The following is a 56502-nucleotide window of genomic DNA, read 5'->3' as shown; positions in this document are numbered from 1 at the left end:
GCGGGATCGCCCGGTGTCGTCAAGGCGCTGGACAAGCTCAACACCGTACTGACCACCGAGGACCTGGCCTCCCTGAACCAGCAGGTGGACAGCTGGCGGCGGCTGCCGCAGGACGTCGCGCGGTCCTACCTGGAGTCCAAGCGGCTCATCTGAATGAGCCGCTCCGCGTCGTCCAGGGCCAGCCGCGCGGCCAGGATGCGGTCGTGGACACCGAAGGGGTCCGGCGGCTCCAGCTCCGGGGCGGGCTTCTCCTCGGCCTCCCGGCGAACCGTCTTCCGCTCCGCGAGGTCGGAGTCCCTGGCCTGTTCGAGGGAGTTGATGACCACGCCGATCAGCAGGTTCACCAGCAGGAACGAATTCAGCAGCACGTACGAGCCGAAGTAGGCCAGCGACCACGGCGAGATGAGCAGCCCGGTGTGCACCGCGTCGCCCAGGCCGTCCAGCGACATCAGGATGAACAGGGTGACCACCGCCCGCCCCAGCGACCCGTAGTGCTGGGGGTCGGCGGCGCCGAAGCACAGCCAGCCCACCATCGCGTACACGTACAGCAGCAGCGTGCCGACCATCAGGAAACTGACCGTGCCCGGCAGGCACTTGCCCAGCGCGGTGACGATGACCCGCAGCTGGGGCAGGAACCGGGCGGTGCGCAGCACCCGGAAGAGCCGCAGCAGCCGCAGCAGCGTCGTGTTGTCCCCGGTGACCGGGAGGAAGGCGAAGAGGACCACGGCGGCGTCGAAGACGTTCCAGGGGTTGCGGAAGAACTCCCGGGGACGGTCGGCGTGGGCCGCCAGCCGCAGCAGGCTCTCGCAGGTGAACAGCGCCAGGAAGCAGCTCTCCAGCACCGCGAGCGGCTCCTGCCAGCGCTGCGCGAGACCCGAGTACGTCTCCACGCCGAGCAGGACCGCGTTGCCGAGGATGGCGGCCATCACCGCGACGGAGAACCAGCGCGCGTCCACCAGGAGGGAGGCCCTCGCCGCCAGAGCCCTGCGCCGGCCCGCGCGCACGGAGGCGGAGACGCGAATACTGCGATGCATGTGGTTCATGAGGTCGAATCCACCCGGCGTGAGGCATGAGAAAGCGGAACGGGAACTGCGGAGGCTGAGCTGCGAGAAGGAAGGGTCGAGGACGAGTGCTGTCCCCAGCTCTGTCCGGACGCCCCACGCCTCACACCTGGCTCACCGGTTCTCACCGCTGGGGCGGACAAGCCGCACATCTGCGCGGATTGGCCGCCCGGCCGGGCTCCCCCGCGCCGGCTACGCGTCGGCCACCGAGTCGAACTCCACCTGGTCGCGGGGGAGGCCCTGCATGTCCGCGTCCACCGAGCGCCGCAACGCCTCGTGCAGCTTCCCCGGCGTCAGTACGCCGACCAGTCGCGCCCCGTCCAGTACCGCGACCCACCCCGCGTCCCACTGGAGCATCTCGCTGAACGCGTGCTTCAGCGGCGAGCCGACCGGGACCCAGGCGTTCATCCGCCGCGCCAGCTCACCGACGGTTCCGCTCTGCCCGGCCAGGGCCAGGTCCTCCGTGGAGACCCAGCCGTGCAGCTCGCCCCGCTCGTTGAGGACGACCGCCCAGCGGGCGCCCTCCGCGCGCAGCCGGGCCGCCGCCGGGGCCACCGGCTCATCCAGCCGGGCGCGCGGCGGCTCCTCCAGGTCGTCCTGCTCGATGGTGGTGACCGACAGCCGCTTCAGCCCCCGGTCGGCGCCCACGAACTGCGCCACATAGGCGGTGGCCGGGGCGCCGAGCACCGAGGCGGGGGTGTCGAACTGCTCGATGCGGCCCTGCCCGTAGACCGCGATCCGGTCGCCCATCCGGACCGCTTCCTCGATGTCGTGGGTGACCAGCAGGACCGTCTTGCGGACGGTGGCCTGGAGGCTCAGGAACTCGTCCTGGAGCCGTTCGCGGACCACCGGGTCGACGGCGCCGAAGGGTTCGTCCATGAGGAGGACGGGCGGGTCGGCGGCCAGGGCGCGGGCGACGCCGACGCGCTGGCGCTGGCCGCCGGAGAGCTGCTCGGGGTAGCGGGAGCCGTAGACGGAGGGGTCGAGGCCGACCAGGTCGAGGAGTTCGGCGGCCCGCGCACGGGCCTTCGCCTTCTGCCAGCCGGTCAGGAAGGGGACGGTCGCGGTGTTGTCGAGGATCGTGCGGTGCGGGAAGAGGCCCACCTGCTGGATGACGTACCCGATGCGGCGGCGCAGCTTCACCGGGTCGACGCCGGAGATGTCCTCGCCGTCCATCAGGATGCGGCCCGAGGTCGGTTCGATGAGCCGGTTCACCATCATCATCGTGGTCGTCTTGCCGCAGCCGGACGGCCCCACCAGGGTCACCAGCTCGCCCTCGGCGACCTCGAAGGACAGGTCGTCGACGGCGGTGGTGCCGTCCGGATACACCTTGCTGACCTGCTCGAACCGGATCATGTACCCACGCTAGGAGCGCCGGGGACGCGGCGCACACGGGCCGGGACTGTCCGGGTGGGCGGCTCGGGTCCGGGCGGCCGCCGGGGGCGTTCCGCACCGGCGGAAGGGGGTGTGCTCAACTGGGCGGCAACGAACGCAACAGGAGCAAGCAGGAGCAAGCGTGACCAGTTACCGCCAGCCCGGCACCGTCCTCACCGACCACCGCTTCACCGTGCCCCTCGACCACGCGAACCCCTCCGGAGAGCAGATCGAGCTGTACGCGCGCGAGGTGGTGGCCGCGGACCGCGCGGACGCCGACCTCCCGTGGCTGGTCTACCTGGAGGGCGGCCCCGGCTTCGGTGCCCGCCGCTTCGTCGGCCGGCAGGCCTGGCTCGGCAGGGCGCTCCAGGAGTTCCGGGTCCTGCTCCTGGACCAGCGCGGCACCGGCCTGTCCACCCCGGCCAACCGGCAGACCCTCCCGCTGCGCGGCGGCCCCTGCGAACAGGCCGACTACCTGGCCCACTTCCGCGCCGACTCCATCGTCCGCGACTGCGAGACCGTCCGCCCGCTGCTGACCGGCGGCGCCCCCTGGACCGTGCTCGGCCAGAGCTTCGGCGGATTCTGCGCCACCCACTACCTCTCCACCGCCCCCGAGGGCCTGCGCACCGTCCTCATCACCGGCGGACTCCCCTCGCTGCACGCGGACGCGGCGGAGGTCTACCGGGCCGCGTACCCGCGCGTGGAGCGCAAGGTCGCCGCGCACTACGCGCGCTACCCGCAGGACGTCGAACGGGCCCGGGAGATCGCCGCCCACCTGGCGGAGCACCGGACCGTCACCCCGGGCGGCCACCTCCTGACCCCCGAGGCGTTCCAGTCCCTGGGCATCGTGCTCGGCGGCGGCGACGGCACCCACACGCTGCACCACCTCCTGGAGAACGCCTTCGTCCGCACCCCGCAGGGGCCCGCGCTCTCGGACGCCTTCCTGGAGGCCGCCCAGTCCGCGCTCTCCTTCGCGGGCCACCCCCTGTACGCCCTGCTGCACGAGTCGCTGTACGGGCAGGGGCCCGAGCCCACCGCCTGGGGCGCCGAGCGGGTGCGCGCCGAGTTCCCCCGCTTCGACGCCGGGGCGGCGCTCGCCGGGAGCGGGCCGCTGCTGTTCACCGGCGAGACCATCCACCCCTGGCACTTCGACTGTGACCCCGCGCTGCGCCCGCTGCGGGAGACCGCCGAACTCCTCGCCGCCCGCACCGACTGGCCGCCCCTGTACGACACCGCCCGCCTCGCCGCCAACGAGGTCCCGGTGGCCGCGGCCGTCTACCACGACGACATGTACGTCGACACCGCCCACTCGCTGGAGACCGCCCGCGCCATCCGCGGCCTGCGGACCTGGGTCACCGACGAGTACGAGCACGACGGGCTGCGGGCGAGCGGTCCGCGCGTGCTGGACCGGCTGCTGGCCCTGGCCCGCGGCGAACTCTGACGACGGGCCGCGACGGAACGACGGGGTCCGGCTCGGCGGGTCGAAGCGGAAGGGGCGGTTCGGCCCGCCACCTGCGGCGGAGCGGTGAACTCCGGCCTCCCGCGCAGGGATTGATGTCAGTTCCTGCACCTATCCTGCCCGTATGACCACAGTATCGCCGTTCCATCAGCTGCAGCCCATGCCCGAGGACTGGCACCGTGCCCTGGCCGTCGTCGCGCACCCCGACGACCTGGAGTACGGCTGCGCGGCGGCCGTCGCCGCCTGGACGGACGCGGGGCGCGAGGTGACGTACGTCCTCGCCAGCCGCGGCGAGGCGGGCATCGACACCCTGGAGCCGGCCAAGTGCGGCCCGCTGCGCGAGCAGGAGCAGCGGGCCAGCGCCGCCGTCGTCGGGGTCTCCGCGGTGGAGTTCCTGGACCACCGGGACGGGGTGATCGAGTACGGTCCGGCACTGCGCCGGGACATCTCCGCCGCCATCCGCAGGCACCGGCCCGAACTGGTCATCACCCTCAACCACCGCGACACCTGGGGCACCAGCGTCTGGAACACCCCCGACCACCTCGCCGTCGGCCGTGCCACCCTGGACGCGGCCGGGGACGCGGGCAACCGGTGGATCTTCCCCGAGCTGGCCGAGCAGGGCCTGCAGCCCTGGGACGGGGTGCGCTGGGTCGCGGTGGCGGGCACCGTCTCGCCCACCCACGCCGTCGACGCGCGGCCGGGCCTGGAGCGCTCGGTGTGCTCCCTGCTCGAACACCGGGCGTACATCGAGGCGCTGACCGACGAGGATCCCGAGCAGTACTGCCGCGGCTTCCTGACCGCGAACGTCATGGCGGCCGCCGACCGCTTCGGGGGCATTCCGGCGGTTCCCTTCGAGGTCTTCGCCCGCTGAGCGCACGCCCGGCCGCCACCGGGCGCCCGTAGGCGCTCGGGGGACGGCCGGGACCTCCTGGTACATGCGGCGCACACCCACGGCCTCCGGCTCCCGCGACTCACTCCTCTGTCACATCGCAGCACCTTGGCACGTTGTGCCACTCGGGCATAGGGTGGCATGCGTAGGAGTCGCCGGAGAAGCAGGGAGTGCCTCATGCCCCGTACCTACCTCGTCACCGGGTCCGCGTCCGGCATCGGCAGGGCGGTCGCCGAACGGCTCCAGGGCCAGGGGCACACCGTCATCGGCGCCGACCTCGGGGGCGCGGACATCGAGGCCGACCTCGCCACCGCCGACGGGCGCGCCGCCCTGGTCACGCGTGCGGGCGAACTCTCCGGCGGCAGGCTCGACGCCGTCGTCGCCTGCGCGGGGGTCGCCGCCTTCGACCCGCTGACCGTCCGGGTCAACCACTTCGGCGCCGTCGCCACGCTGGAGGGCCTGCGTCCGCTGCTCGCCGCCGCGGACGCCCCGCGTGCCGTCGTCGTCTCCTCGGTGGCCTCCGTGCACCCGGTCGACGACGAACTGGTCGAGGCCGCCCTGTCCGGGGACGAGGGCGCGGCCGTCGCCGCCGCCGAGGCCGCCGTGGAGCGCGGCGAGGGGCGCGTCATCTACGGCTCGACCAAGCGGTCCGTCGCCCGCTGGGTGCGCCGTACGGCCGTCACCGAGGAGTGGGCCGCCGCCGGCATCACCCTCAACGCGATCGGCCCCGGCACCGTCGTCACCCCGATGACCCGGCCGATGCTCGACGACCCCGAGGCGCGCGCGGTCGTCGACACCGCCGTCCCCATGCCGCTGAACGGCCACGCCGCCCCCGAGCAGGTCGCCCCGCTGCTGGACTGGCTGACCGGCGCCGAGAACACCCATGTCACCGGGCAGGTCGTCTTCGTGGACGGCGGCGCGGACGCCGTCCTGCGCGGCGACGGGACCTGGTGAGGCGCGGGCCCCGCGCGGCCCCCGGCCCCGCCCCCGACGCGGTGGCCGGTGGCGGACCCCGGGCCCGCACAGGCACTTCCAAAGCGAACCCAAGGAGTTGAGGACATGACCGCGCGACCGCGCAAGCTCGTCCGTACCGCAGTCGTCACCGCCGACCCGGCCCGGGTCTGGGACCTGGTCGGCGACTTCGGCGGCCTCGCCGACTGGCACCCGCACGTGCCGCCGTCCACGATCGAGGACGGCGCCGACCCGCGACTGCCGGGTGCCGTCCGGGTGTTCACCCTGGACGGCAGGGTGGTGGCGCGCGAGCGGCTGCTCGCCCGCGAGGCGGAGGCGATGTCGTACACCTACACCGTGCTCGACCCGATGCTGCCCATCGACGCCTACGTGGCCACGCTCGCGGTACGTCCGCACGCCGACGGCGCCGAACTGGTCTGGGCCGCGGACTACAGCGCGGCGGACGAGGCCGTCGCGCAGGTCGAGGAGATCTTCGGGGACGGCACCTACGGCAGCGGCCTGGCGGCCCTGCGGGAGAAGTTCGGCCGGGCCTGACCCGCGCCGCCGCCCATGGCTCCGCCCGCGCGGCGGCCCTCCTCCCGGGAGAGGGCCGCCGCGCTTCGCCATGTCCGGGCCCGGCGGCCGACCGGGAGCCGCGAGCCCTTCCCGAGGGGGCAAGCGACCGCTTAGTATGCGCACGCACGGTACCGCCGACAACAGCGCGTGGAGGCCCTTGATGCAGGCATGGCGAGTGCACGAGAACGGCGAGCCCGGCGAGGTGATGCGTCTCGAAGAGGTCGACCGCCCGGCCCCCGGCGACGGGCAGGTGCTGCTCAAGGTGCGCGCCGCGAACATCAACTTCCCCGACGCACTGCTCTGCCGGGGCGAGTACCAGGTCCGCCCGCCGCTGCCGTTCACCCCGGGCGTCGAGATCTGCGGCGAGACCGAGGACGGCCGCCGCGTGATCGCCAACCCGGCCCTGCCCCACGGCGGCTTCGCCGAGTACGCCGTCGCGGACACGGCAGCCGTCCTGCCCGCGCCCGAGCAGCTCGACGACGCACAGGCCGCGGCCCTGCACATCGGCTACCAGACCGGATGGTTCGGCCTGCACCGGCGCGCCCGGCTGCGGGCGGGCGAGACCCTGCTGGTGCACGCGGCGGCGGGCGGCGTCGGCAGCGCCGCCGTCCAGCTGGGCAAGGCCGCCGGAGCCCGGGTCATCGGCGTCGTCGGCGGACCCGAGAAGGCGGCGGTGGCCCGGGAGCTGGGCTGCGACCTCGTCGTCGACCGGCGCGCCGAGAACGTCATCGGCGCGGTGAAGGAGGCCACCGGCGGTCTGGGCGCCGACGTCGTCTACGACCCGGTCGGCGGCGAGGCGTACACCCAGTCCACCAAGTGCGTCGCCTTCGAGGGCCGCATCGTCGTCGTCGGCTTCGCCAGCGGCAGCATCCCGGCCCCCGCCCTCAACCACGCGCTGGTGAAGAACTACACGATCCTCGGCCTGCACTGGGGCCTGTACAACCTCAAGGACCCGGCAGCCGTCGCCCAGTGCCACGCCGAGCTGACCCGGCTCGCCGCCGAGGGCGCCGTCAAGCCGCTGATCAGCGAACGCGTCCCCTTCAAGGACGCCGCCGACGCCGTGCAGCGGGTCGCCGACGGCCGCAGCACCGGCCGCATCGCCGTCCTCCCCGAGACCGGGACCGGGGCCGCGACCGGCACCGGCACCGCGCACACCACCGCGCCCGAGGGGGCCGCCCGATGACCGTCACCGCCGACGAACTCCGCACCCGTACAAGGGAACTGCTCGCCGCCCACCCCCCGGCCACGACCGACCGCACCGACTTCCTGAAGGCCCGCTTCGACGCCGGGCTCGCCTGGGTGCACTACCCCGTCGGCCTCGGCGGACTCGACGCACCGCGCGACCTCCAGGCCGTGGTGGACGCCGAACTCGCCGCGGCGGACGCCCCCGACAACGACCCGCGCCGCATCGGCATCGGCCTCGGCATGGCCGCCCCGACCATCCTCCGGTACGGGACCGAGGAGCAGAAGCACCGCCTGCTGCGCCCGCTGTGGGTCGGCGAGGAGGTGTGGTGCCAGCTGTTCAGCGAACCCGGCGCGGGCTCCGACCTCGCCGCCCTCGGCACCCGGGCGGTCCGCGACGGCGACGGCTGGGTGGTCAACGGCCAGAAGGTCTGGACGTCGAGCGCGCACCTCGCCCGCTGGGCGATCCTGGTCACCCGCACCGACCCCGAGCAGCCCAAGCACCGTGGCATGACGTACTTCCTGTGCGACATGACCGATCCCGGCGTCGAGGTGCGGCCACTGCGGCAGATCACCGGCGAGGCCGAGTTCAACGAGGTCTTCCTCAGCGACGTCCGCATCCCCGACACCATGCGCCTGGGCGAGGTGGGGGAGGGCTGGCAGGTCGCGCAGACCACGCTGATGAACGAGCGCGTCTCCATCGGCGGCTCCCGCATCCCGCGCGAGGGCGGCATGATCGGCCCGGTCGCCAGGACCTGGCGCGAACGCCCCGACCTGCGCACCCACCCGCTGCACCAGAGGCTCCTGGAACTCTGGGTGGAGGCCGAGGTCGCCCGGCTCGCCGGCGAACGCCTGCGCCAGCAGCTGGTGGCGGGCCAGCCCGGCCCCGAGGGCTCCGCGATGAAGCTCGCCTTCGCCCGCCTCAACCAGGAGATCAGCGGCCTGGAGGTCGAACTCCGCGGCGAGGAGGGCCTGCTGTACGACGACTGGACGATGCGCCGTCCGGAACTCGTCGACTTCACCGGACGCGACGCCGGATACCGCTACCTGCGCTCCAAGGGCAACTCGATCGAGGGCGGCACCAGCGAGGTGCTGCTGAACATCGTCGCCGAGCGCGTCCTCGGCCTGCCGTCCGAGCCCCGCACCGACAAGGACGTCCCCTGGAAGGACCTGGCCCGATGACCGACCTGCTGTACTCCGAGGCCGAGGACGACCTGCGGGCCGCCGTCCGCGCCCTGCTCACCGACCGCAACGACCCGGCGGAGGTGGCCGCGCGCGCCGAGGAGGGCACCCCGTACGACGCCGGGCTGTGGAAGCTGCTCGCCGCGGACATGGGCGTCGCCGGACTGCTGGTCCCCGAGGAGCTGGGCGGACAGGGCGCCTCGCACCGGGAGGCCGCCGTGGTGCTGGAGGAACTGGGCCGGGCGGTCGCCCCGGTGCCGTTCCTCACCAGCTGCGTCGTGGCGACCTCGGTCCTGCTGGCCTGCGACACCGGCAGCCCGGAGGTCGCCGGGCTGCTGGGGGACCTCGCCTCGGGGCGGCGGACCGCCGCGCTGGCGACCGGGTTCGCCGCGGGCCCGGACGACCCCGGCCCGCTCGCCGCGGACGGTACGCCCGCCGGCCCGCGCGGGACGGTGTCAGCGGTGGCGGACGCCGCGACCGCCGATGTGCTCCTGGTCCCCACCGCGCAGGGCCTGTACGCCGTCGAACGGGCCGGTGACGGAGTGCGGGTCGAGCCGCGGATCCCGCTCGACCTCACCCGCCCCCTCGCCGCCGTCACCTTCGACGGGGCGGCCGGCACCCTGCTCGCCGGTCCGCGGCAGGCGGCCGCGGCCGTACGGCAGGGCCTGCTGGCCGGGGCCGGACTGCTCGCCTCCGAGCAGCTGGGCCTCGCCGAGTGGTGCCTGGAGGAGACCGTGCGCCACACCAAGGAGCGCCACCAGTTCAACCGGCCGGTCGGCTCCTTCCAGGCGCTCAAGCACCGCATGGCCCAGCTGTGGCTCGAAGTGGTCTCCGCCCGCGGAGCCGCCCGCAACGCCGCCGACGCACTGGCCACCGGAAGCGAGGAGGCACCGCTGGCCGTGGCGGTCGCCCAGGCGTACTGCGCCGGGGTCGCGGTGCACGCCGCCGAGGAGTGCGTACAGCTGCACGGCGGCATCGGGATGACCTGGGAGCACCCCGCGCACCTGTACCTGAAGAGGGCCAAGGCCGACTCGATCGCCTTCGGGACCGCCGGTGCGCACCGGGAGGCAGTGGGCCGGGCGGTCGGCCTGAACGCTCCCGAATAGCCGTGTGACCTGCGGCGCTTCTCCACGCGCTGCCCCGTCCCGGAAGGGTGCGGGGCAGCGCGCACCCTTTTACATACTGTTTAATTGCGACTTGATTGCAATAACGGTTGATCTTTAAGAGGGGTGTGGGGAGCCATGACGGCCCGTTCCATACGCACGGCGACACGCACGGCCACCGCCGCGGCACTGGCCGGAGCCCTGGCCATCGGCGCGGCGGCCTGCTCCAAGCCCGGAGGCTCCGCCTCCGGCTCCGGCACGGGCTCCGGGGCCAAGGACTCGGCCGTCGTCGGCATCGCGTACGAACCGGAGACCCTCAGCCCCCTCCTCGGCTACGGCAAGGACGGCAACTCCAAGATCTTCGACGGACTGCTCTCCTTCGACGCCGACATGAAGCTGCGGCCCGCCCTCGCCGCCGAACTCCCCGAGGTGAGCGCCGACGGCCTCACCTACACGTACAAGCTGCGGTCCGGTGTGAAGTTCAGCGACGGCAAGCCCTTCGGCGCCAAGGACGTCGTCTTCACCTACGAGACGATCCTCGACAAGAAGACCAACAACGCCGCCAAGACGGAGCTGGACGCAGTCAAGAGCGTCAAGGCCGAGGGCGACGGCAAGGTCGTCTTCACCCTCAAGTACCCGTACGCGCCGTTCGCCGAGCGCACCGTCCTGCCGATCGCCCCCGAGCACGTCGCGGGCAAGCAGGACGTGAACACGGGCGCCTTCACCACCCGGCCCATCGGCACCGGACCCTACGTCCTCACCAAGTGGTCCAAGGGCGAGAAGCTCAGCTTCAAGGCGAACCCCGACTACTGGGGCGGCGCCCCGGCCGTCAAGAAGTTCACCATGGCGATCATCAAGGACGACGACGTGCGCGCCACCCGGCTGCGCTCCGGCGACCTCGACGGCGCGATCCTGCCGCCCAACCTCGCCGGGTCCTTCAAGGCGGACGGCAAGAAGAAGACGTACGCGGCCAAGTCCTTCGACTACCGCACCGTCACCCTGCCCACCCACAACAAGGTCGCCGGCGACACCGACGTGCGCCGCGCCCTGGACGTCGCGGTGGACCGCGGGGCCATGGTCGACAAGATCCTCGAAGGCGCCGGAAAGCCCGCCTACGGACCGGTCCCGACCGACAGCCCCTGGTTCGCCAAGGGCACCGAGCGCACCCACGACCTGGCGAAGGCCAAGAAGATCCTCGACGACGCGGGCTGGAAGGCGGGCGCCGACGGCATTCGCAGCAAGGACGGGGTGCGCGCCGAGTTCCCGCTCTGGTACCTCTCCGGCGACAAGCTCCGCCAGGACCACGCCCTCGCCTACGCCTCCGACGCCAAGAAGGCCGGCATCGACATCAAGACCCAGGCGGGCACCTGGGAGGTCATCGAGCCGCGCATGAAGAACGACGCGGTCCTCGCCGGCGGCGGCTCGCCCGGCGACCCCGACTTCGACCAGTACCTCCTGCTGAAGTCCTCCCTCGCGGGCGACGGCTTCAACAACATGGCCTGGTACGACAACAAGACCGTCGACGCCGCCCTGGAGGCGGGCCGGCGGACCAACAAGGACACCGAGCGCAAGGCCGCGTACACCACCGTCCAGCAGGAACTGGTGAAGAACCCCGGCTACACCTTCCTCACCCACATCGACCACCTCTACGTGGTGAACGACAAGTGGGACGGCCTGTCCACCCAGACCGAGCCGCACGACCACGGCCTTGCCTCCGGCCCTTGGTGGAACGTCGAGGACTGGACGCCGAAGAAGTGACCGGAGCAGTCACCGGGCGCCGTCGGCTCCCCTGGGGACCGATGGCGCGGATGGCGGGGCGGCGGCTGCTGTTCGCCGCCCCCGTCCTCCTCGCGGTGACCTTCGGCGTCTTCGCCGTCGCCGCCGCCTCGCCCTTCGACCCCGTCAAGGCCTACGCGGGCACCGCCGGACTCTCCTCCTCGCAGGCCAACCTCGACCAGCTGCGCGCCAACCTCGGCGTCGACGACCCCCTCCTCACCCGCTGGTGGCACTGGCTCACCTCGGCCCTGACCGGGGACTTCGGCGACTCCAGCGTGATGCGCCAGCCCGTCGCCGACGTCATCGCCGAACGCCTCGGCTGGTCCACCCTGCTGGCCGCCACCGCGTTCCTGATCGCGATCCTGCTCGGCACCGCCCTCGGCGTGCTCGCCGCACGCAGGCAGGGCGGCTGGCTCGACCGGTGCGCCAGTTCCGCCGCGTACACCCTGGAAGCCGCCCCCGCCTTCTGGCTCGGGTTGCTGGCCATGTGGTTCTTCGCCCTGAAGCTGGGCGTGCTGCCCGCCGGCGGGCTCACCGACACCGACAGCGACGTGATCACCTTCGGCCAGGTCGCCTCGCACCTGGTGCTGCCCGCCGCCGTCCTCGGCATCACCCAGCTCCCGTGGTTCTTCCTGTACGTACGCCAGGGGGTCGCCGACGCCCTGGAGGAGGACCCGGTGCGCGGCGCCCGCGCACGCGGCACCGGCGAGACCACCGTGCTCCTCGGACACGCCCTGCGCTCCGGGATGCTGCCGATGCTCACCCTCGTCGGCTCGCGCGTCCCCGAACTCATCACCGGCGCCCTCCTCATCGAGACCGTCTTCAGCTGGCCCGGCATCGCCGCCGCCACCGTGCAGGCGGCCACCGCCGTCGACTTCCCGCTGCTCGCCGCGCTGACCGTGCTCGCCACGGCCGCCGTCCTCGCGGGCAACCTCCTCTCCGACCTCCTCTACGGACTCGCCGACCCGAGGGTGGGCTTCGATGGCTGACCTCACCACCACGACCGACCGTGCGGACGGCACCCCGGCCGAGCGCGCCGACTCCCGCACCTGGCGCGCCCACGGCCGCACCCGCCGCTCCACCCGCACGGTCCGAATCCGCACCTCCGCCGTGATCGTCGCGGCCGTGGCACTGGCGGTGCTCCTCGTACCGCCGCTGGTCAACCTCGACGAGCAGGCCGTCGACCTGGCGCTCAAGCTCCAGCCGCCGTCCCTCGCGCACCCCTTCGGCACCGACGACGTCGGCCGCGACCTGCTGCTGCGCTGCGTCTACGGACTGCGCGTCTCTCTCCTGGTCGGCCTCGTCGCCGCACTCGTGGCGACCGTCATCGGCACCGCCGTGGGCGCCGCGGCGGCGGCCTTCGGCGGCTGGACCGACCGCGTGGTGATGCGCCTGGTGGACACCTTCTCCTCGGTGCCGCACCTGCTGCTCGGCATCTTCATCGTCGCCATGTTCCGCCCGGGGGTGTGGCCGGTGATCGTGTCGGTCGCCCTCACGCACTGGCTGTCCACGGCCCGCATCGTGCGCTCCGAGGTGCTGTCGCTGCGCTCGCGCCCCTACGTCGACGCGGCGATCTCCGGCGGGGCCTCGCGGTGGCGCCTCGCGGTGCGGCACCTGCTGCCCGGAGTGCTGCCGCAGGCGGCACTGGCCGCCGTGCTGATGGTGCCGCACGCCATGTGGCACGAGTCGGCCCTGTCCTTCCTCGGCCTGGGCCTGCCCAGCCACCAGGCGAGCCTCGGCAACCTCATCCAGTCCGCGCGCAGCTCGCTGCTGGCGGGGGACTGGTGGCCGACCCTCTTCCCCGGCCTCTTCCTGATCATCCCCACGCTGGCCATCGCGGGCCTCGCCGGAGCCTGGCGCGAACGCATCAACCCGCGCCGCCGATCGGAGCTGATGCTGTGAGCCTGCAGAAGACCGAGGCACCGGCCGTCCCCGCGGCCGACGCCACGCCCGTGCTCTCCGTACGCGACCTCTCGGTACGTTTCCGGATGCGCGGCGGGCGGCACGTCGCCGCCGTCACCGACGCCTCCTTCGACCTGGCCGCGGGGGAGTGCCTGGCCCTCGTCGGCGAGAGCGGCTGCGGCAAGTCCGTCCTGGCCTCCGCACTCCTGGGGCTGCTGCCCGGCAACGCGCAGACCGCGGGACACGCCCTCCTCGGCGGCACCGACCTGCTCACCGCCGACGAGAAGACCCTCGCCCGCACGGTGCGCGGACGCCGGATCGGCCTCGTGCCGCAGAGCCCCGCGGCCCACCTCACACCGGTGCGCACCGTCGGCTCGCAGCTCGGGGAGACCCTGCGCGAGCTGACCGGCACCCGAAGGCAGGACCTGGCGAAGGCGGTGCGGGCGGCGGCCGAACGGGCCGCGTTCCCCGTCGGCCACCTGGACCGCTACCCGCACGAACTGTCCGGCGGGCTCGCCCAGCGCGCCGCCACCGCCCTCGCCCTGATCGGGGACGCCCCGCTGCTCCTCGCGGACGAGCCCACCACCGGCCTCGACCGCGACCTCGTCAACCGCACGGTCGACGAACTGCGCCGCCACATCGAGGACCCCGACGGCGGCACGGCGGGCCGCGCCCTGCTGATGATCACCCACGACCTGGCCGCCGCGGAGTGCATCGCCGACCGCATCGCCGTCATGTACGCGGGACGCATCGTCGAACTCGCCGACGCCACGGCCTTCTTCGGGACCCCGGGACCGCGCCACCCGTACGCGCGCGGACTGCTGAACGCCCTCCCGGAACGGGACTTCGCCCCGATCCCCGGCATGCCGCCCGAGCTGGGCGACCTGCCCGCGGGCTGCGCGTTCGCGCCCCGCTGCCCGTACGCCGCCGAAGCCTGCACCGTACAGCCGCAGTTCGCCGACCGGATCGCCTGCCACTACCCGCCGGACGAGGAGAGCGCCCGTGCTTGAACTCCAAGCGATCACCGCCGGATACGAGCGCGGCAGGCCCGTCGTCACCGACGCGCACCTCACCGTCGCCCCCGGCGAAGCGGTCGGGCTGCTGGGCCCCAGCGGCTGCGGCAAGTCGACGCTCGCCCGGGTCGCCGCCCTGCTGCACCGCCCCGACGCGGGCACCGTCACCCTCGACGGCACCCGGGTCCAGGGCTGGCGGCACCGGGCGCCGCGCGCCCAGCGCACCGCGATCGGGGTGGTGTTCCAGCAGCCGAGGCTCTCCGCCGACCCGCGGCTGCGGCTGCGCGACCTGATCGCCGAACCGCTGCGGGCGACCGGACGGCGCGAGGAGGCGGACGCCCGGGTGGGCGAACTGAGCGACACGGTCGGCCTCGGCGACGACCTGCTCGGCCGCCGGCCGCACGAGGTCAGCGACGGACAGCTGCAACGCGCCTGTCTGGCACGGGCGTTGGTGCTCCGGCCGCGCTGGCTGGTGTGCGACGAGATGACGGCGATGCTGGACGCGTCGACCACCGCGGCCCTGGTGGCGGTCGTCGAGGACTACCGCGCGGCCGAGGGGGCGGGGCTGCTCACCGTCGGCCACGACCGGGTGCTCCTGGAGCGCTGGTGCGACCGCACGGTGCGCTGGCAGGACGTGGCAGGTGCGAACGCCGGGGGCTGACCGGCGGGGCCGGGATCAGGCCTCGTTGGGGTTGCTCGCGCGGTTGTGCGCGGCGTCCAGGCAGCCGCGCACCCAGTGCTCGCGGGCGTCGTCCGCCTTCTTCCCCGCGGTGAGCGACCACTTCTCGCAGCCCCCGGCGACGGCCCCGGCCATGACCGATCCGTCGCGGTCGGTCTTGCGGAGCTGGGTGGCGTGGAAGTACCCGGCGTCGTAGGCGACGTTCTCCACCCAGACCGGGCGGTTGTTGAACTTCGAGGCCAGCGCCCACGCGGCCGTGCCGAGCACCGCCACGGCGACGAGGGCCGCGATCACCAGATTCCTCCGGCGCGGGCCACGGACATGAGTGGAGATGTCTCCCGTGAGGACCATGTGAACACCCTGCCAGACGCTTCGCACGTGCGATCCACCGGGTCCCGGTTGGTGAAGCGCGGTGGAACACGGCACGAACTCCCCGGCGGACCCTGCCGGTTGCCGTGTGTTCGACGGATACTCGGCCCAGACCGCACCTCGTCACGCCGAACCCGGAGGCATTCACATGTCCCTCACCACCCGACGCGCCGCCGCCGCCACCTTCGCAGGGGCACTCGTCGGAGCGGCCGGCTGGGCGAGCACCCTCCCGGCCTCCGCCACCGGATCCCTGCCCGCCGCCGGGGAACGGCACCACAGGCGCCCGTTGCGCCGCGCCCACGCCCACAACGACTACGAGCACCCGCGACCGCTGCTGGACGCCCTGTCGCACGGGTTCACCAGCGTCGAGGCCGACATCTACCTCGTCGACGGGCAACTCCTGGTCGCCCACGACCCGGTGGACCTCGACCCGGCCCGCACCCTGGAGGCCCTCTACCTGGAGCCCCTGGCCGCCCTGGTGCGGGCCAACCACGGCAGCGTGCACCGGGGCGACCACCGGCCCGTACAACTGCTGGTCGACATCAAGACGCAGGGCGAGGCCACCTATCTCGAACTGCACCGCAGGCTGCGGCCCTTCCGGCGGATGCTCAGCACGTACAGCGAGGGACGGGTCCGCCTCGGCGCGGTCACCCCGGTGATCTCCGGCGACCGCGCGGCCCGCGCCCCGATGGAGGCGCAGCGCACCCGGCACGCCTTCTACGACGGCCGGCTGGAGGACCTCGCCGCCGCGCAGCCGGCCCCCGCCTCCTTCATCCCGCTGATCAGCAGCGACTGGAAGGCGGGCTTCGGCTGGCTCGGCGAGGGCCCCTTCCCGAAGGCGGAGCGCGACCGGCTGCACTCCCTGGTCCGCACCGCCCACCGGCGCCGCCAGCGGGTCCGTTTCTGGGGCACCCCGGACGTGCCGGGCGCCGCGCGCGACGCCCTGTGGCACGAGCTGATCGCGGCCGACGTCGACCACCTCAACACGGACGACCTGGCGGGCCTGGAGAAGTTCCTCCGGAGGTACGACCGACAGGGCGCGTGAGCACCCGGGGGCCGGGTCCGGCAGGGTTCGTCCGCAGGGTTCAGAGGGGCCGCGTACGGCCGGGCTCAGACCAGGCGCGACCTGATGAGGAACCGGACCCCTTCCGGGGCCTCCAGGGAGAAACCGCTGCCGCGGCCCTCGACCACGTCCACGATCAGCCGGGTGTGCCGCCAGACCTCGTACTGACTGGTCGACATCCAGAACGGGACGGACTCCTGCACACCCTCCACGTCAAGGGAGGCCAGCAGGACGTCCGACCCACCCGTGCGGAACTCGCCGTCCGGGTAGCACATGGGTGCGCTGCCGTCGCAGCAGCCGCCCGACTGATGGAACATCAAGGGTCCGTGCGCGTCGCGCAGTTGGCGTATCAGACCGGCGGCTGCCGGGGTGAGTTCGACGAGCGGACTTGCGGGGACGGTACTCATGGTGCGGCCCCTCTCGCGTGCGGGCGAAAACCGGTGGGGTGCGGCGGAAGACGGGTGGGGTTCCACCGGACAGTTTCCCCCGCGCGGGCCGCCGCCGACACCCCGCCCCGGCGGGGTGTCGGCGGTCCTCAGGGCGAGCGGTCCTCAGGCCGCGCGCTTCTCGCGCTCCGCGTCGACCAGCCGGCCCAGTTCGTCGGCGACCAGGCTCCAGGAGTGTTCCGGGAGTTCGTGCCCGACCTCCGGCAGCAGGACCAGCCGGGAGCCCGGGATCCGGGAGGCGATGGTCCGTGCCGCGCTCGGCTTGATCAGCGGGTCGTCGGCGCCGTGCAGGACGAGGGTGGGCCGGGTGACCTTCTCGATGGGTGCGCCGTGCCACTGGGCCCCGATCTGCCGGCTCTGCGCCTCCTGGTCGTGCAGCCCGCTGTCCTTGTTGCGCAGGGCCGCCTCCCGGGCCGCCCGCTCGTCGAACGGGCGGGCCGGCGAGGCCAGCAGCCGGAACACCTCGACCCCGGCCCGCACGTCCCCCTCGGGGGTGTCGGGGAACTTGAGCCCGGCGAACTTCGACAGGGTCCGCAGCCGGACGTACCGCATGCTCCGCAGGCCCGCGCTGTCGCCGGGCACGGCGGCCATGGTGGTGAGCGTGCGCACCCGCTCCGGGTGGCGCAGCGCCGTCCGCTGGACGACCGCCCCGCCGAGGGAGACACCGAGCAGGTGGGCCGACTCCCAGCCCAGCGCGTCCAGTACGGCCACCGTGTCGTCGACCATGTCCTCCGCCGTGTACGCGGAGCCGCGCCTGCCGAACAGGGCGGCGATGGGGTTGGTCGTGGAGGTGGCCGGCAGGTGCGTGGAGTCGCCGCCGTCCCGCTGGTCGTAGCGGGCCACCGCGAAGCCGCGGGCGGCCAGCATCCGGCACAGCTCGTCCGGGATCCACCGGCGGTTGGCCCCCAGGCCGGTGGCCAGCAGCAGCGGTTCGCCGTCGGCCCCCTCGGTCAGCCGGTCGAAGGCGATGTTCACCGGGCCGTTCGTGGCCCATTGGACCGGACCCCACGGGCTCGTCGATGACGTCGGCATGGCAGACCTCCCTAAAACTGCGATCGATGTTCGCAGTTTAGGATAGTGCCGAGCGGTGGGAAAGGGAAACGTTCATGAGAGCGACGAGAACGGGTGGGACGGATGAGACGGGTGGGGCGATGGCTCAGGAAGCCGTGACAGCGGTCTGGATGCGGCCCGAACGAGGGGCCCGGGGCCCCGTCGCCGTGCACAGCCGCGCCGAACTCACCGCCGCCGCCGTCGAACTCGCGGACCGCGGCGGCCTGTCGGCGGTCTCCATGCGCCAGGTGGCCACGGCGCTGGGCACCGGCCAGGCCTCCCTGTACCGCTACCTCTCGGGCCGGGACGACCTGCTGGACCTGATGGCCGACGCGGTGGTGGGCGAGGTGGACCTCGACGTGCCGCTGTGCGGCGAGCCCGTGGAGGACCTGCTCGCGCTCGCCGTGCGGACCAAGGCGGCGCTGGTGCGCCACCCCTGGGTGGCCGGCCTGCCGCCGGAACCGCTCAGGCTGGGGCCGCGCGGGCTCGACTACCTGGAGTACGCGCTGCGGGCGATGGAGCCCTCACCGCTGCCGGGACGGACCAAGACGGAACTCGTCGGTCTGATGAACGCGCTGGTCACCCAGTTCGCCGGGGTGACGGCGCAGCACGACGGGGGCGCGAACGGCCGCCGGGCCGCCCAGGCCGCCTATCTGCGCGAGGCGGCGGCGCGGGGGGAGCACCCGCGGGTCGCGGCGGCCCTCGGCGACCCCGGTGAGGTGGCGGACGGCGAGGACGCGGAGGCCGGCTTCGCGCGGATGATGCGCAAGGTGCTGACCGGGCTGCTGGCGTCCTGACCCGGCCCCCGGAAACCCCGACGGCGCCCCGGCCGGGCCTTCGCCTGCCGGGGCGCCGTCGCGCGTGCGGGGGTCGCGGGCCGTGGGTCAGCCCGCGTCGGCCGCCAGCGCGGCCGAGACGACCGCCTTGGCCTCCTCCTGGACCCGGCCCAGGTGCTCGGCGCCGTGGAAGGACTCCGCGTAGATCTTGTACACGTCCTCGGTGCCCGAGGGGCGGGCCGCGAACCAGGCGTTCTCGGTGGTCACCTTGATGCCGCCGAGCGACGCGCCGTTGCCGGGGGCCGCGGTGAGCACGGCGGTGACCGGCTCGCCCGCGAGGGTGTCCGCGCCGACCTGCTCGGGCGACAGCCGACCGAGCACCGCCTTCTGGGCGGGGGTGGCCGCGGCGTCGATCCGCGCGTAGGCGGGCTCGCCGAACCGGGCCGTCAGGTCCGCGTAACTCTGCGACGGCGTACGCCCGGTGACCGCCAGCATCTCCGAGGCGAGCAGCGCCAGGATGATGCCGTCCTTGTCGGTGGTCCACACCGAGCCGTCGCGGCGCAGGAACGACGCCCCCGCCGACTCCTCGCCGCCGAAGCCGAGCGAACCGTCGGCCAGCCCGTCCACGAACCACTTGAAGCCCACCGGCACCTCGACCAGGGTGCGGCCGAGATCGGCGGCCACCCGGTCGATCATCGACGAGGACACCAGCGTCTTGCCGACCCCGGCGGTCGCCGCCCACTGCGCGCGGTGCGCGAACAGGTAGGAGATCGCGGCGGCCAAGTAGTGGTTGGGGTTCATCAGTCCGCCGTCGGGCGTGACGATGCCGTGCCGGTCGGCGTCCGCGTCGTTCCCGGTGGCGATCTGGAAGCGGTCGCGCTGCTCGATCAGCGAGGCCATCGCGTACGGCGACGAGCAGTCCATCCGGATCTTGGCGTCCCAGTCCAGCGTCATGAAGCGCCAGGTCGGATCGGTCAGCGGGTTGACCACGGTCAGGTCGATGCGGTGCTGTTCGGCGATCCGGCCCCAGTACGCCACCGACGCCCCGCCCAGCGGGTCCGCGCCGATCCGCACCCCGGCCGCGCGCACCGCGTCGAGGTCCAGCACGGCGGGCAGGTCCGCCACGTAGGTGCCCAGGAAGTCGTACCGCCCGGTGGTCTCCAGGGTCAGTGCCCGCGCGTACGGGACGCGGCGGACCCCCTTGAGGCCCCCGGCGATCAGTTCGTTGGCCCGGTCCTGGATCCAGCCGGTGGCGCTGGAGTCGGCGGGGCCGCCGTTCGGCGGGTTGTACTTGAAACCGCCGTCTGCGGGCGGATTGTGCGACGGCGTGACGACGACGCCGTCCGCGAGGGCGCCGCCGCGGCCCTTGTTGTACGTGAGGATGGCGTGCGACACGGCGGGGGTGGGCGTGTAGCCGTCCGCCTCGTCGATCAGCACCCGGACGTCGTTGGCCGCGAACACCTCGATCGCGGTGGCCTTCGCCGGCTCCGAGAGGGCGTGCGTGTCGGCACCCAGGAACAGCGGCCCGTCGATGCCCTGGAGGGCCCGGTACTCGCAGATCGCCTGGCTGGTCGCGGCGATGTGGTCCTCGTTGAACGCGGTGTTGAGCGAGGAGCCGCGGTGCCCCGAGGTGCCGAAGGCCACCCGCTGGCGGGGGTCGGCCGGGTCGGGGTGCAGCGCGTAGTACGCGGTCACCAGCCGGGACACGTCGACGAGATCTTCCGGCCGGGTCTGCTGTCCCGCTCGTTGGTGCGGCATCCGCCCGTTACCTCCATGGTGTCGCGATCAATGCGGTACGGGACATTCTCGCGGACCGGAGGGACTGCTCGCACGCACGTCTGTTCGTGGGGGTGGGGGAGGAGTGACAGGAGGGAAGGCGGGGTAGCAGGGCGAATGTCGGCGAGTGGAATACCTGAACAAATGGGTGGAAACTCATCGATGAGTCATTGATTGCCGCACACAGAACGTGAACGTGAGGAGAGCGCCATGTCGTCCAAGCGCCGTCGCAAGAAGAAGGCTCGCCGCAAGAACGGAGCCAACCACGGGAGCCGGCCGCAGTGCTGAGGTGGCTGGAGCCGGTGGAGCCCTTGGAGCCGTTGGAGGCGTTGGGCTGAGGTGCTGCTGATGTGGTGCCGGGGTGGCGTCCGTGGCTGGGGGATTCCTGGCTGCGGGCGCCGCTTTGTTGTGGGTGGGGTGGGGTGGGGTGGGGTACGGGGCCGGGGGCGTCCGGGGCGGGAGGGTTCGGCTCCGTCGGGGGCCGCCCCCTTGCCCGCCCGTTCCGCCCCCGGGGGCGGCCCCGCCGCCCAAGGGGGCGGGGGTGGCTTCGGGGTTCCAGGGGGCTCGGGTGGGGGGTTGACCTGGGGGGACAGTAGAGTCCTGGCTGCGTCGTTCCCGAGCTTCGAGGTAGCCGTCCGTGACATCCGCCGCACCCATATCCGGCCCGGAGCCGTCCGATCCGACCGAGGTCACCGTCGTGGGCATCGGCGCCGACGGCTGGTCCGGCCTCCCCCCGGCCTCCCGCGACGCCCTCCTCGACGCCGAGGTGGTCATCGGCGGCGGGCGGCAGCTCGGCCTCCTGCCCGACGACTGCCCCGGGGTACGCATACCGTGGCCCGCCCCGCTGCGCCCCGCGGTCCCCGGCCTGCTCGCCGAGCACCGCGAGCGCCGGACCGTCGTACTGGCCAGCGGCGACCCGATGTTCTACGGCATCGGCCGCGCCCTCGCCGAGATCTGCGGCCCCGACGCGCTGCGCATCCTGCCCCACCCCTCCTCCGTGTCGTACGCCTGCGCCCGGGTCGGCTGGCCGCTGGAGGACACCGAGGTGATCACCCTGGTCGGCAGGCCCGCCGCCCGGCTCGCCGCGGCCCTGCACGACGGCCGCAAGCTGCTGGTGCTCAGCGCGGACGCCTCGACCCCCGCCACCGTCGCCGCCCTGCTGCGCGAGCGCGGCTTCGGCCCCAGCCGCATGAACGTCCTCCAGCAGCTCGGCGGCGAGGACGAGGCCTGCACCGAGGGCACCGCCGACACCTGGCAGCAGCCCCCCGGCGACCCGCTCAACGTCATCGCCGTCACCTGCCGCCGTGCCCCCGGCACCCGGCGCCTGGGCGCCGTACCCGGGCTGCCCGACGACGCGTACGAACACGACGGCCAGCTCACCAAGCGTCACATCAGGGCCGCCACCCTCGGCGCCCTCGCCCCCGCCCCCGGCGAACTCCTGTGGGACGTCGGCGGCGGCTCCGGCTCGATCGCCGTCGAGTGGCTGCGCACCCACCCCTCCTGCCGTGCCGTCAGCGTCGAACGCGACCCGGTGCGGGCCGAGCGCATCACCCGCAACGCCGACCGGCTCGGCGTGCCCGGACTGCGCGTGGTCACCGGCCGCGCCCCCGGATCGCTGGCCGGACTGCCCGTACCGGACGCCGTGTTCATCGGCGGCGGACTGACCGCCCCCGGCCTCCTCGACGCCTGCTGGGAGGCCCTGCCCGAGGGCGGCAGGCTGGTCGCCAACACGGTCACCCTGGAGTCCGAGGCGCTGCTGGCCGCCTGGCACCGCCGCCACGGCGGCGACCTCGTACGGCTCGCCGTCGCCCACGCCGTGCCCGTGGGCGGCTTCACCGGGTGGCGGCAGGCCATGCCGGTCACCCAGTGGTCCGTCACCAAACCCCGTCCGGCGGAGCACGCCGGACCCGCCGCCACCCCCGACGCAGGAGAGAACCAGTCATGACCGTGTACTTCATCGGCGCGGGACCCGGCGCCGCCGACCTGATCACGGTGCGCGGCGCCCGTACGCTCGCCGCCTGCCGCGTCTGCCTGTACGCGGGCAGCCTGGTGCCCCGCGAACTGCTCGCCGAGTGCCCGCCCGGCGCGCGCCTCGTCGACACCGCCCAGCTCGACATCGAGCAGATCACCGCCGAGCTGACCGCCGCCCACGCGGCCGGTCACGACGTGGCCCGGCTGCACTCGGGCGACCCCTCCGTGTTCAGCGCGGTCAACGAGCAGATGCGCCGGCTCGACGAGGCCGGTGTGCCCTACGAGGTGATCCCCGGCGTCCCCGCCTTCGCCGCTGCCGCCGCCGCCCTCAAGCGGGAGCTGACGGTGCCCACCGTCGGCCAGACCGTCATCCTCACCCGGATCGCCCAGCGCGCCACCGCCATGCCCGAGGGCGAGGACCTGGCCACCCTGGGCCGCAGCGGCGCCCTGATCGTGCTGCACCTGGCCGCCCAGTACGTGGACCGGGTCGTCGAGGAACTGGTGCCGCACTACGGGGCCGACTGCCCGGCCGCCGTCGTCGCCTACGCCTCCCGCCCGGACGAGATCGTGCTGCGCGGCACCCTCGACGACATCGCCGCCCAGGTGAAGGACGCCGGGGTGCTGCGCACCGCCGTCATCATGGTCGGCCGCACCCTCGGCGCCGAACAGTTCCGCGACAGCCACCTCTACTCCCCGGCCCGCGACCGGCACAACTGCTGAACCGCCGATACGGACGTGCCCACCGGGCGGGGCCAGGACGGGGCCGGGGTCAGCGCACCTCGCTGCGCCCCACCACCGTCCCCGCCCGGTCGATGCAGATCACGTCGACCGCCACCGGCGCGCCCCGCAGCACCGACAGCGCCTCGTCGCGCGCCCCCACCGCCACCAGGTCGCCCAGCGGCACCCCGCGCGCCTGGCACAACTGGAGCGCGGCCAGGCCGGTGTTGGCGGCGGCGATCTCCGCCGCGAGCGCCTCGTCCGCGCCGCCCCGCCGCGCCAGCTCCGCCAGGAAGCCCTTGTCCACCTGGGAGCGCCCGGAGTGCAGGTCCATGTGCCCGGCGGCGAGCTTCGACAGCTTGGCGAAACCGCCGCAGACCGTCAGCCGCTCCACCGGATGGCGCCGCACGTACTTCAGCACCGCGCCCGCGAAGTCGCCCATGTCGAGCAGGGCGATCTCCGGCAGCCCGTACTCGGCCACCACCGTCTTCTCCGACGTGGACCCCGTGCAGCCCGCCACATGGGTGAGCCCGGCCGCCCTCGCCACGTCCACGCCCCGCCGGATCGAGTCGATCCACGCCGAGCAGGAGTACGGCACGACGACGCCCGTCGTGCCCAGGATGGAGAGGCCGCCGAGGATGCCCAGGCGGCCGTTCCAGGTGGAGCGGGCGATCTCCTCGCCGTGGTCCACCGAGACCGTCACCTCCACGTCGCCGGTGCCGCCGTGCGCCGCCGCCACCCGCGCCACGTGCTCGCGGATCAGCTGCCGGGGCACCGGGTTGATGGCCGGCTCGCCCACGTCCAGGGGCAGCCCCGGCAGGGTGACCGTGCCGACCCCGGGGCCCGCCCGGAACACCACGCCCGAGCCCGGCGGCAGCCGCCGCACCGTCGCCCGCACCAGCGCCCCGTGCGTGACGTCCGGGTCGTCGCCCGCGTCCTTGACCACCCCGGCCGTCGCCCGCCCGCCGTCCAGTTCCTCGACGGCCAGGGCGAACGCGGGGGTCTGCCCGCGCGGCAGGGTGATCGTCACCGGGTCGGGGAAGTCGCCGGCCAGCAGGGCCGTGTACGCGGCGGTGGCGGCGGCCGTCGCACAGGCACCGGTCGTCCAGCCGGAGCGCAGACCGGTGTGCTTGAGTTGGGCGTCGCGCCCGCTGGGCGCGGCGGGCCCCTGGCCCGTACTGCTCGTGTCACTCATGGATGGATCCCGTGCACATACTCGTTCTCGGCGGTACGACCGAGGCCCGGCGCCTCGCCGGACTCCTGGTCGACGTGCCCGGCAACCGGGTCACCAGTTCCCTCGCCGGGCGGGTCGCCAGTCCGAAGCTGCCGCCCGGCGAGGTCCGGGTGGGCGGGTTCGGCGGGGTCGCCGGACTGGCCGACTGGCTGCGTACCCACCAGGTGGACGCGCTCATCGACGCCACCCATCCTTTCGCCGGAACGATCAGTTTCCACGCGGCCGAGGCCGCCGCCGCTGCCCATGTTCCCCTGCTGGCGCTGCGCCGGCCCGGCTGGGCGCCCGGCGAGGGCGACGACTGGCACCCGGTCGGCTCCCTCGACGAGGCCGCGCGGGCACTGTCCCGACTGGGCGAGCGGGTCTTCCTCACCACCGGGCGGATGGGGCTCGCCGCGTTCGCCGCCCTGCACGAGCCCTGGTTCCTGATGCGGTCGGTGGACGCCCCCGAAGGGCCCTGCCCGCCGCGCATGGAGGTGCTGCTGGACCGGGGCCCCTTCACCCTCGAAGGGGAGCGCGACCTGCTGCGCCGCCACCGCATCGACGTCCTGGTCACCAAGGACAGCGGTGGTGCGGCCACCGCCCCCAAGCTGACCGCCGCCCGCGAGGCGGGCATCCCGGTGGTCGTGGTGCGCCGCCCGCCGGTCCCGGCGGGCGTACCGGTGGCGGACACCCCGGAGGCGGCCGTCGCCCGGCTGCGCGCGTGGGCGGGCGACGGGGTACGGAACGGCCGGTGACCGGACCGCACCCCGCCGGTGCCCGCCGGGCCTCCTGGCCGGTGGCCGGACCGCACCCCGGCGGTGCCGCTCAGGCCTCCGGGTAGCGCCGGGGCGTCCAGACGATCCGCTCGCCGTCGTCGCCCCGCCGTACCCACCGGGTCTGCGAGGACCCCACGAGCAGCACGGTCCGCATGTCCACCTCCGCCGGGTCCAGGTCCCCGAGCCGTACCGTCCGTACGCTCTCGGTCGGCCCGCCCACGTCGCGGCCGAGCACCACCGGGGTGTCCGGCGACCGGTGTTCGAGGAGCAGGTCGCGGGCCTTGCCGACCTGCCAGGTGCGGCTGCGCGACCCGGGGTTGTACAGGGCCAGCACCAGGTCCGCCGAGGCAGCGGCGCGCAGGCGTTCCGCGATGACCTCCCAGGGCTTGAGCCGGTCCGAGAGGGAGATCGTCGCGTAGTCGTGCCCGAGCGGTGCCCCCGCCCTGGCGGCGGCGGCGTTCGCGGCGGTCACCCCGGGCAGCACCCGTACCGGCACCCGCGCGTACTCCTGCTGCGTGGCGACCTCCAGGACGGCCGTGGCCATCGCGAAGACCCCGGGGTCACCGCCCGAGACGACGGCGACCCGCCGCCCGCGCCGCGCCAGGTCGAGCGCGAACTCCGCGCGCTCCGACTCCACCTTGTTGTCCGACCCGTGCCGCACCTGCCCCGGCCGCACCGGCACCCGGTCCAGGTACGTCGTGTACCCGACCAGGTCGTCCGCGGCGGCCAGCGCCCCACGGGTCTCCGGGGTCAGCCACAGCGGACCGGCCGGACCGGTACCGACCACGGCCACCTCGCCGTCCCCCTCGGCCCGCGCGGCACGCGGCTCGGTGTGCGCGGAGCCGATCCGGCTCGGCAGCACCGCGACCGCGAAGTACGGCACCGAGTCCGCGTCCACGTCGGCCAGTTCGCCGGTGCGCTCGCCGGCCATGGTCGCCCGCTCCACGTACCGCGCCTCGCCCAGCCGCCCGGACGCCTCGAAGGCACCGCGCACCGCCGGGAACGTACGCCCCAGCTTCATCACCACGGCCGTGTCGGTCGCGGCGAGCCGGGCCGTCAGCTCCTCCTCGGGCAGTGTGCCCGGCAGGATCGTCAGCACCTCCTCGCCCTCCACCAGCGGCGTCCCGAGCCGCGCCGCCGCCGCGCTCACCGAGGTCACCCCGGGGACCACCTCGGTGGGGAAGCGGTCCGCGAGCCGCTTGTGCATGTGCATGTACGAGCCGTAGAAGAGCGGGTCGCCCTCGGCGAGCACCGCCACGGTGCGGCCCGCCTCCAGGTGCGCGGCCAGCCGGGCCGCGGCCTCCTCGTAGAACTCCTCCAGTGCGGCCCGGTAGCCGCCGGGGTGGTCGGTGGTCTCCGTGGTGACGGGGTAGACCAGCGCCTCCTCGATGTGCCGTTCCTCGATGCGGCCGGCCGCGATGGAGCGCGCTATCGACCGCCCGTGCCGGGCACTGTGATAGGCGATCACATCCGCCTCGGCGATGACCTCCACGGCCCGTACCGTCATCAGCGACGGATCGCCGGGACCGAGCCCGACACCGTAAAGACGGCCCTTGACCTGCCCGTTGGTGCTCATTCTTCCTCGCTGGCGATCGCGTTGAGCGCGGCGGCGGCGATGGCGCTGCCACCGCGTCGGCCGCGAACGACCAGGTATTCGAGGCCGTACTCGTGCACGGCCAGTGCCTCCTTGGACTCCGCCGCACCCACGAAGCCGACCGGCACGCCGATCACGGCCGCCGGGCGCGGTGCGCCCGCCTCGATCATTTCGAGGAGCCGGAACAGCGAGGTCGGCGCGTTGCCGACGGCGACCACCGAGCCTTCGAGACGGTCGCGCCACAGCTCCATCGCGGCGGCGCTGCGGGTGGTCCCGAGCTCCTTGGCGAGGGCGGGCACCGACGGGTCGGACAGGGTGCAGACCACGTCGTTGTCGGCGGGCAGCCGCTTGCGGGTGACCCCGCTGGCCACCATCTGCACGTCGCACAGGATGGGCGCCCCGGCGCGCAGCGCGGCCCGCGCGTCCGCCACCACGTTCGGGCTGAACGCCAGGTCGCGCACCAGGTCGACCATGCCGCAGGCGTGGATCATACGGACCGCGACCTGGCTGACGTCGGCGGGCAGACCCGCCAGATCCGCCTCGGCGCGGATCGTGGCGAAGGACTGGCGGTAGATCGCCGGTCCGTCCTTCTCGTACTGATGCACTGTGCTGTCGCTCTCTTCTGCGGGCGTGGGACGGGGAATCGGGTGGAGATGTCGGTACGGGGAAGTACGAGGGGAAAATACGGGTCAGGCGTGTTTCCCGCGAGCGGCGGCCACCGCGTCGGACAGCGCGGGCGAGCCGTCGGGGACGGTGACCGGGGTGTCCCGGGCCTCGCCCCGTACGACCGTGATCCGGTGGCCCTCCTCGGTGGCGAGCACATCGACCCACTCGCCGTGCGGGTGCCCGCACCTGCGCGCACACCCCGACCAGTGGACCGGCAGCCCGCCCACGGGCCCCAGGGCGAGCGTCGCCTGACTCTGCACGTCCGCCAGCGACTTGGCGCAGCCGGGCCGTCCGACGCAGGCGCCGACCCCGCGCCACGGCGAGTCCTCGCGGGTGATCAGCCCGGCGCCGTCCAGCAGGCCGAGCAGTTCCTCGGCCTGCGCCGGCAGGACACCGGGCAGGACGACACCGCGCCACGGGGTCAGCCGCAGGGTACCGTCGCCGTGGCGTCGTGCGACGTCGGTGAGCAGGCGCCACGGGCCGGCGGCGAGGCGGCCGAGCGGTGCGCCGACGGACAGGGCGGCGCGGGCCGGCCGGTCGGGGCCGTCGGCGGGTGCCGCGTCCGTGGAAGGTGCCGCGTCGGTGGCGGGTGCCGTGTCCGTGACGACGCCGAGCCGCGGGGGAGCGGGTGTGGCGGGCCGGGCGGGGGCCTTCGTGCGTGTCGCGTCCAGCCGGGCCGCGCGCAGCTCCCGTACGACATCGGCCAGCAGCGCGTCCGGGCCGCCGGGGAACTCCGACACCCGCCACACGCCCACCTCCCGCACCCCGTCCAGGAAGGTCTCGGCGGCCACCAGCGCGGCCCGCACCGCCTGCGCACCCGGCAGCCGTACGGCGTCGCGCGCGGTGCCGACCCGCAGCAGCGCACCCCCGCCCGGCTCCGCCCGCAGCGTCACATCGGCGCCCAGCGCGTCCACGTCGCCCCGGCCGTCGTCGAGCGCGAACAGGAACCGGCCGGAGAGCCGGGTCGTCCGCTCCCCGGCGCACAACAGCGTGTCCAGCCCGCGCAGCCAGGGGCCGACGTCACCGTGCCCCAGGCCGTCCAGACCCGACAGCGGCGACGCCACCACATTGCGCACCCGCTCGTGCCGTACGGACGGCAACAGGCCCGCCGCGCCGAGGAGTTGGGCGAGTTCGGCGCCGCAGTCCGCGGCCAGGCCGCGCAGTTCGGCATTGCCCCGGGAGGTGAGGCGAATGTCACCATCGCCCAGCCGGCCGGCCGCGTCGCCGAGCGCCCGCGCCTGTGCGGCGCCGAGCACACCGCCCGGCACCCGGACCCGGGCCAGCGCCCCGTCGTCCGCGCCGTGCAGCCGCAGCGAACCCGGGCACGCGTCACCGCGGGTACGGGCGTGGGCCTCGCCCGTCGGTCCGGGCGAGGTCGGCGAAGTGGCTGGTGGGGGCATGGCGGCGAGCATACCGACCGAGGAGGGACTGCTGTTCGACACCGTGTGCGGCGCACTTGACCCGGGGCTCTAATATGCCTGGTGGCGGGCTCTCGGGCCCGTCGTCGCCACCGACGGCGACAGGGGAGGAAGCCCGGTGGAACTCCGGCGCGGTCCCGCCACTGTGAGCCCGGCCCCCGCCGGGCGAGTCAGGAACTCCCTTGCGCGGCCCCGATCCCCTTGGGGCTTCCCTCACACCGCCCGGGGCGTGGACACCCCGAGGAAGGCACGACGCCGCATGCTCCTGCTCCTGTCGACGTCCGACACCGACCTGCTCAGCGCCCGTTCCTCCAGCGGCCCGGTCGGTTACCGCTACGCCAACCCTTCCCGGCTCGCCCTCACCGACCTGCCCGAGCTCCTCGACGGCACCGATCTCGTCGTCGTACGCCTCCTGGGCGGGGTCCGCGCCTGGCAGGACGGCCTGGACCAGGTCCTCGCCACGGGCAGGCCCGTCGTCGTCCTCACCGGCGAACAGGCCCCCGACGCGCAGCTGATGGCCGCCTCCACCGTCCCCGTCGGCATTGCCGCCGAGGCGCACGCCTACCTGGCGCACGGCGGGCCCGCCAACCTGGAGCAGCTCGCCCGCTTCCTCTCCGACACCGTGCTGCTCACCGGCCACGGCTTCGAGCCGCCCGCGCCCGCACCCTCCTGGGGCCCGCTGGAGCGCACCGCCCGCGCCGGTGTCGAGGGCCCGACCGTCGCGGTGCTCTACTACCGCGCCCACCACATGAGCGGCAACACCGGCTTCATCGACGCCCTGTGCGGCGAGATCGAGGCCGCCGGGGCACGCCCGCTGCCGCTGTACGTGGCGTCCCTGCGCACCCCCGAGCCGGAGCTCATCGAGGAGCTGCGGGCCGCCGACGCCATCGTCACCACCGTCCTCGCGGCGGGCGGCACCCGCCCGGCGGAGGCCTCGGCCGGCGGCGACGACGAGTCCTGGGACGCGGGCGCCCTCACCGGCCTGGACGTGCCGATCCTCCAGGCGCTCTGCCTGACCAGCCCGCGCACCGCCTGGGAGGAGAACGACGAGGGCGTCTCCCCGCTAGACGCGGCCACCCAGATCGCCGTCCCGGAGTTCGACGGCCGGCTGATCACCGTCCCGTTCTCCTTCAAGGAGATCGACGACGACGGCCTGCCCGCGTACGTCGCCGACACCGAGCGCGCCGCCCGCGTCGCCGGGATCGCCGTCCGCCACGCCCGGCTGCGGCACATTCCCAACGCCGACAAGAAGATCGCGCTCGTCCTGTCCGCGTACCCCACCAAGCACTCCCGCATCGGCAACGCCGTCGGCCTCGACACCCCCGCCAGCGCGGTCGCCCTGCTGCGCCGCCTGAGGGCCGAGGGCTACGACTTCGGCACCGAGGAGGTGCCCGGTCTCGCCTCCGGCGACGGCGACGAGCTGATCTACGCCCTCATCGAGGCGGGCGGCCACGACCAGGAGTGGCTGACCGAGGAGCAGATGGCGCGCAACCCCGTGCGCATCCCGGCCGCCGACTACCGGCGCTGGTTCGCCACGCTGCCCGCCGAGCTGCGCGAGGCCGTCGAGGAGCACTGGGGCCCGGCGCCCGGCGAGATGTTCGTCGACCGCTCGCAGAACCCGGACGGCGACATCGTGCTCGCCGCCCTGCGGCGGGGGAACCTCCTCATCCTCATCCAGCCGCCGCGCGGCTTCGGCGAGAACCCCATCGCGATCTACCACGACCCCGACCTGCCGCCGTCGCACCACTACCTGGCCGCCTACCGCTGGATCGCCGCGTCCGCCGACGACAACGGCTTCGGTGCCGACGCGATGATCCACCTCGGCAAGCACGGCAACCTGGAGTGGCTGCCCGGCAAGAACGCGGGCCTCTCCGCCGCCTGCGGCCCCGACGCCGCCCTCGGCGACCTCCCGCTGATCTACCCGTTCCTGGTCAACGACCCCGGCGAGGGCACCCAGGCCAAGCGCCGCGTGCACGCCACCCTCGTCGACCACCTGGTGCCGCCGATGGCCCGCGCCGACAGCTACGGCGACATCGCCCGGCTGGAGCAACTCCTCGACGAGCACGCCCAGATCGCGTCCATGGACCCGGCGAAGCTGCCCGCGATCCGCGCCCAGATCTGGACCCTCATCCAGGCCGCGAAGCTCGACCACGACCTCGGCATCGAGAACCGGCCGGAGGACGAGGGCTTCGACGACTTCATCATGCATCTCGACGGGTGGCTCTGCGAGATCAAGGACGTCCAGATCCGCGACGGCCTGCACGTCCTGGGCGGTGCCCCGGAGGGCGAGGCCCGGGTGAACCTGGTCCTCGCGATCCTGCGCGCCCGCCAGATCTGGGGCGGCACCGCCTCCCTGCCCGGCCTGCGCGAGGCCCTCGGCCTCGACGAGTCCGCCGCGCAGCGCACCGCCGCCGACGAGATCGAGGAGCAGGCCCGCGGCCTGGTCCAGGCGATGGAGGACGCCCACTGGAAGCCGGAGGCCGTCGCGGGCGTCGCCGCCGGCCACCCGGCCGCCGTCGCCGACATCCTCGACTTCGCCGCCCGCGAGGTCGTCCCGCGCCTCGCCGCCACCACCGACGAACTCGCCCACGCCGTCCACGGACTGAACGGCGGCTTCGTCCCGGCCGGCCCCTCCGGCTCCCCGCTGCGCGGCCTGGTCAACGTCCTGCCGACCGGCCGCAACTTCTACTCCGTCGACCCCAAGGCCGTACCCTCCAAGCTCGCCTGGGAGACCGGCCAGGCCCTCGCGGACTCCCTCCTCACGCGCTACAAGACCGACAACGGCGAATGGCCCACCTCCGTCGGCCTCTCCCTGTGGGGCACCAGCGCCATGCGCACGGCCGGCGACGACATCGCCGAGGCGTTCGCACTGCTGGGCATCCGCCCCGTCTGGGACGACGCCTCGCGCCGGGTCACCGGCCTGGAGGCCATCCCCGCCGAGGAACTGGGCCGCCCCCGCATCGACGTCACCCTGCGCATCTCCGGCTTCTTCCGCGACGCGTTCCCGCACGCCATCGGCCTCCTCGACGACGCGGTGCGCCTCGCCGCCTCGCTGGACGAGAGCGCCGACGTCAACTACGTACGGGCGCACACCCAGGCAGACCTCGCCGAGCACGGCGACGAACGCCGCGCCACCACCCGCATCTTCGGGTCGCGTCCCGGAACGTACGGCGCGGGCCTCCTCCAGCTCATCGACTCCCGCGACTGGCGCACCGACGCCGACCTCGCCGAGGTCTACTCGGTGTGGGGCGGCTACGCCTACGGCCGCGAACTCGACGGGCGTCCGGCCCGCGAGGAGATGGAGAGCGCGTACAAGCGCATCGAGGTGGCGGCGAAGAACACCGACACCCGCGAGCACGACATCGCCGACTCCGACGACTACTTCCAGTACCACGGCGGCATGGTCGCCACCGTGCGCGCCCTCAAGGGCAAGGCCCCCGAGGCGTACATCGGCGACTCCACCCGCCCCGAGACGGTGCGCACCCGCACCCTCGTCGAGGAGACCTCGCGCGTCTTCCGCGCCCGCGTGGTCAACCCCAAGTGGATCGAGGCGATGCGCCGCCACGGCTACAAGGGCGCCTTCGAACTCGCCGCCACCGTCGACTACCTCTTCGGGTACGACGCGACGACGGGCGTGGTCGCCGACTGGATGTACGACAAGCTCACCGAGACGTACGTCCTGGACCCGACCAACCGCGAGTTCCTCAAGGAGGCCAACCCCTGGGCGCTGCACGGTATCGCCGAGCGCCTCCTGGAGGCGGAGTCGCGCGGCATGTGGGCCAAGCCCGACCCGGCCGTCCTCGAAGCGCTCCGCCAGGCCTACCTGGAGACCGAGGGCGACCTGGAGGGCGAGGACTAGCGATCCCCGCACCCGGCGGGCCCCGTGCGGGGCCGCACGGGGCGCCGCTGGACGACGGGGCGGGTCCGAGGCAGTATCGGGCCCGCCCCTCCTCGTGATCATCCGCGCGGAGGGCGCGCCAGCCGTGCCGAAGTCCGTGTCGATCCGGGGGAGTTGCAGCCGACCCATGTCACTGCCGAATCAGTTGCGGGGCCGCACACCGGAGGCCTCCCGGCCCGGCCAGATGGTCGTCTGCGGGGACGACGCCCTCGCCCGGCGGCTTGCCGGGGAACTGTGCGACCTCTACGGGGAGCGGGTCACCCTCGTCGTGCCCCCGGGCCGCCGCTCGGGGGCCTCGGGCACCGGCGGCCCCGGCACCGTCTCCGCGCTGGTCGGCCGGATGTCCGCCGCCGTCACCCGCACCTCCCGCACCCCGGCGGCGCCGTCCGACGGCGCCGCCCGCCCCGAGGGCCTCCGGCTCCTGGAGGCGGCCGAACCCGACAACGAGGTGCTGGAGGCGGCGGGCATCGCCCACTCCACCGCGCTCGCCCTCGTCTACGAGGACGACGAGCGCAACATCCGCGCAGCCCTCACCGCCCGCCGCCTCAACCCCCGCCTGCGGCTGGTGATCCGGCTCTACAACCGCAAGCTGGGCCAGCAGCTGGAGGCACTCCTCGACCAGGCCGCCGCCGTCGCCGCACCCGATCTGGACCGGGCCGCGCTGGACGCCTCCACCACCGTCCTCTCCGACGCCGACACCGCGGCCCCCGCCCTGGCGGCCACCGTCGTCGCCGGCACCAGCAAGGTCATCCACGCGGGCGGGCTGCTGCTGCGCGCCGTCGAGCGCAACCCGCCCGGCCGCGGACAGGTCCCCGACCCCGGGCTGTGCACCCTGGCCCTGCTCTCCGCCACCACCCAGGACCCGGCGGGCGCCGAGGGATCCGACGGCAGCGGCGGCGAAGGACCCCGACTCCTCCCCGACGAAGGGGCGGTGGGCGCCGCGGCCGGCCACGGCGCCGTCGTCCTCGAAGCGATCACCCCCGCCACCGGCCAGACCTCGGCCTCCGGCCTGCGCGCGACCAGCCGCGGCGGCCCGGTCGGCGACCTGTTCTCCAGCCGCTTCCGGTGGTCGCTGCTGGGCGTGGTCCTCGCGGTCCTGGCACTGACCGTCGCGTCCTGGCAGATCGGCGACGAACACCCGCTGCACGCCGCCTACGTCACCCTGCTCGACATCTTCGCCATCAACGAGCCCGCCGTCGACGAGGAGGCCGACCGCCAGATCCTGCAGATCCTCTCCGGCTTCGTGGGAATGCTGCTCCTGCCGCTGCTGGTGGCGGGAGTGCTCGAAGCGTTCGGCACCTTCCGCAACGGCGCGCAGCTGCGTCGCCCGCCACGTGGACTCTCCGGCCACGTCGTGCTCCTCGGCCTCGGCAAGATCGGCTCCCGGGTGCTGGCCCGGCTGCGCGAACTGGACGTCGCCGTGGTGTGCGTCGAGTCCGACCCGGAGGCCCGCGGCGTCGCCCTGGCCCGCCGCCACCGGGTGCCCGTCGTCCTGGGCGACGTCACCGAGGAAGGCGTACTGGAGGCGGCCAAGGTGCACCGGGCGCACGCCTTCCTCGCCCTGACCAGCTCCGACACCACCAACCTGGAGGCCGCCCTGTACGCCCGCTCGGTCCGGCCCGACCTCAGGGTGGCGCTGCGGCTGTACGACGACGACTTCGCCACCGCCGTCTACCGCACCCTGCGCGCCGCCCACCCCGGTGCGCTCACCCGCAGCCGCAGCGTCTCCACGCTCGCCGCGCCCGCCTTCGCCGGGGCGATGATGGGCCGCCAGGTGCTCGGCGCCATACCGGTCGAACGCCGGGTGCTGCTGTTCGCCGCGCTGGACGTGGCGGGCAACCCCCGCCTCGAAGGACGCACCGTCGCCGAGGCGTTCCGGCCCGGCTCCTGGCGGGTGCTCGCCCTGGACCCCGCCCGCGCCCCGGACCGGGTGCCCGACCTGTCCTCGCCCCACCACCCCGACGACCCCGAGCACGAACCGCCCGGCCTCGTCTGGGACCTGCACCCCGGATACGTGCTGCGCCCCGAGGACCGGGTCATCCTGGCCACCACCCGCGGCGGCCTCGCCGAACTCCTCGGCCGCAGCGGCAGCCGGTCCCGGCAGGGTCAGGGCGCCGACCCGGCCGGCTGAGACCCCGTGCCCGGCGGACGGGGCCCGGCCGCCCGCACGATCGCCGACTCGACGGCCGCCACCCGGTCGGCGAGCAGCCCGAGCGCCGCCACCGCACGGCCCAGCCCGTCGTCCTCCGCGCCGCCGAGCGCCCGGGTGCGCAGGTACGCGGCGCCCACCACGTCCCGGCGCCGGGCCTGCTCCGGCGTCAGGGTGCCGCGCAGGGCCGCCAGCTTCAGCAGGTTGGACTCCGCGTCGGCGGTCAGGGTCTGCGCCTCGCCCGCGTAGTGGTCGTCCAGGACGGCGGACAGCTCGGCGTCGTTCATGGCCGGGGTGATCCGCTGGACGATCCGCTGGAGGTTGCGGTAGGAGCCCTGGAGCCGGAACGGCGGCTCGGTGCGGGCGGCGTCCGTCTGGGCTGCGGAGGCGATGTACGCCGCGTTGACCGCGAGCACGGTGCGCCGGGCCGTCACCACGTGCTTCAGCACCGCCCGGATCCGCTCCAGTTCGGCGGGCTCGTACGGGTGGACCAGCCGGTCCGCCCGCGCGGTCGGATCCCCCTCGGCCAGCCGGGTCAGCAGGTCGACGTCGGCGCGCTCGCGGCCCGCGAGCGGGGCCAGCACCGGGTGCGAGGTGAGCGCGTTCTCCACGAAGCTCGCGGCGAACGCGTCCTCCTTGCCGGTCAGCACGTCGCCCAGGTTCCACACGTCCGCCCGGTTGGCGAGCATGTCCGGGATGCGGAAGCGCTGCCCCGACTCCGTGTACGGGTTGCCCGCCATGCACACCGCGAAGCGCTTGCCGCGCAGGTCGTGGCCGTTGAGGGTGCGGGTGCCGTCGCACAGCGGGATGAACTTCTGGAGGAGTTCGGGGGAGGTGTGCTGGATGTCGTCGAGGTGCAGGAGGACGTTGTTGCCCGCCGTCAGCGCGAAGCCGATCTTCTCCAGCTCGCGGCGGGCCGCCGCGTTCGGCGCCTCCTCGGGGTCCAGGGAGGTCACCCGGTGCCCGAGGGCTGGCCCGTCGACCTTCACCAGGAGCATCCCGAGCCGCTGGGCCACGTACTCCATCAGCGTCGTCTTGCCGTAGCCCGGCGGGGACAGCAGCAGGAGCAGACCGTGGTGGTCGGTGCGCCTGCCCTCCCCGGCGGCGCCCAGCTGCTTGGCGAGGCTGTCGCCGACCAGCGGCAGGTACACCTCGTCGACCAGCCGGTTGCGGACGAACGACGACATCACCCGGGGCCGGAACTCGTCGATCCGCAGCCGCTCCCGCTCGGCGGCCACCTGCGCCCCGCGCAGCCGCTGGAAGTCCCGGAAGCCGGGCACGGCGTGCGCGGCGAAGTCCGCGGTGCGGGCCAGGAACTCGTCCAGCCGGAGCGCCAGCGCGCGGGTGCGGCGGTCGATCCGCGGATGCGAGCCGAGCAGACCGGTGACGCTCGCCGTCACCGGGGCGTCCACGTCGTGGCGCGGCAGGTCCGGGCACAGCTCCACCGCGACCGCCTCGGCCAGGTCGCCGGCCGCGACGTCCTCGCCGCACGAGGCCGCGTAGGAGGTCAGCCAGCCCTCCACCAGCCGCCGGGCGGCGGCCGTCTCCCCGGCGGCCAGGTGCGCGCGCACGTCCGGCGCGTACGGGGAGGAGCCGACGGTACGGCGGAACTTGTCGAGCAGGGTGCGGGCGGTGTCGGCGGTGGCGAACGACCCGCCACCGGCCAGCTCCTCGACCAGGTACGCGGCGGCCGGCCCGGCGGGCGCCGCCGGGTCGAACCCGCCCACCGCACAGGCCAGTTCGTCCCGCAGCGCGTCCAGGGCGGGCGCCGCGCCGAACGTCTCCCGGGCCCGCACCAGCGAGCGCGCCTGCCGCGCCCAGGTCTCGCGCCGCGGGCCCGTCGTCCCGTACGCCCAGAACAGCTGGGCCGCCGCGCGGGCGGGCGCCGGGTGGCTCAGCAGGCCCGCCCCGTCCCGCAGCCGCAGCACCGTGCGCAGGATCATGGTCGCGTCGTGGTCGTGCACACCGCGCTCGTACCCCTCGTCGTACGACGCCTCGGCCGTGCGCCGCACCAGGTCCGGCAGCTGCGGGTCCACGACCTCCTCGCCGTGCTCGGCCAGCACCCGGTACGCCAGGTACTCCGCGCGGTAGACCTCGGGGGACTCCGAGGCGAGGGTGCGGTCCCAGTGCGCGCGGGTGGCCGCGAACGCCGGATCGGTGACGGGGGAGCGGTAGTCGGTGCCGGTCAGCGCGAAGACCATGGCACTGTCGCCGTCCGGGAGCAGGGTGAGTTCCGGGGCCCGGGTGGCGACGGCGAAGCGGTGCCGGCCAAGACGCAGCGTGCTGCCGCCGTCCGCGTACAGCTCGGTGCGGTCGCGCAGTGCCCGCCCGGCCTCCTGGCGGGCCGCCTTCAGCCTGCCCGTCAGCTCCTCCGCCCGCACCCCGTCGCCCAGTTCGCGCAGCTCCTCCACGGTGCGGCGCACCTTCGCGGCCATCGGGTCGGAGGCGAAGCAGGTGTGCACGGCGTCGGCGGACTCCAGCGTGGCGGCCCGCCGGGCCAGCGCCTGGAGAGCGCGGTCCGCGGAGCCCGCGAGCTGCGCCGCGCGGCGGGCCCGGGTGTCCTGGAGGGTCTGCTTGCGCGCGGTGAAGGTGTCGTACACCTCGGTGCGCCGGCGCTCGATCTCGGCGAGGAAGTCCTCGTGCCCGGCGAACCGGGACTCCAGGTTCTCCCACTGGAGCAGCAGTCCGGCCAGCTGCGCGTCGCACGCGTCCGGGGTGTCGGCCACCGCCAGCGCACCGGTCACCGACTGGCCGAGCAGCGCGGACTCCGCCGCGAACTCCGCCCGCCCCTCCTGGTCCAGCAGCGTACGGCGCCGGCTCTCCAGCGCGGCCCGCGCCCGGTTGATCCCGCCGAGCACCTCGGCGACGCGCTCCACCACGGAGGTGCGCACCGTCGCGTCCGCGATGTCGAGCCCGGCGACGACCTCGGTCAACTCCCGCAGTCCGTGCGCCTGTTCGTCCAGTCGGGCATTCATGGGTGCCGCCTCGGCCGCGGTGGCGATCGCCCCGCCGTCCGCGGTCAGCCGCTCGACCCGCGCGTGGTGGCCGGCGAACGCGTCAGGACGGCTCAGGAACGCCACCGCCCGCTGTGCGGCGGACGCCAGGTCGCCCTCGGCCTCCGCGGCCAGCGCGTCGATGCGGCCGGTGTCCGCGTACCGCGTCTCCTTCAGCGCCAGCAGCCGCCCACGGGCCTCCCGCAGCCCGGTGATCCGCGCCACCCACTCCCCGGCCGTGGCCGGCACCTCGCCGCGCAGCCTGCGCACCAGACCGGCGAGTTCGGCGGCGGCGGCGTCCAGCGCCTCCCCGGCCCGGCGCCGCAGCTCGGTGACCGCACCGAACTCCTCCAGCACCTGCACGGCGGTGGCCCGCACCCCCTCCAGCGGGGTGCGCAGGTCCCCGGCCTCCGCGTCGCCCAGCCAGTGGTGCCGGTCGGCGGCCCGCGCGCACGCGGCGACCAGCGCCTCGTACATCTCCCCGGTCGGCGCGGTGTCGCGGGCCTGCCGGGCGACGGCCAGGCAGTCGGCGACGCCCCGCACCAGATCCGGATTTCCGATCCGCGCGAGCGGCCCGCCGCCGCCCGCCGCGCCCGCGGCGTACAGGTCGGAGACGAACGGGCTGCGCCACCGCTGCACCTGGTGCACCCGGCCCGGCTCGCCCGCCCGCAGCGCCAGCAGCTCCCCGTCGTCGAAGAGCGCGTACCCGTCGCAGGTCAGCGGGGTGGCGGCGGTCTTGCGGACGAGGTTGTACGGGAGGAGCAGGGTGCGTCCCGAGGCGGCGGCGCGGAACGCGAACAGCACGTCCTCGCCGTTGGGGGAGCGCACGGCGCCCGCGAACTCCAGCTGCGAGGTGTCCGCGTCGAACGCCTTCACCGTGCCGGAGGCGAGGCAGTAGCCGCCGGGGAAGACGACGCCCTGGTCGTCCGGCAGCCGACGGCAGGACTGCCCGATGCCGTCGAGCCGGACGACGGTGCGGGTGAGGGAGTTGAACACCAGGTGGCGGGTGGTGTCCTCCTTGTACGGGCGGACCCGCAGCAGGGTCAGGTCGCCGACGCGCGCGTACGCCACCTCGGCGTCGGCCAGGGACTGCAGCGGCTCGTCGACGGGCTCGCGGTGGATGCCGTCCGGGGACTCGGTGTCCGCGTCGGTGCCCACGGTCAGGAAACCGCCGCCGGTGGCGAGGAAGACCCGGCCGCCGTCGAGGGACAGCCTGGGGTGGCGGCCCAGGAGCTGGTCCTCGCGGGTGGCCGGCACCCAGGTGACGTCGTGCGACGGCAGGGGGACGTGGTCGCGCTCGCCGCGCGCGTCCAGGAAACGGACCTCGCCGGTGGGGGAGAGCGCCCAGCGCAGCACCCGGATGTCCGCGGCCCGCTCACCGGTCCGGAACACCGCCAGCAGCCGGTCCTCCACACGCCGCAGCTGGAGCAGCCGGGCACCCCGGTAGTAGCGGTGCAGCGCGTCGAACTCCGCCACGAACGCCGGATCGTCGAGCAGTCCCGGCACGGCGTCGGCCGGCAGCGCCCGCGCCTGCCGGTCGTACAGGGACAGGACGTCCCCGACCGCGACCTGTTCGGCGGGCGCGCCCGCCGGGTGGGACCCCAGCAGCAGCGCCTCGCCGACGGCCACCACGTCGCGCGGTGCGCACACCGCCGCGGTGCGCGGCCGGACCGTGCCGGTCAGCGCCAGCTCGGTGGCGCCGAACTCGGCGATCCGCGCCGTGTTCAGTTCCTCGGCCCGCCGGGCCAGTTCGCCCGCGCGGGCGGCGAGCCGGTCGCGCAGCACTTCGTAGGTGCCGCCGTCCAGGGCGTCGGTGTCCCGGGCGGTGCCGGTGTCCGTGGCCGCAGGCTGCGTCGCCCGGGTCATCTTCGCTGCCTCCGAGGGGTGTGTGAGTGGGTGTCTTGTGCTGCTGCGGGTGGTGTGCCGGGGGCCCGGCGCGGGGTCAGACGGCGGCCGACCCGTTCAGGCCGGACTGCCGCCCGGGACCGCGGGCCGGGCGGCCGGTCGCGGCTTCCCGTCCGGGGAGTCCCGCGTCCGCGGGGAGTCCGGCGCCTGCGGGAGCCGCCGTGTCCCCGGGGAGTCCGGCGCCCAGCTCGACCACGGGCATGTCCGCGAGTCCCAGCTCCCGCGCCTTCTCCAGCAGTTCTCCGAGCGGGCCCTCGACGCTCCCGCCCCCGCCGCCCGACATCAGCTTCATCAGCAGCGCCGACACCGTCAGATTGCGGACGTCGCCGGTCGTGACCGACCCCAGCACCCGGGTGAGGTCCTCGGTGAACGAGGCGGTCCCGTCCAGCCACGGCCCGGCCAGCGTCTGCGCCGTCCGCGAGTGCCCGACGAACCCGTCCAGCCCCTTGCCCATCGAGATCGACGACATCAGCCGGTCGAAGAACACCGGCTCGCCGCCGACGATGCTGATGTCGGCGCTCTCCAGACCGGTCGCGAGCACCGTCGCCTGTGCCTCCGCGACCTGCCGCTGGACCTCGATCCCGGCCAGCCGCACGTCCTTCTCCGCCGCCAGCCGCAGCCGGAACTCCTCGTGCTCCCGGGACGCCGCGTCCAGCGCGGCCATCGCCGCCGCCTTCTCGGTCAGCCCCGCGGCCTCGGCCCGCAGCTTCCCGCCGATCGCCGCGGCCTCCGCGTCGGCCATGGCACGGGCGCCCGCCGCCTCCGCCGCGAGCCGCGCCTCGGTGGCCGCGGCCTCGGCCCGGCCCGCCTTCTCCGCGACGGCGGCCTCCGCGTCCCGTACTTCCACCTCGGCGAGCCCGGTCGCCGCCGCCTCGGCCCGGACGCCGTCGGCGAGCCGCAGCTTGGCCTGCGCGTCCAGGTCGGCCGTCTTCAACCGGGCCTCGGCCAGGGTGAGTTCCTCGGACGCCCGGTGCACCGCCGCCTGCTCGGCGGCCTCGGCCGCCTTGATGTCCTTGACCAGGTTCTCCTGGGCGACGGCCTCCGCGGCGATGACGATGGACTGCCGGTCCCGCTCGGCCGCCTCGACGGCCCGCAGCCGCAGGATCGACTCCTCCTGCTCGGCGACGGTACGGTCCACCGCCACCCGCTCCCGCACCACCTCGGCGATCTCCCGCTTCTCCGCCTCGACCTCCTTGTCGGCGGCGATCCGGGTCAGCTGGGTCTCCCGCTCCCGCGCGATGACCTCCAGCAGCCGGTCCTTCTCGATGCGCTCGGACTCGATGGCGATGACCCGCTCGCGGTTCTTCTGCGCGACGGCGACCTCACGGGCCTGGTTCTCCCGCTGCACCCCGAGCGACTCCTCCGTCCGCAGGAAGGCGGTCTGCGCCCGCAGCCGCTCCTCCTCCACCACCCGCGCCGTCTCGGCCTCCTCCCGGGCCCGTACGGTCTCCACCTCGCGGCGCTGCTTGATCTCCGCGTCGGCCTGCCGGCGCTCCAGCTCCAGGATGGCCTCGCGGGCGTCCACGTTCTGCCGGGTCAGCTCCTTCTCCTCGTGCCGCTGGAACTCGTTCGTCCGCACCCGCTCCACCGAGGTCAGCTCGGTGATCTTGCGGATGCCCTGGGCGTCGAGGATGTTGTGCGAGTCCAGCTGGGTGAGCGGCGTCTGCTCCAGGTAGTCGATCGCCGCGTCCTCCAGGCTGTAGCCGTTCAGGTCGGTGCCGATGACCTGGACGATCCGGTCCCGCAGCTCGTCGCGCTTGGTGTACAGGTCGGTGAAGTCCATCTGCTTGCCGACCGTCTTGAGCGCCTCGGAGAACTTCGCGTTGAACAGCTCCTGCATCGTCTCCTTGTCGCTGGCCCGGTCGGTGCCGATTGCCTGGGCGACCTTGACGACGTCCTCGACCGTCTTGTTGACCCGCACGAAGAAGGAGATCCGGATGTCCGCCCGGATGTTGTCCCGGCAGATCAGCCCGTCCCGGCCGGTCCTGGTGATGTCGATGGTCTTCACCGAGATGTCCATCACCTCGGCCTTGTGGAGCACGGGCAGCACGACCTGCCCGGTGAAGGTCACGTCGACCTTGCGCATCTTCGAGACGATCAGTGCCTTGCCCTGCTCCACCTTGCGGAAGAGCCGGGTCAGCACCAGCAACAGGCCCACGGCCACGAGCAGTACGACGGCGCCGAGCACGACGGCGCCCACGGTGATGGCATCCATGAAAGTGCTTCCTTACCGGAAGAGGGGACGAGCGGAGGAGATGAGGAGGGGCGGCCGGGAAGGGCCGGGGAGAAGGGCGGGGCGGCGGCGGGTCAGGCGCCCGGCAGCAGCTCCGGATACGGGGACGCCCAGAAGAACTCGCCGTCCTCGTCGTACGCGTAGAGCAGCGCGGTGCTCCCCAGCGGCAGCGCGTCGGTGCCGAACTGGCGCACCTGCACCACGGCCGTCGAGCCGTCCGCGGCGGCGACCTCCGCCTGGCCGAAGCCCGAGTCCACCCGACCGGTGCGGATGGTGCACGCGCGACCGACGAAGTCCTGCCGGGACGGCCCGGGTTCCTCGGGGAACAGCCTGGCCAGCAGCCCGGCGAGCAGCCGGGTCAGCAGCCAGGCCACGACGAGGGACACCAGCAGCAGCGTCAGGTTCAGCAGGTGCAGGCCGATGCCGCCGAGCCGGGCCCGGCCGAGCAGGGACGCCCCGCTCAGGCTGACGAACCAGGCCAGCGCGATCAGCAGCGAGGCGGCCACCGACCCGGGCAGCCCGCCCAGGCCGAGGGCGCCGGTCCCCAGTTCGCCGTCGAAGCTGTCGTGGCCCACGGCCCCGCACAGCACCAGCAGCCAGAACCCGACGACGACGATCAGCGCCGCACTGAAGAGCAGTGTGGGGAAACCGGCGGCGGCAACCACGAACTCGCCCATCGCACAGCCCTCCCCGGCTTCCCGTGACCGGCAGGGAAGGTGGTCCCGTGCCCGTCGGTTCGGCCCATCCTGTACCGCAAGCACACCCGTTCGCATTGCCGTACACCGGCAATCTTTATGATTCTTTGATGCCGGGGGCCGCCGGCACGCCACCGCGAGCCGCGAGGAGAGAACGTGACGGACCAGGGAATGCTGGAGGAGCACCTCGGCGAGTACACCCGGATCCTCCGGGACGCCTGCTCCACCGGCCGCAGGCTCACCCGGGAGGAACGTGCGGCCCTGCGCGAGAGCGGCGAGAAGGCCGCCGAGTCCGGCATCGGCCTGCGCGCCCTGGTCCGCGCCCACCTCAGCGCCGCCCAGGACGCCCGCCGGGGAATGCCGCAGGCGGAGACCGCCTACCTGCTGGGTGCCGTCGAAATCGCGGTCGACGCCTTCGCCGAGGGCCACGAACGCGCCCAGTACCTGGCGGTCCGTCAGGAAGAAGCGGTACGAAGGGAGTTCATCGACGACCTGCTCTACGGCCGCAGCGACCTGGGCCGCCTCGCCGAGCGCGCGGAACGCTTCGGGCTGCTCCTCTCGCACGCCCACGCGGTCGCCGTCGCCCAGGGAGACGCACCGTACGACGACGGCTCCTCCGTCCCCCGGCACATCGAGCAGACGCTGTTCGCCCGGTTCGGCGACCGGCGGATCCTGCTCACCACCAAGGACGGCCGGCTGATCTGCATCGCACCGGCCGACCAGGCCGAGGTGCTGAGCTACTTCGCCAAGCAGGCGCACGCCGCCACCGACGGGGGTCAGGTCGCCGTCGGCCGCGCCCACCCCGGCGCGGGCGGCGTCGTCCACTCCTACGAGGAGGCCCTCAACGCCCTCGACCTGGCGGCCCGCATGAACCTCGAAGGGCCGGTGCTGCACGCCGCCGACCTGCTGGTCTACCCCGTACTCGGCCGGGACAGGCAGGCGATGGCCGATCTCGTGGGCAGCGTGCTGGGCCCGCTGAGAGAGGCCCGCGGCGGAGCCCAGCCGCTGCTCGACACCCTCACCGCGTACTTCGACAGCGGCTGCGTCGCAGCCGAGGCGGCGCGCCGCCTCGCGCTGAGCGTGCGCGCCATGACCTACCGGCTGGACCGCATCCACAAGCTCACCGGGGCCGACCCGGGGGACCCCGTGCACCGCTACACCCTGCAGACCGCGGTGATCGGAGCCCGGCTGCTCGGCTGGCCGGAACAGGAGTTGTGAGAACGCGGCTCGCGTCCTCCGCGCCGCCGGGGCCCACCCCCTGTTCGGCGTACACGCCCCGCGCTGCGGCAAATTGGTGAAAGGCGAGGCCAGCGGGTACGTCGGCCCCGTGCGGCAGCCCGTACCGCTCGCTGTGGGTAACCGAAATATTGCGCTATGTCAGGTTGCTCCGGACGGTGGAAGAGAGCACCACCAACTCTCCATCCGAAAGGACCATCTTCATGCGCATGTCCCGGACCGCCGGTCTTCTTCTCTCGACCGCAGTGTGCGGCGCCCTCGCCCTGGGCACCGCGGGCCCGGCCTTTTCCGCCGTCGGCGCGCCGTCCACCGCGGCCGCCGTCGACGTCCCTCCGATCCCGGGCGCGGAAGCGCTCGGTCAGCAGACGAAGGTGCTCGGTGACGCTGCAGGCGTACTCAAGCCCGTCACCGATCTGCTGACCGCGGCACTCGCCGCACCCGGCGGCAAACTCCCCGCGGCCGACGCCGATTCCCTCGGCAAGGCCGTCACCGACGCCATCGCCAAGGCGGGCGAGGCCGCACCCAAGGCCCCCACCAGGGGCGCCGAAGCGGTCGACCTCAAGGCGAAGGCGCTGGCCGACCTCCAGGTCAAGGTCACCGCACTCCTGGAGGTCGCGAAGAAGGGCGACCCGAAGGCGCTCGCCGTCGCGGTCCAGGCGACCATCACCGCCAGCGTCAACGTCCTGGTGAGCATCGTGCTCGGCGGCGGCCTCCCGGCCGCCGACCTGCCGGGCCTGCCCAAGCTGCCGACGCTGCCGGGTGTCCCGCCGGTGCCGGCGCTGCCCGGCGTCCCCGAGACGCCGAAGCTGCCGGCCGTGCCCGGCACGCCCGAGCTGCCGGCCGCTCCCGCGCTCCCGGCGGCCCCGAGCGTTCCCGGTCTCGGTGGCTGATCCCCACCGGTGACCGTGCCGTGGCCGCGTGCCACGGTGCCCGGGGCCCGTCGGCCGGCCGACGAGCCCCGGGCTCAACCACGTGCGGGGACAGCCCCGTTGAGGTGCGGGCCCCGCGGGGCCGAGGGCCCCGGGCGGCACACCCTCCGCTCAGCAGGGCGGCCGGAACCCTCCGTGCCGCACCGCGTGCGGGCCGCCCGCCGTGACGATCGCCGCGACCGACGGCGGCAGCGCTTGGCCGTCCTCGCGCACCGGGACCGGCGGATCGACGACCTTGCCCGCCTGCGCCCCCGCACTCCTGGCCGTGGCGTTCTTCGCCGTGACCCGGTCCCGCGCGGAGGGCGTCAGCACCTGCTGTCCGCGCACGAAGGCGATGAAGCTCTCGAAGTCGCGCTGGTGCCGGTAGGCCTCGCGGTAGGTGGTCAGCGCCGGGTAACCGTCCATCCCCAGCAGCGTGTACGAGGCGGTGGCCAGCCGGTACTCGCGGTCCAGCCGCAGCGGTGCCCCGTCGATCCGTACGTCGGCCGGGTCCACCCGGTCACCCACCGCACCCGAGGCGTCGAACGAGTAGCGGACGTTGCCCGACACCGCGAGCGGCGCGAACCTCAGCACTCCACCGGACCCGGTGGACCACTGCTGCTCCAGGGCGTCGTGGATCTGCTGCCCGGTCACCTTCACGCACACGGTGGGGCAGCCGTAGCCGACCGCCCGCCAGGCCTGCCCGAAGGTCACCGCGTCGCTGCCCGCGGCCGGCACCAGGTCGCCGCGGACGAAGGACTGTCCCACCGTCGGCGCGAGCGGCACCAGCGCCAGCTGGGCGGGGACGAAGCGGTGGACGTTGGAGTCGTCGTGCGACGGAGCGGGTCTGCGCGCCGCCCACAGCGCCCAGTCCGCGGCCAGATCGCCCATGGTGCTCTGCCCCGCCGCGTTCCTGACCCGGGTGAAGGGGCCGCGCTGGCGGCCGATGCGGCTGCGCTCGCGCTCCGCGGCCTGCCCCGCCCAGTAGTCGGCGATCTGCTTGAGCTCCCGGTGCGGGGCGATGTCACGGGAGTTGGGGTGGCTGGTGGAGACCGTCAGCTCACGGACCACCTTGCCGGTGCGGGGGTCGAGCCGCAGATTGATCTCGTTGATGACCTGCCCGTGGAAACCGGCCTCGACGAACGGGCGGGGCACCCCGTTCGGGTCGGGCACCATCATGTTGAACCGGCAGTGCCAGTGCCCGGTGACGATGGCGTCGATGTCGGGCGACACCTTGAGCGCCAGATCGTAGGCGGGCCCGGACGGGTCGCTGCCGCTGTTGAAGTCGGCGCCCGCCACCGCGCCGTCGTGCATGCTCAGCACGATCGCGTTGACCCCCCGCTGCTTGAGCAGCTTCGCGTACCGGTCGGCGGTGGCGATCTCGTCGAGGGTCTTCAGCCCGGGGTGGAAGGAGTTGGGGAACAGCTCGGTCCCGATGGCAGTCAGGTGGATGAAGCCGATCGGGATCCGCCGCCCGCCGGGCCCGCGCACCCACTCGACGTGCACCGGCGGAAGCACGGTCCGCCCGCTCCGCGTGCGCACCACGTTGGCGCTGTAGTACGGGAAGTCGGCCCCGCGGAACCGGCGCCCGGTGGAGTCGCGGAAACCGGTGTCCTGCCCGACGACCGGGTACGTCCGCCCGTCCAGCATGTGCTCCGTGAGGTTCGCGGGCGACTTGTCGAACTCGTGGTTGCCCGCGGTGGCGAAGTCCAGCTTCATCCGGTTCAGCGCCTCGACGGTCGGCTCGTCGGAGAACGCGGCGGCGTCGAACTCCCACCCCGAGAAGAGGTCGCCCGGCGCGAAGAACAGCGAGTTGCGCCGCCCGTCCCGCAGCCGCTCCAGATGCGCGCCCATGGCGGCGACGCCGCCCACCGTGTACTTCTTCCCGCCGTTGCCGACGATGACCGCATCGCTGCCGGTCGGGCCCTGGAGGTACCCGTGCAGGTCGGTGATGTTGAGCAACTGCACGTCCACGTACTCGTGGGCGGTGGCGGCATCGCGCGCCGCGTCGGAGGCGTAGGCGGGGACACCGAGGGCGACGGTGGTGGCAAGGCCGCCCATCGTGGTGAGGAAGGCCCGGCGGCCCGTTCCCTCGCGGTGTGAACTCGACTGCTGGGCAAGGCTGTTGCGCGCTGAGGCGCTGCGAGTTGTCGTCACGCCCGATGGTGCGAACAGCAAGATGAAGCCCACGGCAATCAGGGGCGTCACAGGAATGGCAGCGCCACGGCGGCCCCATGAACCACGTACGGCCGCGAAATCCCCCGCTCCGCCGCCGCGCCCTATTTAATTGAACGGAGAACGAGCGGGCGTTGAGGGAACGGCCACCCGGCACCGGTAGAACGGATTCACCGGCAAGAGCGGAGGTGGGGGCGGATGGCGGAACAGGTCTCCTGTGCGGAGGAGGCGGACGCGACGTGCGGGCCGTTGCGGGCGCCCGCGGCGGGGGAGCCGCTGGTGGTCGAGCTGCACGGGGAGCTCGACCTCGCGGTGGAACGCACGGTACGGCTGCGCCTCGACGCGGCAGCCTCCCGGGCCGCCCACGGGTGCGTGCTCGACCTGCGCGGCGTCACCTTCTTCGACTCGACCTGTCTGGCACTGCTCTACCGGCTCCGGCGCCGGGTACGGGCGACGGGCGCGGGCTTCGCCGTGGTGTGCGCGGACCGGCGGGCCCTGCGGCAGCTGTGGGCGTACGACGCCCTGGAGGTGCTGCGCCCGTCGCCCACTCTGGAGGAGGCGGTCGCCGCCGCCTCGCAGCACGCGGACCGGGCGGGCCCGCGCCCGCGCTCAGTCGTCGCCGGCCTCGTCCCAGGAGCGCAGCAGGGCGTCCAGGTCCGTCAGGTCGAGGGGCTTGGCGAGATGCGCGTCGAAACCCGCGGCACCGGAACGCTCCCGGTCGGCGGCCCCGTCGAAACCGGACACCGCCACCAGCCGTAGCGTCTGACCGCCCGGTGCGGCGCGCAGCCGGCGCGCCACCGCGTACCCGTCCAGGCCGGGCAGGGCGATGTCGCACAGGACGAGGTCGAAGGGCCGTCCGGCGGCCTCGATCGCGTCGGGGCCGGTGTGCACGCAGGTCACCTCGTGGCCGCGGTGTTCGAGCAGCAGCCGGTAGGTGGTGGCCAGATCGACGTTGTCCTCCACCAGTAGGACCCGCAGCCCGGCCGGCGCGGGGTACCGGGCCGCCGGCCGCGGCACCGCCCCGACCTGAGCGGACACCGTCGCCAGGGGCAGCGCGAGGCGGAACACCGAGCCCCGGCCGGAGCCCTCGCTGTGCGCGGTGACCCGCCCGCCGTGCAGTCCCGCGACGGTGCGCACCACCGCCAGCCCCAGCCCGAGCCCCTCGGGAGTCGTCGGCCCGGCCGGGGCCGCGCGCGTGAACACCTCGAACAGTTCCTCCGCCTGCCCCGGCGCGAACCCGATCCCCTCGTCGCGCACGGCCAGTTCGGCGTGCCCGGCGGTCCGCCGGAGCAGGACGTGCGTGTGCTGACCGGGCAAGGTGTACTTCTGGGCGTTGGTCAGCAGATTGCCCAGCAGCTGCGCGAGCCGCAGCCGGTCCCCGTCGACGGGCACCGGGTCGTCGGGCACGTCCAGGTGCAGGAAGCGGCCCGTCCCGGCGAAGGCGGGCCGGGCGTCGGCGACCGCGGTCCGCACCACCGTCCGCAGGTCGAGCACCTCGCGGATCAGCTCCAGGCGCCCGGTCAGCGAGCGCGTGGCGTCGAGCAGGTCGTCGCTCATCCTGGCCAGGACGGCGAGCTGCCGCTCCAGGACCGCGACCACCGTGTTGTCCGGCGGCAGGTCCAGGGCGAGCACCTCGGCCGCCGCGGTCGCGGCGGCCAGCGGATTGCGCAGTTCGTGGGAGAGGGTGGCGATGAAGCGGTCCTTGGCCTCCTTCTGCTGCCGCAGCTGCGCCGCGACGCTCTCCAGCTGCCGGTAGGCGCGGCGCAGTTGGGTGTTGCCCTCGCCGATCTCCCTGGCCCGTACGAACAGATCGATCTCCATGCCCTCGGAGCGCATCTGCGCCTCCGCGCGGGCCCGGTCCTGGGCGCGGCCCACCCGCCGCACGTGCACGAACTCGGTGACGTCCTCGACCCGGTGCACGAGGTGGGTGACCCGGCCCGCCTCGTCCAGCACCGGGGAGTTGACCGGGCTCCAGTAGCGCTCGGTGAACCCGCCGCCGTCGTCCGCCGGGATGTCGTAGCGCTGGATCGCCATGGTGTCGGGCCGGCCGGTGGCGGCCACCGTCTCCAGCGACCGGCGCAGATTGGCCACCCCGTCCGCGGTCGGGTCGGCCGGGTTGTCCGGGAAGACGTCGAAGAGGGACCGCCCAACGAGGGCGGACCGCTCCGTCGAAGTGGCCGACAGATAGGCCCGGTTGACGTCCACGATCACGAAGTCGGGGCGCAGCACGAGCAGCGGTGACGGCAGCGCGTCGAAGAGCCTGTGGTGGTCGGGCGGTGCCGTCCGCCCGTCCGCCGTGCTCGTCCCGGGTGCCTCCCGGTGCCCGGCCGCGGCCGTCATGCGTCCAGCCGGTAGCCGTAGCCGCGGACGGTCACGATCGAGGGTCCCGGCCGGCCCGCGAGGGCGACGGTCAGCTTGCCGCGCAGCCGGTAGATGTGCTCGGTGACCGAGGCCGCGCTCTGCCAGGGCCCCGTCGCCCACACCCGCTCGATCAGCTGGTCGGGCGAGTACACCCGGCCGGGCGTGTGCGCCAGCACCGTCAGCAGCCCGTACTCCTTGGGCCGCAGGGGCAGCGGGGTCCGGTCGATCCGCGCCAGACAGGCCGCGGTGTCGATGTGCAGATCCCCCAGCACGATCACGTCCGAGGGGGCCCGCTCCCCGGTGCGGCGCAGCACGGCCCGGATACGGGCCGACAGCTCCCGCTGCGAGAAGGGCTTGACCAGGTAGTCGTCGGCGCCGAGCTCCAGACCGAGCACCCGGTCCGCCTCCTCGCCCCGGCCGGTCACCACGATCACCGGCAGCCGGTCCTCGCCCCGGGTGCCGCGCAGCAGGTCCAGGCCGCTGCCGTCGGGCAGTTGGAGGTCCAGTACGGCCAGATCGGCGAGAGCGCCCTCCATCGCGGCCCGGCCGCCCCGCGCGTCCGGGGCCCAGGTGACCTGGTAGCCGTCGCGCTCCAGGTAGGCCCGGCTCATGGCGGCCAGGTCCGCGTCGTCCTCGATCAGGACGATCCGGGGGCGCCGGGCCGCGGGCCCGCCCGGCTCGCCGTCAGCCGCGGGCGGCACGGTTGATCCGCGATTGAGCGCACGTTGATGTTCCTGCCATGTCGCCACGCTAGAGCGCGCCCCTGCGACGGCTCAAGCCGTCCAAGGGGCGGTCCGGGAGCGCGGTGGCACGCGGGGTGGTGCACCGGTCGCGCGCCGCGCGCCCCTCGTGCCCGCGGTGCCCCGCGGGCGGGCGCGGGCCCGGGGACGCACGGAATCCGCTGGGAGTGAAGGCCCCGGCCCCGGCGCGGGGATGGGGGTGCGCCGGTGACGGCCGCTTCGCGTGGTTCGCACGCGCGCGTCGGAGGCCGGGATGCGAGGTCCGCGTGCGTCAACTTCTACAACGCTGTAGATTACGCCGTGCCGCCGCTCCCCGGGGGATGCGGCGCCCTGTCGTTCCCTCCCGTGAAATCCGCCGCGAGAAGGTGGAGTTGACCGGAGGAAACGACAGCGGCCGTCGGCCCCGACCAGGCCGGCCGGTCGCGTGGTACCGAAAGCGAGTGGGCGGCGGACTGCCGCCGAGGGGGATGGGCAATGAATCTGCCGTCGAACAGAGGCCACGACCACGAAAGCCTCCATGTGTGCGAGGTTCCGCCCTGGGTGCGGGACGCGGACATTTCACTTCTCACCGCGCGGGAGCGCGAAGTGCTGACCGCCCTGGGCGAATGCCTCTCCAACACCGTCATAGCGGGCCGCTGGCACGTGGCGGAACGCACGGTGAAGAAGCATGTCACCAGTGTCTTCTCCAAGTTGGAAATCTCCTCGCGGGCGGAGGCCGCCGTCATCGCGACCTACCGCAGATGTGCGGAAAGGTGCCCTGGAGGACACTAGCGGCCCAGGTCAGAGCCATGAAATCTTCACTGCGTCAACAACAACGACAGGGAAGATAACTGTGTCTGCGTCAACTCTGGTATGTGAAAACGCGACCGCCGCCCAGCCGGTGGAAGCAAAGGCCGTCAGCAGCTACACCTCCGCTTCGATCGGTGCGTACGTGTACGCGAGCACCGCGCCGGAGCGTGCCCTCGATTCGATCAGAGCGAAGGTCGACAAGGGCCTCGTCCGCTACGACGCCTGGTTCCTGATATTCACCGCCGTCGTCCTCGCCCTGGGTGCCACCATTTTCGCGGGCCTGGTCGTGTGGTGCGTGGTGAAGCAGAACAAGAAGTTCAGCGGTTCGTGGTCCTTCAAGGACTTCGGTCTCAAGGTCAGCGCCGAATGCAAGTAGCCGCCTGAGGCTGCGTGCACAAAGGCGCCCGGGAATTCCGCGAGCACGACCGGGATTTCCGGGCGCCACACTGATCGACGTACTCGGTAAAGGAACATCACGCGAGTGTCCCTCCTGAAAGTCAACGACGTCAGCTACTCCTACGACGGCATCGTCAACGTCCTTCTGAACGTGTCCTTCACGGTCGAGGAGGGCACCGTCGTCGGTCTCGTCGGCCCCAACGGGTCCGGCAAGTCCACGCTGATCAGGAACCTCTTCGACCTCGTGCGGCTGCAGTCCGGGTCCATCCGCGTCGGCGGCCACGAGCACAGCGGCCCCGAGGCGAAACGCCAGGCGATGTACCTCTCCAGCAACGACTACCTGCCGGAGTTCCTCACCGCGCGCGAGTACCTCACCATGGTCGGCAAGCTGTACGGCGCCGGCATCGACCACACCGAAGCGCTCGCGCTGTTCCGGGAGTTCTCGATGGAGGGCCGCTACGACGACCTCATCGAGGACTACTCGCACGGCATGCGCAAGAAGACCCAGCTGGTCTCCGCGCTGGTCGTCCGCCCGCGGCTCACCGTCATCGACGAGACCCTCAACGGCATCGACCTGGAGGCGCTGCACCTCGCCGAGAAGGAGTTCCGGCGGATCCGCGCCGAGGGCCGCTCCATCCTGCTGTGCACCCACGACTTCGCCGTCCTGGAACGCCTCGCCGACCGGACTCTCTTCCTCGACCTGGGCCACGTGGTGTACGACGCGCCGACCGCCGAACTCGTCGAGGAACACGGCTCGTTGGCGGACATGGTCTTCGACTACCTCGAAACGGCGGAGCGGTGAACGCGGTGCGGTTCGGGCACTCCGTCGTCCTGGCCCGGATGCTCCTCGTCTTCTTCCGCCGCCGGGTGCTGCGGGCCGGAGTGCTGAAGTCGGCCCCGGTCCGGGTGTGCGTCGTCGGCGCGGCCGTGCTGCTACTGGGCCTGATGTGCACCGCCGCCTACTTCTTCCTGGAGCCCCTCGCCCACGAGCCGGCCGTGTGGCGGCTGCTCTTCGACACCGCGACGGTGTCCCTCCTGCTGTGGGTGCAGATCGCGTTCCTGCTGGTGAAGGTGCTGTTCCTGAACGCCGAGGGAATGCTGCGGCTCAGCCACCAGCTGCCCGTCACCAACCGGGAGCGCTCCATGGCGTTCCTGCTGTACGAGGCGGCGATGACGGCCGTGGTGGCCGCCGCCGGACTGGTCTCCCTCGCCGTCAGCGCGCTGGTCCTCCTCGGACTCGACGCCACCGGCCACCTCACGGCCTCCGTGGTCCTGCCCGTCCTCCTCACCTATCTCACCCTGGCCGTCCTGCACCAGCTGCTGACCCGGCTGTGGCTGCTGCTGGGACTGGGCCGGATGGCGGGCCTCCTCAACGTGCTCGCCCTGTTCGCCCTGCTGGCGTACTACTCCGTGCAGATGACGCCGATGATCCTCGACATCTCCGGCGCCTACCTGGCCCGGCGCACCGAGTACACCTGGGCCACTTCGGTCTCCTGGGCCTGGCACGCGCTGGGACCCTGGGCGACCCTGGGCGCCGCGGCCGTGCTGTCGGCCGGGCTCCTCGCGCTGGCCCTCGCCCTCGCCCCGAACCAGCACGTCCGCCAGTCCCGCTACCTGAAACTCCCCGGCGGCCCGCTGCCGCGGCGGCTCCTGGGCCCGTACGACTGGTGCCTGCTGCGCAGCGCGCAGACCGTGGCCGCCGCCACGATGGCCGCGGCGCTCTTCCTCTACCTGCTGGTGGCGAAGCCGACGGTCAACCCGCTGTGGGGGCTGGCCGCCCTGTCCTTCGGCGGCCTCTACCAGTTCACCGCCACCCGCCAACTGCGGGAGCTGCCCGGTGCGCGCGAGGCCCCCTGGCGGGTCTGCGCCCGGCTCATCAGGGCGCAGACGGTGCTGCTCGCGGTGTTCGCCGTGCCCGCCCTCGCGATCACGGCCGCGGTCCGCCCCGAGCGGTTCCTCTCCAGCGGAGTGGTGCTGGCGTCCTGCGTGGGCGGGGCGCTCCTGACGACCTGCATCAGCATCGTCTTCCCCGCGGAGAAGGACAATCCGCTCTCCGTCTTCCTCGGCCTGTCCGTGGTCGCCGTCGTGCTCGGCCTGACGGTGATCGGGCTGGGCCTGCTCAACCTCCCGCCCTGGGCGGTGACGGTCTGCCTCGCGGGTGCGGCCGTCGCGTTCGTCCAGTACGCGGTCCAAGGAATCCGCGCAGACGAGTCAAGGAGTAGGAATGTTCAAGGCAATGTCGGTAGTCAAAGCCGCCGTCGGGGCCGCGCTGCTGACGCTGGTAGTCGTGGTGGTGACCCTGCTCGCCCTCATGTTCTCCACCGGCACTGACGAGATCGTCGACCGGCAGGCGTTCTTCGGGTCGCTGGTCTTCCAGACGGTGAAGAAGGACAACGGGGCGCTGGGCGTCACCATGGGCGTGGAGAACCCGCTCCCGCTCGTCGTGCTGTTTCTCGTGCTCACCGTCGTACTGACGTTGGTCCAGGTCAGCTACCGGGTGTTGAAGCAGCGCCGTGAACAGCTCCTCAGCGCGGCCGGCCGCTGAGCCGCCGGGCGCGGGAGCCGTCGCGCGGGCGGTGCTCGCCCAGGTGTGGCCGCTGCTGGCGCTCGCCGGACTCCTGTACGGCGCCGCCCTGGCATGGCAGGTGCGCTCGGGCGACCCGGTGCCGGCGGCCATGGCCTGGACCCTGCTGGCCAAACCGGCCGTCCTCGGACTGGTGACGCCCTTCGTCCTGCACGAGTGCGCACACGTCCTCGTGCTGCGGTGCATCCCCACGGTCACGGGGATCACGGTCGAGCGGACCGCCTGGCGCACCTCGGTGCTCCCCGAGGGGACGACGACCCGGCGGCAGACGGCCGCGGTCGCCGTGGCCGGGCCGGCCGCCTGCGCCGCCGTCGGGGCCCTGCTGTGGCTGTCCGGCCTCGACCGCCCCCTGTCCTGGTGGTACCTCGCGCACCTGCTGTTCCTGCTGCCGTGCTTCGGCGACGGGCGGGCACTGTGGGGCAACGTCCGGGAACGGGCGCGGAGTTGACGGGCACCTCCGCTGCTCCGGGTACCGGCGGTCAGCGCACCCCGTGCGCGCGCAGTTCCTTCGCGAAGCCGTCGGCGGACAGGAGGGCGTCGGTGTCGGTGACCTTCTCGCCGTCGATCCGGACGCTCGGCACCGCGGTGTCGCCGCTCGCGGTGAACGCCTTCATGGACTTGGCGACCCACTCGTGGTGCCCGAGCTCCTTGACCGCCCGGTCGAAGGCGGCGCCGCGCAGGCAGTCCACCTGGTCGGCGATGCGCAGCAGGTGCTCGACGGTGAAGCCGGACCCGTGCTCCGGGGCCTGACTGGCGAAGACCGCCGCGTGGAACTCCGCGAACCGGCCCGACTCCACGGACGCCCGCATGGCGTTCGCGGCGCGGGTGGAGCCGCCGGTCTCCCCGCGGTCGAGGAACGAGGCGACGGTGTACTCGGCCTTCACCCGGCCGTCCTTGACCGCCTGTGCCAGTGCCTTCCCGCCGTTCGCCTCGAACTTGGCGCACCAGCCGCACTGCGGATCGACCGCGACCGCGACGGTGTGCGGGGCGTCCGCTCTGCCCACGACGATCCTGACGCCGTCGTCCGCCATCGCCGACGGCAGCCCCGCCAGCAGCTCGGCGTCGGCGGACCGGTGGGCCGCCGGGCCGTCCGTGCCCGCCGAACCGCTCGCGGACGCGGACGCGCCGCCCTTGCCGTCGTCGGCGGCATCGGCGGAGGAACAGGCGACCCCCGCGACGCCCAGCAGCAGTACGGCCAGTGCGGCGGACGCGCCGCGCCCGGCACGACGTACGGTCTTCGCCTTCACGACGACTCCTCACAGAGGGACAGTGGGAACGGAACGGGAGCAGCGGAGCGGCCCCTCTCCTGGACGCTACGGCCGGTTTCATCCGTTCTGTCCCGCCACAAGTCCCGTCCGGCAGGGACCACGGTCCTTTTGCGGTCCGTCCTTTTGCGGTCCGCCGGGTCCGGCCGGTCCACCGGCTCCCTGACGGTCCGCCGGGTCAGCCCCGTGCGACGTACACGTAGCCGAGCGCGCACACTCCGAGCAGGCAGGTCAGCACGGTCGTCGCCAGCGGCAGCAGGCCCGCGCGCAACGGGCTGCCGGCGCGCAGCCGGTGCTCGGTGCGGTCCGTGTGCACCCTCTGGAGCCGGGCCAGGACGAGCAGCAGACAGGCGGCGACCGCGAGGGTCCAGCCGCACAGCGCGACACTGTGGTGCACCGCCAGCCGGCCCAGCCCCAGCGCGCCCACCGTGCAGGCCAGCACGCTGCGCCGCCAGGCCAGGGCGGTGCGTTCGGGCTGGAGCCCGGGGTCCCAGGGGACGTACGGGGTGCTCATCGCCTCAGCGCACCAGGATCATCGCGGCGAACGCGACGCCCAGCACCGCCAGGGCCACCGGCAGCAGCCGGCCGCCCCGCAGCCGGGGCAGCGGCCGGGAGGTGCGCATGGCCCGCTCCACCGAGGCCCAGCGGAACTGCGCCGTCACCGCGCAGCAGATGCCCAGCAGGATGAGGGCGACGGCCAGCAGGTCGCGCCCCGCGGTGTGCTCGGTGAGCGCCTCCACGCCGACGCCGCCCGCCATCAGGGCGAGGGCGGTGCGCTGCCAGGCGAGGAAGGTGCGTTCGTTGGCGAGCGAGAACCGGGGGTCCGGCTCGCTGCCCTCGGCATACGGGTCCAGGGGACGGGCGGTGCGCGGCGCGCGGGTGGGGCGGCCGTCGGCGCAGCGGGTCCCGGTGCTGGAGGGGGTGTCGGCGGGTGCTTGGCGGGAGTGGGGCATGGCGGGGTCGCTGTCTACGGGGGCGGGCGGGGGACCGGGGTCGCTGTCCACGGGGGCGGGCGGGGGACTTCGGTGGAGGATCGGGCGGGGCCCGAAGAGCGGAGGGGCGGGGGGCCCCGGGGGCCCCCCCCCCCCCCCCCGGGGGGGACGGGGTGGCCCAACAGTACCCCCGGTGGGGGGGGGCCCTCGCGGCCAGTTGCCCGCCCCCCCCCGGTGGGCCCCCGGCGGCCGGGTTCGTAA

At 73.8% G+C, this 56502-nt stretch carries 48 protein-coding genes, 1 pseudogene and 1 riboswitch (1 of these 50 only partly in view); of the genes and pseudogenes, 30 read left to right on the top strand and 19 right to left on the bottom strand.

The features are described 5' to 3' along the window. Positions 1-153 carry the final stretch of an ABC transporter substrate-binding protein gene (locus tag ACFYVL_RS36640; RefSeq protein WP_389252844.1) on the top strand. It extends 858 nt beyond the left edge of the window, so 153 of the gene's 1011 nt are visible here — the last part of the coding sequence; its start codon lies beyond the left edge, outside the window; the stop codon is at positions 151-153. Here the strand turns inward: ACFYVL_RS36640 and ACFYVL_RS36635 are convergent. Then, on the bottom strand, positions 126-1043 hold the full coding sequence (locus ACFYVL_RS36635; RefSeq protein ID WP_389252842.1) for an ion transporter: 918 nt from the start codon (positions 1041-1043) through the stop codon (positions 126-128). The genes ACFYVL_RS36640 and ACFYVL_RS36635 overlap by 28 nt on opposite strands. 210 nt (positions 1044-1253) lie before the next feature. After that, positions 1254-2417, bottom strand: a complete 1164-nt coding sequence (locus ACFYVL_RS36630; RefSeq protein ID WP_389252840.1) for an ABC transporter ATP-binding protein — start codon at positions 2415-2417, stop codon at positions 1254-1256. Positions 2418-2577: 160 nt separating this feature from the next. On the opposite strand from ACFYVL_RS36630, the gene ACFYVL_RS36625 reads away from it, so the two are divergent. The 12 genes from ACFYVL_RS36625 (at position 2578) to ACFYVL_RS36570 (ending at position 15129) form a co-directional block, all read left to right on the top strand. Then, on the top strand, positions 2578-3876 hold the full coding sequence (locus ACFYVL_RS36625) for an alpha/beta fold hydrolase (RefSeq protein ID WP_389252838.1): 1299 nt from the start codon (positions 2578-2580) through the stop codon (positions 3874-3876). Between the two features lie 142 nt (positions 3877-4018). Further along, complete coding sequence (locus ACFYVL_RS36620) at positions 4019-4765, top strand: PIG-L deacetylase family protein (protein WP_389252836.1); 747 nt, start codon at positions 4019-4021, stop codon at positions 4763-4765. Positions 4766-4960: 195 nt separating this feature from the next. Next, a complete protein-coding gene (locus ACFYVL_RS36615; RefSeq protein WP_389252835.1) occupies positions 4961-5737 on the top strand; it encodes an SDR family oxidoreductase in 777 nt (258 codons plus the stop codon). 105 nt (positions 5738-5842) lie between these two features. Beyond that, positions 5843-6289, top strand: coding sequence for an SRPBCC family protein (locus ACFYVL_RS36610; RefSeq protein WP_389252833.1), 447 nt, complete (start codon positions 5843-5845; stop codon positions 6287-6289). 181 nt (positions 6290-6470) lie between these two features. Then, positions 6471-7493: an NADPH:quinone oxidoreductase family protein gene (locus ACFYVL_RS36605; protein ID WP_389252831.1), complete on the top strand. Its 1023-nt coding sequence runs from the start codon at positions 6471-6473 to the stop codon at positions 7491-7493. Continuing rightward, a complete protein-coding gene (locus ACFYVL_RS36600; RefSeq protein ID WP_389252829.1) occupies positions 7490-8674 on the top strand; it encodes an acyl-CoA dehydrogenase family protein in 1185 nt (394 codons plus the stop codon). Before ACFYVL_RS36605 ends, ACFYVL_RS36600 begins: the two co-directional genes overlap by 4 nt. After that, positions 8671-9780, top strand: coding sequence for an acyl-CoA dehydrogenase family protein (locus tag ACFYVL_RS36595; protein ID WP_389252827.1), 1110 nt, complete (start codon positions 8671-8673; stop codon positions 9778-9780). The genes ACFYVL_RS36600 and ACFYVL_RS36595 overlap by 4 nt, the downstream gene beginning before the upstream one ends. Before the next feature lie 135 nt (positions 9781-9915). Beyond that, positions 9916-11535, top strand: a complete 1620-nt coding sequence (locus tag ACFYVL_RS36590) for an ABC transporter substrate-binding protein (protein WP_389252825.1) — start codon at positions 9916-9918, stop codon at positions 11533-11535. 41 nt (positions 11536-11576) lie between these two features. Continuing rightward, positions 11577-12542 carry an ABC transporter permease gene (locus ACFYVL_RS36585; protein ID WP_389253024.1) on the top strand — a complete coding sequence of 322 codons (966 nt, stop codon included), beginning with the start codon at positions 11577-11579 and terminating at the stop codon, positions 12540-12542. After that, positions 12535-13455 (top strand): ABC transporter permease, encoded by a 921-nt coding sequence (locus tag ACFYVL_RS36580; RefSeq protein WP_389252823.1) that lies wholly within the window; start codon positions 12535-12537, stop codon positions 13453-13455. Before ACFYVL_RS36585 ends, ACFYVL_RS36580 begins: the two co-directional genes overlap by 8 nt. Before the next feature lie 86 nt (positions 13456-13541). Then, positions 13542-14465 (top strand): ABC transporter ATP-binding protein, encoded by a 924-nt coding sequence (locus tag ACFYVL_RS36575; RefSeq protein ID WP_389253022.1) that lies wholly within the window; start codon positions 13542-13544, stop codon positions 14463-14465. Continuing rightward, the gene (locus tag ACFYVL_RS36570; RefSeq protein WP_389252821.1) at positions 14458-15129 is read left to right on the top strand and encodes an ABC transporter ATP-binding protein; all 672 of its coding nucleotides are present in this window, start codon (positions 14458-14460) and stop codon (positions 15127-15129) included. The genes ACFYVL_RS36575 and ACFYVL_RS36570 overlap by 8 nt, the downstream gene beginning before the upstream one ends. 15 nt (positions 15130-15144) lie before the next feature. On the opposite strand, the gene ACFYVL_RS36565 is transcribed toward ACFYVL_RS36570, so the two are convergent. Beyond that, positions 15145-15498, bottom strand: coding sequence for a hypothetical protein (locus tag ACFYVL_RS36565; RefSeq protein WP_389252819.1), 354 nt, complete (start codon positions 15496-15498; stop codon positions 15145-15147). A gap of 166 nt (positions 15499-15664) precedes the next feature. Here ACFYVL_RS36565 and ACFYVL_RS36560 point away from each other — a divergent pair, with 166 nt between their 5' ends. Further along, positions 15665-16561: a phosphatidylinositol-specific phospholipase C/glycerophosphodiester phosphodiesterase family protein gene (locus ACFYVL_RS36560; RefSeq protein WP_389252818.1), complete on the top strand. Its 897-nt coding sequence runs from the start codon at positions 15665-15667 to the stop codon at positions 16559-16561. A gap of 65 nt (positions 16562-16626) precedes the next feature. Here ACFYVL_RS36560 and ACFYVL_RS36555 read toward each other — a convergent pair whose 3' ends face one another. Together ACFYVL_RS36555 and ACFYVL_RS36550 are read right to left on the bottom strand one after the other, a co-directional pair. Beyond that, entirely contained in the window at positions 16627-16986 is a 360-nt protein-coding gene (locus ACFYVL_RS36555; RefSeq protein ID WP_389252816.1) for a DUF779 domain-containing protein, read from the bottom strand. 144 nt (positions 16987-17130) lie between these two features. Beyond that, positions 17131-18057 (bottom strand): alpha/beta fold hydrolase, encoded by a 927-nt coding sequence (locus ACFYVL_RS36550; RefSeq protein WP_389252813.1) that lies wholly within the window; start codon positions 18055-18057, stop codon positions 17131-17133. 119 nt (positions 18058-18176) lie between these two features. Between ACFYVL_RS36550 and ACFYVL_RS36545 the strand changes: the two genes are divergently transcribed. Beyond that, positions 18177-18872, top strand: coding sequence for a TetR/AcrR family transcriptional regulator (locus ACFYVL_RS36545; protein ID WP_389252811.1), 696 nt, complete (start codon positions 18177-18179; stop codon positions 18870-18872). Positions 18873-18959: 87 nt separating this feature from the next. Here ACFYVL_RS36545 and pgm read toward each other — a convergent pair whose 3' ends face one another. Continuing rightward, complete coding sequence (gene pgm / locus ACFYVL_RS36540; protein WP_389252809.1) at positions 18960-20609, bottom strand: phosphoglucomutase (alpha-D-glucose-1,6-bisphosphate-dependent); 1650 nt, start codon at positions 20607-20609, stop codon at positions 18960-18962. Between the two features lie 228 nt (positions 20610-20837). Between pgm and ACFYVL_RS36535 the strand changes: the two genes are divergently transcribed. The 3 genes from ACFYVL_RS36535 to cobM all read left to right on the top strand — a co-directional run bounded on the left by ACFYVL_RS36535 (position 20838) and on the right by cobM (position 23318). Further along, positions 20838-20915, top strand: coding sequence for a 50S ribosomal protein L37 (locus tag ACFYVL_RS36535; protein ID WP_389253020.1), 78 nt, complete (start codon positions 20838-20840; stop codon positions 20913-20915). A gap of 349 nt (positions 20916-21264) precedes the next feature. After that, positions 21265-22572, top strand: a complete 1308-nt coding sequence (cbiE, locus tag ACFYVL_RS36530) for a precorrin-6y C5,15-methyltransferase (decarboxylating) subunit CbiE (RefSeq protein ID WP_389252807.1) — start codon at positions 21265-21267, stop codon at positions 22570-22572. Next, positions 22569-23318 (top strand): precorrin-4 C(11)-methyltransferase, encoded by a 750-nt coding sequence (gene cobM / locus ACFYVL_RS36525; RefSeq protein ID WP_389252805.1) that lies wholly within the window; start codon positions 22569-22571, stop codon positions 23316-23318. Before cbiE ends, cobM begins: the two co-directional genes overlap by 4 nt. A gap of 49 nt (positions 23319-23367) precedes the next feature. Here the strand turns inward: cobM and ACFYVL_RS36520 are convergent, their stop codons facing one another. Continuing rightward, positions 23368-24510, bottom strand: a complete 1143-nt coding sequence (locus tag ACFYVL_RS36520; RefSeq protein ID WP_389252803.1) for a cobalt-precorrin-5B (C(1))-methyltransferase — start codon at positions 24508-24510, stop codon at positions 23368-23370. Positions 24511-24521: 11 nt separating this feature from the next. Here ACFYVL_RS36520 and ACFYVL_RS36515 point away from each other — a divergent pair, with 11 nt between their 5' ends. Then, a complete protein-coding gene (locus ACFYVL_RS36515; RefSeq protein ID WP_389252801.1) occupies positions 24522-25283 on the top strand; it encodes a cobalt-precorrin-6A reductase in 762 nt (253 codons plus the stop codon). A 70-nt stretch (positions 25284-25353) separates the two neighbouring features. Here ACFYVL_RS36515 and ACFYVL_RS36510 read toward each other — a convergent pair whose 3' ends face one another. The 3 genes from ACFYVL_RS36510 to ACFYVL_RS36500 all read right to left on the bottom strand — a co-directional run bounded on the left by ACFYVL_RS36510 (position 25354) and on the right by ACFYVL_RS36500 (position 28976). Then, a complete protein-coding gene (locus ACFYVL_RS36510) occupies positions 25354-26880 on the bottom strand; it encodes a precorrin-2 C(20)-methyltransferase (protein ID WP_389252799.1) in 1527 nt (508 codons plus the stop codon). Beyond that, positions 26877-27503, bottom strand: a complete 627-nt coding sequence (locus ACFYVL_RS36505) for a precorrin-8X methylmutase (protein ID WP_389252797.1) — start codon at positions 27501-27503, stop codon at positions 26877-26879. The genes ACFYVL_RS36510 and ACFYVL_RS36505 overlap by 4 nt, the downstream gene beginning before the upstream one ends. 84 nt (positions 27504-27587) lie before the next feature. Further along, positions 27588-28976, bottom strand: a complete 1389-nt coding sequence (locus ACFYVL_RS36500) for a precorrin-3B synthase (protein WP_389253018.1) — start codon at positions 28974-28976, stop codon at positions 27588-27590. Between the two features lie 113 nt (positions 28977-29089). Then, positions 29090-29162, top strand: a riboswitch (cobalamin riboswitch). Positions 29163-29241: 79 nt separating this feature from the next. On the opposite strand from ACFYVL_RS36500, the gene cobN reads away from it, so the two are divergent. Together cobN and ACFYVL_RS36490 are read left to right on the top strand one after the other, a co-directional pair. Beyond that, on the top strand, positions 29242-32841 hold the full coding sequence (gene cobN, locus ACFYVL_RS36495) for a cobaltochelatase subunit CobN (RefSeq protein ID WP_389252795.1): 3600 nt from the start codon (positions 29242-29244) through the stop codon (positions 32839-32841). A gap of 166 nt (positions 32842-33007) precedes the next feature. Then, a complete protein-coding gene (locus ACFYVL_RS36490) occupies positions 33008-35011 on the top strand; it encodes an NAD-binding protein (protein ID WP_389252793.1) in 2004 nt (667 codons plus the stop codon). On the opposite strand, the gene ACFYVL_RS36485 is transcribed toward ACFYVL_RS36490, so the two are convergent. The 3 genes from ACFYVL_RS36485 to ACFYVL_RS36475 form a co-directional block, all read right to left on the bottom strand. Further along, complete coding sequence (locus ACFYVL_RS36485; RefSeq protein WP_389252791.1) at positions 34987-39888, bottom strand: DNA repair ATPase; 4902 nt, start codon at positions 39886-39888, stop codon at positions 34987-34989. The two genes, ACFYVL_RS36490 and ACFYVL_RS36485, sit on opposite strands and share 25 nt — an antisense overlap. A gap of 76 nt (positions 39889-39964) precedes the next feature. Then, positions 39965-42142, bottom strand: coding sequence for an SPFH domain-containing protein (locus ACFYVL_RS36480; RefSeq protein ID WP_389252789.1), 2178 nt, complete (start codon positions 42140-42142; stop codon positions 39965-39967). A gap of 92 nt (positions 42143-42234) precedes the next feature. Continuing rightward, positions 42235-42837: a hypothetical protein gene (locus ACFYVL_RS36475; RefSeq protein WP_389252787.1), complete on the bottom strand. Its 603-nt coding sequence runs from the start codon at positions 42835-42837 to the stop codon at positions 42235-42237. Positions 42838-43026: 189 nt separating this feature from the next. Here ACFYVL_RS36475 and ACFYVL_RS36470 point away from each other — a divergent pair, with 189 nt between their 5' ends. Both ACFYVL_RS36470 and ACFYVL_RS36465 read left to right on the top strand, forming a co-directional pair. Continuing rightward, positions 43027-44073, top strand: coding sequence for a PucR family transcriptional regulator (locus tag ACFYVL_RS36470; protein ID WP_389253017.1), 1047 nt, complete (start codon positions 43027-43029; stop codon positions 44071-44073). A 221-nt stretch (positions 44074-44294) separates the two neighbouring features. After that, positions 44295-44981, top strand: a complete 687-nt coding sequence (locus tag ACFYVL_RS36465) for a hypothetical protein (protein ID WP_389252785.1) — start codon at positions 44295-44297, stop codon at positions 44979-44981. A 150-nt stretch (positions 44982-45131) separates the two neighbouring features. Here the strand turns inward: ACFYVL_RS36465 and ACFYVL_RS36460 are convergent, their stop codons facing one another. Beyond that, positions 45132-47156, bottom strand: a complete 2025-nt coding sequence (locus ACFYVL_RS36460) for a bifunctional metallophosphatase/5'-nucleotidase (protein ID WP_389252783.1) — start codon at positions 47154-47156, stop codon at positions 45132-45134. A gap of 216 nt (positions 47157-47372) precedes the next feature. On the opposite strand from ACFYVL_RS36460, the pseudogene ACFYVL_RS36455 reads away from it, so the two are divergent. Beyond that, positions 47373-47723: pseudogene (locus tag ACFYVL_RS36455) on the top strand (STAS domain-containing protein); the annotation flags it as partial. 60 nt (positions 47724-47783) lie between these two features. Here ACFYVL_RS36455 and ACFYVL_RS36450 read toward each other — a convergent pair. Both ACFYVL_RS36450 and ACFYVL_RS36445 read right to left on the bottom strand, forming a co-directional pair. After that, a complete protein-coding gene (locus ACFYVL_RS36450; protein ID WP_389252781.1) occupies positions 47784-49514 on the bottom strand; it encodes an ATP-binding protein in 1731 nt (576 codons plus the stop codon). Continuing rightward, the gene (locus ACFYVL_RS36445; RefSeq protein ID WP_389252779.1) at positions 49511-50236 is read right to left on the bottom strand and encodes a response regulator transcription factor; all 726 of its coding nucleotides are present in this window, start codon (positions 50234-50236) and stop codon (positions 49511-49513) included. Before ACFYVL_RS36445 ends, ACFYVL_RS36450 begins: the two co-directional genes overlap by 4 nt. 513 nt (positions 50237-50749) lie before the next feature. Between ACFYVL_RS36445 and ACFYVL_RS36440 the strand changes: the two genes are divergently transcribed. The 6 genes from ACFYVL_RS36440 to ACFYVL_RS36415 all read left to right on the top strand — a co-directional run bounded on the left by ACFYVL_RS36440 (position 50750) and on the right by ACFYVL_RS36415 (position 54492). Next, entirely contained in the window at positions 50750-51046 is a 297-nt protein-coding gene (locus ACFYVL_RS36440; RefSeq protein WP_389252777.1) for a response regulator transcription factor, read from the top strand. A gap of 61 nt (positions 51047-51107) precedes the next feature. Further along, entirely contained in the window at positions 51108-51440 is a 333-nt protein-coding gene (locus tag ACFYVL_RS36435) for a hypothetical protein (protein ID WP_389252775.1), read from the top strand. 105 nt (positions 51441-51545) lie between these two features. Further along, a complete protein-coding gene (locus tag ACFYVL_RS36430) occupies positions 51546-52262 on the top strand; it encodes an ABC transporter ATP-binding protein (protein WP_389252773.1) in 717 nt (238 codons plus the stop codon). After that, positions 52259-53791, top strand: a complete 1533-nt coding sequence (locus ACFYVL_RS36425; protein ID WP_389252771.1) for a hypothetical protein — start codon at positions 52259-52261, stop codon at positions 53789-53791. Before ACFYVL_RS36430 ends, ACFYVL_RS36425 begins: the two co-directional genes overlap by 4 nt. Continuing rightward, entirely contained in the window at positions 53748-54005 is a 258-nt protein-coding gene (locus ACFYVL_RS36420) for a hypothetical protein (protein WP_389252769.1), read from the top strand. Before ACFYVL_RS36425 ends, ACFYVL_RS36420 begins: the two co-directional genes overlap by 44 nt. Further along, positions 53974-54492 carry a hypothetical protein gene (locus ACFYVL_RS36415; RefSeq protein ID WP_389252767.1) on the top strand — a complete coding sequence of 173 codons (519 nt, stop codon included), beginning with the start codon at positions 53974-53976 and terminating at the stop codon, positions 54490-54492. The genes ACFYVL_RS36420 and ACFYVL_RS36415 overlap by 32 nt, the downstream gene beginning before the upstream one ends. Positions 54493-54523: 31 nt before the next feature. Here the strand turns inward: ACFYVL_RS36415 and ACFYVL_RS36410 are convergent, their stop codons facing one another. From ACFYVL_RS36410 to ACFYVL_RS36400, 3 genes are all read right to left on the bottom strand, one after another. After that, the gene (locus ACFYVL_RS36410; RefSeq protein WP_389252765.1) at positions 54524-55291 is read right to left on the bottom strand and encodes a DsbA family protein; all 768 of its coding nucleotides are present in this window, start codon (positions 55289-55291) and stop codon (positions 54524-54526) included. Between the two features lie 196 nt (positions 55292-55487). Next, entirely contained in the window at positions 55488-55823 is a 336-nt protein-coding gene (locus tag ACFYVL_RS36405) for a DUF202 domain-containing protein (RefSeq protein WP_389252763.1), read from the bottom strand. Positions 55824-55827: 4 nt separating this feature from the next. After that, the gene (locus ACFYVL_RS36400) at positions 55828-56262 is read right to left on the bottom strand and encodes a YidH family protein (RefSeq protein WP_389252761.1); all 435 of its coding nucleotides are present in this window, start codon (positions 56260-56262) and stop codon (positions 55828-55830) included. Positions 56263-56502 lie beyond the last annotated feature (240 nt).

It is taken from the genome of Streptomyces sp. NPDC004111 (assembly GCF_042874215.1).
Lineage (GTDB): Bacteria > Actinomycetota > Actinomycetes > Streptomycetales > Streptomycetaceae > Streptomyces.
Note: the sequence above shows the minus strand (reverse complement) of the source record. Positions and strands in the feature narration are given on the sequence as shown.

What these genes read in the sequence shown, in the direction of transcription:
- cobN (WP_389252795.1), top strand. Translation starts at nt 29,242, where the DNA reads ATGCTCCTGCTCCTGTCGACGTCCGACACCGACCTGCTCAGCGCCCGT.
- ACFYVL_RS36535 (WP_389253020.1), top strand. Translation starts at nt 20,838, where the DNA reads ATGTCGTCCAAGCGCCGTCGCAAGAAGAAGGCTCGCCGCAAGAACGGA.
- ACFYVL_RS36560 (WP_389252818.1), top strand. Translation starts at nt 15,665, where the DNA reads ATGTCCCTCACCACCCGACGCGCCGCCGCCGCCACCTTCGCAGGGGCA.
- ACFYVL_RS36555 (WP_389252816.1), bottom strand. Translation starts at nt 16,986, where the DNA reads ATGAGTACCGTCCCCGCAAGTCCGCTCGTCGAACTCACCCCGGCAGCC.
- ACFYVL_RS36595 (WP_389252827.1), top strand. Translation starts at nt 8,671, where the DNA reads ATGACCGACCTGCTGTACTCCGAGGCCGAGGACGACCTGCGGGCCGCC.
- ACFYVL_RS36580 (WP_389252823.1), top strand. Translation starts at nt 12,535, where the DNA reads ATGGCTGACCTCACCACCACGACCGACCGTGCGGACGGCACCCCGGCC.
- ACFYVL_RS36440 (WP_389252777.1), top strand. Translation starts at nt 50,750, where the DNA reads ATGAATCTGCCGTCGAACAGAGGCCACGACCACGAAAGCCTCCATGTG.
- ACFYVL_RS36585 (WP_389253024.1), top strand. Translation starts at nt 11,577, where the DNA reads ATGGCGCGGATGGCGGGGCGGCGGCTGCTGTTCGCCGCCCCCGTCCTC.
- pgm (WP_389252809.1), bottom strand. Translation starts at nt 20,609, where the DNA reads ATGCCGCACCAACGAGCGGGACAGCAGACCCGGCCGGAAGATCTCGTC.
- ACFYVL_RS36605 (WP_389252831.1), top strand. Translation starts at nt 6,471, where the DNA reads ATGCAGGCATGGCGAGTGCACGAGAACGGCGAGCCCGGCGAGGTGATG.
- ACFYVL_RS36465 (WP_389252785.1), top strand. Translation starts at nt 44,295, where the DNA reads ATGCGCATGTCCCGGACCGCCGGTCTTCTTCTCTCGACCGCAGTGTGC.
- ACFYVL_RS36475 (WP_389252787.1), bottom strand. Translation starts at nt 42,837, where the DNA reads ATGGGCGAGTTCGTGGTTGCCGCCGCCGGTTTCCCCACACTGCTCTTC.
- ACFYVL_RS36480 (WP_389252789.1), bottom strand. Translation starts at nt 42,142, where the DNA reads ATGGATGCCATCACCGTGGGCGCCGTCGTGCTCGGCGCCGTCGTACTG.
- ACFYVL_RS36450 (WP_389252781.1), bottom strand. Translation starts at nt 49,514, where the DNA reads ATGACGGCCGCGGCCGGGCACCGGGAGGCACCCGGGACGAGCACGGCG.
- ACFYVL_RS36485 (WP_389252791.1), bottom strand. Translation starts at nt 39,888, where the DNA reads ATGACCCGGGCGACGCAGCCTGCGGCCACGGACACCGGCACCGCCCGG.
- ACFYVL_RS36470 (WP_389253017.1), top strand. Translation starts at nt 43,027, where the DNA reads ATGCTGGAGGAGCACCTCGGCGAGTACACCCGGATCCTCCGGGACGCC.
- ACFYVL_RS36615 (WP_389252835.1), top strand. Translation starts at nt 4,961, where the DNA reads ATGCCCCGTACCTACCTCGTCACCGGGTCCGCGTCCGGCATCGGCAGG.
- ACFYVL_RS36550 (WP_389252813.1), bottom strand. Translation starts at nt 18,057, where the DNA reads ATGCCGACGTCATCGACGAGCCCGTGGGGTCCGGTCCAATGGGCCACG.
- ACFYVL_RS36520 (WP_389252803.1), bottom strand. Translation starts at nt 24,510, where the DNA reads ATGAGTGACACGAGCAGTACGGGCCAGGGGCCCGCCGCGCCCAGCGGG.
- ACFYVL_RS36510 (WP_389252799.1), bottom strand. Translation starts at nt 26,880, where the DNA reads ATGAGCACCAACGGGCAGGTCAAGGGCCGTCTTTACGGTGTCGGGCTC.
- ACFYVL_RS36405 (WP_389252763.1), bottom strand. Translation starts at nt 55,823, where the DNA reads ATGAGCACCCCGTACGTCCCCTGGGACCCCGGGCTCCAGCCCGAACGC.
- ACFYVL_RS36500 (WP_389253018.1), bottom strand. Translation starts at nt 28,976, where the DNA reads ATGCTCGCCGCCATGCCCCCACCAGCCACTTCGCCGACCTCGCCCGGA.
- ACFYVL_RS36630 (WP_389252840.1), bottom strand. Translation starts at nt 2,417, where the DNA reads ATGATCCGGTTCGAGCAGGTCAGCAAGGTGTATCCGGACGGCACCACC.
- cobM (WP_389252805.1), top strand. Translation starts at nt 22,569, where the DNA reads ATGACCGTGTACTTCATCGGCGCGGGACCCGGCGCCGCCGACCTGATC.
- ACFYVL_RS36400 (WP_389252761.1), bottom strand. Translation starts at nt 56,262, where the DNA reads ATGCCCCACTCCCGCCAAGCACCCGCCGACACCCCCTCCAGCACCGGG.
- ACFYVL_RS36565 (WP_389252819.1), bottom strand. Translation starts at nt 15,498, where the DNA reads ATGGTCCTCACGGGAGACATCTCCACTCATGTCCGTGGCCCGCGCCGG.
- ACFYVL_RS36600 (WP_389252829.1), top strand. Translation starts at nt 7,490, where the DNA reads ATGACCGTCACCGCCGACGAACTCCGCACCCGTACAAGGGAACTGCTC.
- ACFYVL_RS36610 (WP_389252833.1), top strand. Translation starts at nt 5,843, where the DNA reads ATGACCGCGCGACCGCGCAAGCTCGTCCGTACCGCAGTCGTCACCGCC.
- ACFYVL_RS36635 (WP_389252842.1), bottom strand. Translation starts at nt 1,043, where the DNA reads ATGAACCACATGCATCGCAGTATTCGCGTCTCCGCCTCCGTGCGCGCG.
- ACFYVL_RS36590 (WP_389252825.1), top strand. Translation starts at nt 9,916, where the DNA reads ATGACGGCCCGTTCCATACGCACGGCGACACGCACGGCCACCGCCGCG.
- ACFYVL_RS36490 (WP_389252793.1), top strand. Translation starts at nt 33,008, where the DNA reads ATGTCACTGCCGAATCAGTTGCGGGGCCGCACACCGGAGGCCTCCCGG.
- ACFYVL_RS36575 (WP_389253022.1), top strand. Translation starts at nt 13,542, where the DNA reads ATGCGCGGCGGGCGGCACGTCGCCGCCGTCACCGACGCCTCCTTCGAC.
- ACFYVL_RS36620 (WP_389252836.1), top strand. Translation starts at nt 4,019, where the DNA reads ATGACCACAGTATCGCCGTTCCATCAGCTGCAGCCCATGCCCGAGGAC.
- ACFYVL_RS36545 (WP_389252811.1), top strand. Translation starts at nt 18,177, where the DNA reads ATGGCTCAGGAAGCCGTGACAGCGGTCTGGATGCGGCCCGAACGAGGG.